The 57671-nt window shown below is 43.3% G+C and carries 52 protein-coding genes and 2 pseudogenes (1 of these 54 running past the window's edge); 25 read left to right on the forward strand and 29 right to left on the reverse strand.

Annotation, left to right across the window (positions count from 1 at the left end):
* Positions 1–430: 430 nt before the first annotated feature.
* Together clpA and clpS are read right to left on the reverse strand one after the other, a co-directional pair.
* Positions 431–2695 carry an ATP-dependent Clp protease ATP-binding subunit ClpA gene (clpA, locus tag ABMY45_RS00005; protein ID WP_010604915.1) on the reverse strand — a complete coding sequence of 755 codons (2265 nt, stop codon included), beginning with the start codon at positions 2693–2695 and terminating at the stop codon, positions 431–433.
* Positions 2696–2723: 28 nt separating this feature from the next.
* Positions 2724–3041, reverse strand: a complete 318-nt coding sequence (gene clpS, locus ABMY45_RS00010; protein ID WP_010379297.1) for an ATP-dependent Clp protease adapter ClpS — start codon at positions 3039–3041, stop codon at positions 2724–2726.
* Between the two features lie 199 nt (positions 3042–3240).
* Here clpS and cspD point away from each other — a divergent pair, with 199 nt between their 5' ends.
* From cspD to ABMY45_RS00050, 8 genes are all read left to right on the forward strand, one after another.
* Positions 3241–3459, forward strand: a complete 219-nt coding sequence (gene cspD, locus ABMY45_RS00015; RefSeq protein WP_010379294.1) for a cold shock domain-containing protein CspD — start codon at positions 3241–3243, stop codon at positions 3457–3459.
* 491 nt (positions 3460–3950) lie between these two features.
* Positions 3951–6170 carry an NADP-dependent isocitrate dehydrogenase gene (locus ABMY45_RS00020; protein WP_211866193.1) on the forward strand — a complete coding sequence of 740 codons (2220 nt, stop codon included), beginning with the start codon at positions 3951–3953 and terminating at the stop codon, positions 6168–6170.
* A gap of 111 nt (positions 6171–6281) precedes the next feature.
* Positions 6282–6950, forward strand: a complete 669-nt coding sequence (locus ABMY45_RS00025) for a pseudouridine synthase (RefSeq protein ID WP_010604917.1) — start codon at positions 6282–6284, stop codon at positions 6948–6950.
* 114 nt (positions 6951–7064) lie between these two features.
* A complete protein-coding gene (mnmA, locus tag ABMY45_RS00030; RefSeq protein ID WP_010379287.1) occupies positions 7065–8165 on the forward strand; it encodes a tRNA 2-thiouridine(34) synthase MnmA in 1101 nt (366 codons plus the stop codon).
* Complete coding sequence (gene hflD / locus ABMY45_RS00035; protein ID WP_206471232.1) at positions 8165–8767, forward strand: high frequency lysogenization protein HflD; 603 nt, start codon at positions 8165–8167, stop codon at positions 8765–8767. Before mnmA ends, hflD begins: the two co-directional genes overlap by 1 nt.
* Before the next feature lie 275 nt (positions 8768–9042).
* Positions 9043–10413, forward strand: a complete 1371-nt coding sequence (purB, locus tag ABMY45_RS00040) for an adenylosuccinate lyase (protein ID WP_102056909.1) — start codon at positions 9043–9045, stop codon at positions 10411–10413.
* 87 nt (positions 10414–10500) lie between these two features.
* On the forward strand, positions 10501–11688 hold the full coding sequence (locus ABMY45_RS00045; RefSeq protein WP_349288259.1) for a cupin domain-containing protein: 1188 nt from the start codon (positions 10501–10503) through the stop codon (positions 11686–11688).
* 133 nt (positions 11689–11821) lie between these two features.
* Positions 11822–12280 (forward strand): GNAT family acetyltransferase, encoded by a 459-nt coding sequence (locus ABMY45_RS00050; protein ID WP_029215775.1) that lies wholly within the window; start codon positions 11822–11824, stop codon positions 12278–12280.
* Here the strand turns inward: ABMY45_RS00050 and ABMY45_RS00055 are convergent.
* The 15 genes from ABMY45_RS00055 to ABMY45_RS00125 all read right to left on the reverse strand — a co-directional run bounded on the left by ABMY45_RS00055 (position 12264) and on the right by ABMY45_RS00125 (position 26406).
* Positions 12264–12713, reverse strand: coding sequence for a DUF4826 family protein (locus ABMY45_RS00055; RefSeq protein WP_010604923.1), 450 nt, complete (start codon positions 12711–12713; stop codon positions 12264–12266). The two genes, ABMY45_RS00050 and ABMY45_RS00055, sit on opposite strands and share 17 nt — an antisense overlap.
* A 400-nt stretch (positions 12714–13113) precedes the next feature.
* Positions 13114–13629 carry a hypothetical protein gene (locus ABMY45_RS00060; RefSeq protein WP_211866197.1) on the reverse strand — a complete coding sequence of 172 codons (516 nt, stop codon included), beginning with the start codon at positions 13627–13629 and terminating at the stop codon, positions 13114–13116.
* Between the two features lie 63 nt (positions 13630–13692).
* The gene (locus ABMY45_RS00065; protein WP_349288260.1) at positions 13693–14709 is read right to left on the reverse strand and encodes a biotin/lipoyl-containing protein; all 1017 of its coding nucleotides are present in this window, start codon (positions 14707–14709) and stop codon (positions 13693–13695) included.
* 119 nt (positions 14710–14828) lie between these two features.
* The gene (locus ABMY45_RS00070; RefSeq protein ID WP_206472037.1) at positions 14829–15779 is read right to left on the reverse strand and encodes an ATP-binding protein; all 951 of its coding nucleotides are present in this window, start codon (positions 15777–15779) and stop codon (positions 14829–14831) included.
* Positions 15780–15783: 4 nt separating this feature from the next.
* Positions 15784–16323 (reverse strand): heme NO-binding domain-containing protein, encoded by a 540-nt coding sequence (locus ABMY45_RS00075; protein WP_010604927.1) that lies wholly within the window; start codon positions 16321–16323, stop codon positions 15784–15786.
* Between the two features lie 130 nt (positions 16324–16453).
* Entirely contained in the window at positions 16454–17851 is a 1398-nt protein-coding gene (locus tag ABMY45_RS00080) for a hypothetical protein (RefSeq protein ID WP_349288261.1), read from the reverse strand.
* A 100-nt stretch (positions 17852–17951) separates the two neighbouring features.
* Positions 17952–18248 carry a DUF1330 domain-containing protein gene (locus ABMY45_RS00085; RefSeq protein WP_227387082.1) on the reverse strand — a complete coding sequence of 99 codons (297 nt, stop codon included), beginning with the start codon at positions 18246–18248 and terminating at the stop codon, positions 17952–17954.
* 25 nt (positions 18249–18273) lie between these two features.
* A complete protein-coding gene (locus tag ABMY45_RS00090; protein WP_010604930.1) occupies positions 18274–18663 on the reverse strand; it encodes a VOC family protein in 390 nt (129 codons plus the stop codon).
* 118 nt (positions 18664–18781) lie between these two features.
* On the reverse strand, positions 18782–19543 hold the full coding sequence (locus tag ABMY45_RS00095) for an SDR family oxidoreductase (protein ID WP_010604931.1): 762 nt from the start codon (positions 19541–19543) through the stop codon (positions 18782–18784).
* 6 nt (positions 19544–19549) lie between these two features.
* On the reverse strand, positions 19550–20437 hold the full coding sequence (gene mmsB / locus ABMY45_RS00100) for a 3-hydroxyisobutyrate dehydrogenase (protein WP_099029248.1): 888 nt from the start codon (positions 20435–20437) through the stop codon (positions 19550–19552).
* A 12-nt stretch (positions 20438–20449) separates the two neighbouring features.
* The gene (locus ABMY45_RS00105; protein ID WP_174168768.1) at positions 20450–21589 is read right to left on the reverse strand and encodes an enoyl-CoA hydratase/isomerase family protein; all 1140 of its coding nucleotides are present in this window, start codon (positions 21587–21589) and stop codon (positions 20450–20452) included.
* Positions 21589–22365 carry an enoyl-CoA hydratase gene (locus ABMY45_RS00110; RefSeq protein WP_045988106.1) on the reverse strand — a complete coding sequence of 259 codons (777 nt, stop codon included), beginning with the start codon at positions 22363–22365 and terminating at the stop codon, positions 21589–21591. The genes ABMY45_RS00105 and ABMY45_RS00110 overlap by 1 nt, the downstream gene beginning before the upstream one ends.
* 10 nt (positions 22366–22375) lie before the next feature.
* Positions 22376–23533, reverse strand: coding sequence for an acyl-CoA dehydrogenase family protein (locus tag ABMY45_RS00115; protein ID WP_010604935.1), 1158 nt, complete (start codon positions 23531–23533; stop codon positions 22376–22378).
* Between the two features lie 107 nt (positions 23534–23640).
* Positions 23641–25131: a CoA-acylating methylmalonate-semialdehyde dehydrogenase gene (locus tag ABMY45_RS00120; protein ID WP_010378628.1), complete on the reverse strand. Its 1491-nt coding sequence runs from the start codon at positions 25129–25131 to the stop codon at positions 23641–23643.
* 96 nt (positions 25132–25227) lie between these two features.
* Positions 25228–26406 (reverse strand): acetyl-CoA C-acyltransferase, encoded by a 1179-nt coding sequence (locus ABMY45_RS00125; RefSeq protein WP_010378626.1) that lies wholly within the window; start codon positions 26404–26406, stop codon positions 25228–25230.
* A 314-nt stretch (positions 26407–26720) separates the two neighbouring features.
* Between ABMY45_RS00125 and ABMY45_RS00130 the strand changes: the two genes are divergently transcribed.
* The 9 genes from ABMY45_RS00130 (at position 26721) to ABMY45_RS00170 (ending at position 37255) form a co-directional block, all read left to right on the forward strand.
* Positions 26721–27113 (forward strand): MerR family DNA-binding transcriptional regulator, encoded by a 393-nt coding sequence (locus ABMY45_RS00130; RefSeq protein ID WP_010378624.1) that lies wholly within the window; start codon positions 26721–26723, stop codon positions 27111–27113.
* Between the two features lie 24 nt (positions 27114–27137).
* Positions 27138–28313: an isovaleryl-CoA dehydrogenase gene (locus ABMY45_RS00135; RefSeq protein ID WP_010378622.1), complete on the forward strand. Its 1176-nt coding sequence runs from the start codon at positions 27138–27140 to the stop codon at positions 28311–28313.
* A 9-nt stretch (positions 28314–28322) separates the two neighbouring features.
* Entirely contained in the window at positions 28323–29930 is a 1608-nt protein-coding gene (locus ABMY45_RS00140) for a carboxyl transferase domain-containing protein (protein ID WP_211866203.1), read from the forward strand.
* Between the two features lie 9 nt (positions 29931–29939).
* Complete coding sequence (locus tag ABMY45_RS00145) at positions 29940–30722, forward strand: enoyl-CoA hydratase-related protein (protein WP_010604939.1); 783 nt, start codon at positions 29940–29942, stop codon at positions 30720–30722.
* Between the two features lie 8 nt (positions 30723–30730).
* A complete protein-coding gene (locus ABMY45_RS00150) occupies positions 30731–32674 on the forward strand; it encodes an acetyl/propionyl/methylcrotonyl-CoA carboxylase subunit alpha (RefSeq protein ID WP_349288262.1) in 1944 nt (647 codons plus the stop codon).
* Positions 32674–33582, forward strand: coding sequence for a hydroxymethylglutaryl-CoA lyase (locus ABMY45_RS00155; protein WP_174168762.1), 909 nt, complete (start codon positions 32674–32676; stop codon positions 33580–33582). The genes ABMY45_RS00150 and ABMY45_RS00155 overlap by 1 nt, the downstream gene beginning before the upstream one ends.
* Before the next feature lie 27 nt (positions 33583–33609).
* Positions 33610–34308 (forward strand): CoA transferase subunit A, encoded by a 699-nt coding sequence (locus tag ABMY45_RS00160; protein WP_227387080.1) that lies wholly within the window; start codon positions 33610–33612, stop codon positions 34306–34308.
* 9 nt (positions 34309–34317) lie between these two features.
* A complete protein-coding gene (locus ABMY45_RS00165; RefSeq protein WP_010604942.1) occupies positions 34318–34983 on the forward strand; it encodes a CoA transferase subunit B in 666 nt (221 codons plus the stop codon).
* 697 nt (positions 34984–35680) lie between these two features.
* Positions 35681–37255, forward strand: a complete 1575-nt coding sequence (locus tag ABMY45_RS00170) for a BCCT family transporter (protein ID WP_010604943.1) — start codon at positions 35681–35683, stop codon at positions 37253–37255.
* Between the two features lie 61 nt (positions 37256–37316).
* Here the strand turns inward: ABMY45_RS00170 and ABMY45_RS00175 are convergent, their stop codons facing one another.
* Positions 37317–38018 (reverse strand): 3'-5' exonuclease, encoded by a 702-nt coding sequence (locus tag ABMY45_RS00175; RefSeq protein ID WP_266067922.1) that lies wholly within the window; start codon positions 38016–38018, stop codon positions 37317–37319.
* Positions 38019–38027: 9 nt separating this feature from the next.
* The gene (locus ABMY45_RS00180) at positions 38028–39923 is read right to left on the reverse strand and encodes a DUF294 nucleotidyltransferase-like domain-containing protein (protein ID WP_039497644.1); all 1896 of its coding nucleotides are present in this window, start codon (positions 39921–39923) and stop codon (positions 38028–38030) included.
* Positions 39924–40255: 332 nt separating this feature from the next.
* Here ABMY45_RS00180 and astB point away from each other — a divergent pair, with 332 nt between their 5' ends.
* Entirely contained in the window at positions 40256–41596 is a 1341-nt protein-coding gene (gene astB, locus ABMY45_RS00185) for an N-succinylarginine dihydrolase (protein WP_039497635.1), read from the forward strand.
* A 62-nt stretch (positions 41597–41658) separates the two neighbouring features.
* Here astB and ABMY45_RS00190 read toward each other — a convergent pair whose 3' ends face one another.
* Positions 41659–42645, reverse strand: coding sequence for a hypothetical protein (locus tag ABMY45_RS00190; protein WP_095727524.1), 987 nt, complete (start codon positions 42643–42645; stop codon positions 41659–41661).
* Between the two features lie 116 nt (positions 42646–42761).
* On the opposite strand from ABMY45_RS00190, the gene ABMY45_RS00195 reads away from it, so the two are divergent.
* A complete protein-coding gene (locus ABMY45_RS00195; protein WP_010378604.1) occupies positions 42762–43211 on the forward strand; it encodes a hypothetical protein in 450 nt (149 codons plus the stop codon).
* A gap of 75 nt (positions 43212–43286) precedes the next feature.
* Here ABMY45_RS00195 and ABMY45_RS00200 read toward each other — a convergent pair whose 3' ends face one another.
* The gene (locus tag ABMY45_RS00200; RefSeq protein WP_206472049.1) at positions 43287–45557 is read right to left on the reverse strand and encodes an acyl-CoA dehydrogenase; all 2271 of its coding nucleotides are present in this window, start codon (positions 45555–45557) and stop codon (positions 43287–43289) included.
* 362 nt (positions 45558–45919) lie between these two features.
* Here ABMY45_RS00200 and ABMY45_RS00205 point away from each other — a divergent pair, with 362 nt between their 5' ends.
* From ABMY45_RS00205 to ABMY45_RS00215, 3 genes are all read left to right on the forward strand, one after another.
* Positions 45920–47740 (forward strand): M2 family metallopeptidase, encoded by a 1821-nt coding sequence (locus ABMY45_RS00205; RefSeq protein WP_227387075.1) that lies wholly within the window; start codon positions 45920–45922, stop codon positions 47738–47740.
* A 175-nt stretch (positions 47741–47915) separates the two neighbouring features.
* Complete coding sequence (locus ABMY45_RS00210; protein WP_227387074.1) at positions 47916–48722, forward strand: ABC transporter permease subunit; 807 nt, start codon at positions 47916–47918, stop codon at positions 48720–48722.
* A complete protein-coding gene (locus ABMY45_RS00215; RefSeq protein WP_174168756.1) occupies positions 48719–49612 on the forward strand; it encodes an ABC transporter ATP-binding protein in 894 nt (297 codons plus the stop codon). The genes ABMY45_RS00210 and ABMY45_RS00215 overlap by 4 nt, the downstream gene beginning before the upstream one ends.
* Positions 49613–49669: 57 nt before the next feature.
* On the opposite strand, the gene ABMY45_RS00220 is transcribed toward ABMY45_RS00215, so the two are convergent.
* The 3 genes from ABMY45_RS00220 to ABMY45_RS00230 form a co-directional block, all read right to left on the reverse strand.
* Positions 49670–51283, reverse strand: a complete 1614-nt coding sequence (locus ABMY45_RS00220) for a M56 family metallopeptidase (protein WP_174168755.1) — start codon at positions 51281–51283, stop codon at positions 49670–49672.
* Entirely contained in the window at positions 51283–51675 is a 393-nt protein-coding gene (locus ABMY45_RS00225; protein WP_010604953.1) for a BlaI/MecI/CopY family transcriptional regulator, read from the reverse strand. Before ABMY45_RS00225 ends, ABMY45_RS00220 begins: the two co-directional genes overlap by 1 nt.
* Positions 51676–52040: 365 nt before the next feature.
* The gene (locus ABMY45_RS00230; protein WP_174168753.1) at positions 52041–52505 is read right to left on the reverse strand and encodes a nuclear transport factor 2 family protein; all 465 of its coding nucleotides are present in this window, start codon (positions 52503–52505) and stop codon (positions 52041–52043) included.
* A 323-nt stretch (positions 52506–52828) separates the two neighbouring features.
* Here ABMY45_RS00230 and ABMY45_RS00235 point away from each other — a divergent pair, with 323 nt between their 5' ends.
* Positions 52829–53800, forward strand: coding sequence for a transposase (locus tag ABMY45_RS00235; RefSeq protein WP_349288263.1), 972 nt, complete (start codon positions 52829–52831; stop codon positions 53798–53800).
* 261 nt (positions 53801–54061) lie between these two features.
* Positions 54062–54220, forward strand: a pseudogene (locus ABMY45_RS00240) (transposase); the annotation flags it as partial.
* Positions 54221–54440: 220 nt separating this feature from the next.
* On the opposite strand, the gene ABMY45_RS00245 reads toward ABMY45_RS00240, so the two are convergent.
* The 5 genes and pseudogenes from ABMY45_RS00245 to ABMY45_RS00265 all read right to left on the reverse strand — a co-directional run bounded on the left by ABMY45_RS00245 (position 54441) and on the right by ABMY45_RS00265 (position 56616).
* Positions 54441–54851 carry a hypothetical protein gene (locus ABMY45_RS00245; protein WP_206470946.1) on the reverse strand — a complete coding sequence of 137 codons (411 nt, stop codon included), beginning with the start codon at positions 54849–54851 and terminating at the stop codon, positions 54441–54443.
* Between the two features lie 162 nt (positions 54852–55013).
* A complete protein-coding gene (locus tag ABMY45_RS00250; RefSeq protein ID WP_206470947.1) occupies positions 55014–55157 on the reverse strand; it encodes a hypothetical protein in 144 nt (47 codons plus the stop codon).
* A 24-nt stretch (positions 55158–55181) separates the two neighbouring features.
* Positions 55182–55394 (reverse strand): hypothetical protein, encoded by a 213-nt coding sequence (locus ABMY45_RS00255; protein WP_206470948.1) that lies wholly within the window; start codon positions 55392–55394, stop codon positions 55182–55184.
* 373 nt (positions 55395–55767) lie between these two features.
* Positions 55768–56106, reverse strand: a pseudogene (locus tag ABMY45_RS00260) (transposase); the annotation flags it as partial.
* Positions 56107–56199: 93 nt separating this feature from the next.
* Positions 56200–56616 carry a MerR family transcriptional regulator gene (locus ABMY45_RS00265; RefSeq protein WP_174168750.1) on the reverse strand — a complete coding sequence of 139 codons (417 nt, stop codon included), beginning with the start codon at positions 56614–56616 and terminating at the stop codon, positions 56200–56202.
* Between the two features lie 154 nt (positions 56617–56770).
* Here ABMY45_RS00265 and ABMY45_RS00270 point away from each other — a divergent pair, with 154 nt between their 5' ends.
* Positions 56771–57671, forward strand: the 5' portion of a protein-coding gene (locus ABMY45_RS00270) for an NAD-dependent epimerase/dehydratase family protein (RefSeq protein WP_206470949.1). 20 nt of this gene lie beyond the right edge of the window; the window shows 901 of its 921 coding nt (coding positions 1–901); it begins with the start codon at positions 56771–56773; the stop codon falls past the right edge of the window.

Consider the following 57671-nt stretch of genomic DNA (forward strand, 5'->3'; position numbering starts at 1 on the left):
ACTTCAACATACTGATGTTACTTAGGTATACCAAGTTCACTCAAGCAATTAGTATACACGAACGACTAACGCTGAGTTTAAAAGACGGTAATGCCGCATCAAACTCAGTGATAACAAAAAGCCCAGCTATTCTGGGCTTTTTGTCGTTTGAATTTATTATCTAGCCCTAACCTCAGCGTTCAAAGGGAGCACCATGGTCTTCCGTGCTCGTTAATCTGCGTGTGTAGATTTATACTAAGTTGATGCCGTAAACTCGTTGATACCCAAGCGACTTCAACATACTGATGTTACTTAGGTATACCAAGTTCACTCAAGCAATTAGTATACACGAACGACTAACGCTGAGTTTAAAAGACGGTAATGCCGCATCAAACTCAGTGATAACAAAAAGCCCAGCAGTGCTGGGCTTTTATCCTATAGTTCAAAGGTCTTATGCTGACACCGCTTCCGTTTGGTAATCAAAGGACAACTTGTTGTCTTTCACTGTGACTTTTACCGTCCCACCATCAGACAAATGACCAAACAAGATTTCATTGGCAAGAGGCTTTTTCAGGTTGTCCTGAATAACCCTCGCCATTGGACGAGCCCCCATTGCCTTGTCGTAACCAAGATCTGCCAGCCAATCTCGTGCTTGCGCCGTAAGTTCCAGATTAACAGACTTCTTATCAAGCTGCGCTTGCAATTCAACAATGAATTTATCAACAACTTGCAAGATAACTTCTTTCTCTAGGTGGTTGAACCAAATGATGTTATCCAAGCGGTTTCTAAACTCTGGTGTGAACACCTTATTGATTTCTACCATGGCATCATGAGAGTAGTCTTGCTGCTGGAATCCAATCGATTGACGAACAGTCTCTTGCACACCCGCATTTGTTGTCATCACCAACACAATGTTTCTAAAGTCTGCCTTACGACCATTGTTGTCTGTTAGCGTACCATGATCCATAACCTGCAATAGAATGTTGTAGATGTCTGGGTGTGCTTTCTCTATTTCATCGAGCAACACCACTGCATGAGGATGCTTGATTGCAGCCTCGGTCAACAGTCCACCCTGCTCAAAGCCAACATACCCCGGAGGCGCACCAATTAGGCGGCTAACGGCATGGCGCTCAGAGTACTCAGACATATCGAAGCGAATAAACTCTATGCCCATACACTTAGCAAGTTGCTTGGTTACTTCGGTTTTACCAACCCCAGTAGGACCTGCAAACAAGAATGAACCTACAGGCTTGTCTTCATTAGCAAGACCTGAGCGTGATAAGCGAATTGCTGATGTTAACGCGTCAATCGACTCATCTTGGCCAAACACCAACATCTTTAAGTTACGATCAAGATTCTTAAGCGTTTCTTTATCACTAGATGATACGCTTTGCTGTGGAATACGCGCCATTTTAGACACAATAGCTTCAATGTCCGACACATTAATCGTTTTCTTCCGTCTTGAAGTTGGCTGTAGCCTTTGACTTGCACCCGCTTCATCAATGACATCGATTGCTTTGTCAGGCAAATGACGCTCATTAATATATTTAGCGCTCAGCTCAGCTGCCGCTTTTAACGCTTTTTGCGTGTAACGAATACCGTGGTGCTCTTCATAACGCTCTTTCAAGCCATGTAAGATCTTCGTGGTATCTTCAACACTTGGTTCAACCACGTCGATTTTCTGGAAGCGGCGCACTAATGCTCTGTCTTTCTCAAAGATATTCTTGAATTCAGAATATGTTGTCGAACCCATACAGCGAAGCTGTCCACTCGATAACAGTGGCTTAATTAGATTAGATGCATCCATCACACCACCTGAAGCAGCGCCAGCGCCGATAATGGTATGGATTTCGTCAATAAATAATATCGCATGAGGCTTTGACTGAAGTTCTTTCAGTAGCGCTTTAAAACGTTTCTCAAAGTCACCGCGATATTTTGTACCCGCAAGTAATGCTCCCATATCCAGTGAGTAAACCACAGCGTCAGCAATTACATCAGGTACCTGATTATTGACGATCCGATAAGCTAAACCTTCAGCAATCGCGGTTTTACCAACCCCCGCTTCACCAACGAGTAACGGGTTATTTTTCTTACGACGGCACAGCACCTGAACCGTACGCTCAACTTCCTCATCACGACCAACCAACGGATCAATACGTCCAGATTCCGCTTGAATATTTAGATTAGAAGTGAAATTTTCCAGCTTGGTTTTCTCTTCCTGTTGCATTTCACCGCTATCGTCTTGCATCTCTTCATGATCGTCTCGCTCGTGATCATCTTCAATTTTAGAGATACCGTGACTAATGAAATTAACAATATCTAGACGACTAACGTCGGCTTTCTTAAGTAAATAAACAGCTTGGCTTTCTTGCTCAGAAAAAATCGCGACAAGCACGTTTACCCCTGTTACTTCTGAGCGACCAGATGATTGAACATGGAATACAGCGCGTTGTAATACACGCTGAAAACCAAGTGTTGGTTGTGTTTCTCTGTCTTCCTCTAAATCAGGAATAACAGGCGTTGTTTCATCAATAAACTCTGATAACTCGCGCTTCAAGGTATCCATATCGACACCACAGGCATCAAGCGCCTCACTAGCAGAGGGGTTATCGATCAATGCAAGTAATAAATGCTCAACCGTCATAAATTCATGACGGCGAGAACGGGCCTCGCGAAACGCGGCGTTAAGAGTAAGTTCTAAGTCTTTGTTTAGCATTGGCAACCCCCAACAAGAAATTTATAGGTTATTCCTGCTCACAACTACAGAGCAGCGGGTGCTCGTTGTCACGAGCATATCGGTTTACCTGCTCAGCCTTGGTATGGGCTATGTCAGCAGGGTATACTCCACATACCGCTTTTCCCTTGTGATGCACTTCAAGCATCACCTCAGTTGCTCTCTCGCTATCCATATTGAAGAATGTCGTCAATACCTCGACAACAAAATCCATGGGCGTGTAATCATCATTGTTTAAAATCACTTTATATTTTCGCGGCGGTTGAAGCTGCTGCTTCTGTTCCTCGCGAACGGCGTCCAATACACCCGAATCTTTTGTCCCACTCATAATAAATATAGTCTTGTCTTATATACTCAAGCAAATAGATTTGAGAAATAAATAAAATGTTAAAAAAAAGAGCAAAAAACTTGACTGCTTGCTCATATAAACTACAGTCTTACATGACTGTCTAATCTATGGGCAGTTTAGCAAAATTAAAAGAGTAGATTAACATTAATTTAGTCAACTTATAGAAGGATGTAGAAGTATGGCTTGCGGAAAAGTCAAATGGTTCAATAACGCCAAAGGGTTTGGTTTCATCGTAGAAGACGGCAGTGACGAAGATATCTTTGCTCATTACTCAACGATTGTAATGGATGGATACAAGACGCTTAAAGCTGGTCAGGATGTATCATTCGAGCTACAACAAGGACCTAAGGGTCTACACGCAACCAACATCGCTCCAATTACGGAAGATGTTGTTTAAGTGTTAACGTAGTTTTTGGCTAAAGCGGGTTACATGAGTGCTCGCTTATTCCTCTTTTTTGAATATCTGCACAATAACTAAAAGAAATCTTCAATCTCTCCTTATCACGTTTGTTATAACTTTTCACTTTTACACTTTAAATTTAATAATTAGCCCCCATATGCAAACACTGTTAGACTAAAGCACGCTTGCAAAGTCAATTTCAGGTTGATTAGATATTGCTACTTGATGCATTTCAATGCTGAATGAATACCAGTTATTGTAATAAGCCAAAAGTATAAATACCTAACAAACTTGCTAATGCTGCGCTACCTAGGCATCGATTCTAACGAGGATTGTCGAGGTTTTTTGCACCTTTCATTAATCGCTTAGTGAACTGGTCCCGTTTTAACCAGCGACAACGACACGTTGTTGAGTGTGAAAATTGCGTTGCTTAGTCCTATTAGCAATTGTTGAACGGCGTAACAGCCCACAACTATCTAGGAATGATGATGACATCGAAAATTATCTATACCAAAACAGATGAAGCCCCGGCTCTCGCAACTTACTCGCTATTGCCAATCATCCAAGCATTCACTAAGCCTGCAAATATCGAAGTTGAAACTCGCGATATTTCACTTGCAGGACGTATTATTGCGACTTTCCCTGAGTACTTAAAAGAAGAACAACGTATTGGTGATGCACTCGCTGAGCTAGGTGCACTTGCTAAAACGCCTGAAGCTAACATCATCAAGTTACCTAATATCAGTGCTTCAATTCCACAACTTCGTGCAGCAATTAAAGAATTGCAAGCTAAAGGTTACGCGCTTCCAGAGTATCCTTCTGAAGCAAAAACAGACGAAGAAGCCGATGTTAAAGCGCGTTATGACAAAATCAAAGGTAGTGCAGTAAACCCTGTACTTCGTGAAGGTAACTCAGACCGCCGTGCTCCAACTTCAGTCAAAGGCTATGCTCGTAAAAACCCACATTCAATGGGTGCTTGGTCTAAAGACTCACAGTCTTATGTTGCATCAATGGCTGACGGTGACTTCTTCGGTTCTGAACAGTCGGTAACGGTTGCTGAAGCGACTGATGTTCGTATTGAGCACGTAGCGAACAATGGTGACATCACCGTACTAAAACAAAGCACGCCACTACTTGCGGGTGAAATCATTGACGCCTCTCGTATGAGTGTACAGGCACTACGTGAATTCTTAGCAGTACAAGTACAAGAAGCAAAAGATAAAGGCGTTTTGTTCTCGCTACACATGAAAGCAACAATGATGAAGGTGTCAGATCCAATCATCTTTGGTCATGCTGTAAAAGTATTCTACAAAGACGTATTCGAAAAGCATGCGGCGACATTTGCTGAAATCGGTGTTGATGCAAGCAACGGTGTTGGCGACGTGTACTCAAAAATTGAGTCGTTGGACGATGCGAAGCGCAAAGAAATCGAAGCTGACCTTGCAGCCGTTTACGAGACAGCACCTGATATCGCGATGGTAGACTCAGACCGTGGTATTACAAACCTGCATGTACCTAGTGACGTGATCATTGATGCATCAATGCCTGCTGCAATTCGTTCAAGCGGTCAGATGTGGAATGCTGAAGGTAAACAACAAGATACGGCTTTTGTGATCCCAGATCGTTGTTACTCAGGTGTGTACGGCGCAACGATTGATTTCTGTAAAGAAAACGGTGCATTTGACCCACGTACTATGGGTACGATCCCTAACGTCGGTCTAATGGCACAAAAAGCGGAAGAGTACGGTTCACACGACAAAACGTTTGAAGCGCCATCAGCTGGCACAATCCGCGTTGTAAATGCGGCGGGCAACACTTTACTTGAGCACACTGTTGCAGAAGGCGACATCTGGCGTATGTGTCAGGTGAAAGATGCACCGATCAAAGACTGGGTAAAACTAGCGGTTAACCGTGCTCGCGCAACGAATACACCTGCCGTTTTCTGGTTAGACGAAGCCCGTGCTCACGACGCTGAACTTATCAAAAAGGTAAACGCATATCTGCCAGAGCATGACACTGATGGCCTTGAAATCTTAATCAAAGCACCAGTGGATGCAACACTATACTCTCTAGAGCGCATGAAAAAGGGCGAAGATACTATTTCAGTAACGGGTAACGTGTTACGTGATTACCTAACTGACCTATTCCCAATTTTAGAGCTTGGTACGAGTGCAAAAATGCTATCTATCGTTCCACTAATGAATGGCGGTGGCTTATTTGAAACTGGTGCGGGTGGTTCTGCGCCTAAACACGTTCAACAGTTCGAAAAAGAAAACCACTTGCGTTGGGACTCGCTAGGTGAATTCCTTGCACTTGCTGCTTCTTTTGAGCATTTGAGCCAAACAACGGGTAATGCTAAGGCACAAGTACTTGCAGACACACTAGACGCAGCAACGGCTAAATTCTTAGATGAAAACAAGTCACCTTCACGTAAAGTGAAAGAGCTTGATAACCGTGGTAGCCATTTCTATCTTGCAATGTACTGGGCTCAAGAGCTTGCTGCACAAGACAAAGATGCAGAGCTTAAAGCTAAGTTTGAAAATGTTGCTGCGGAACTAACAGCAAAAGAAGCTGATATTGTTGCAGCACTAAATGAAGCACAAGGTCAAGCAATGGATGTTGGTGGTTATTACCAGCCAGAAGATGACAAAGCGTTCGCAGCTATGCGTCCTTCTGCGGTATTTAACGACGTACTAGCGTCACTGTAATCTTCGGATAACAGTCAAAAAGCGGCCTGAGGGTCGCTTTTTTGCTTGCAGGCGACACTCAGGAGCAATTGCGCTAAAATGCCATTTTTCGTGAACCTTAGGAATGTGGCGATGAACACAAGTAGTAGAGCCAATACAAATAACAAAAGAAAATCACATGCTAATAAGCCCGCATTCTCTAGACACAACACAGCACGGAAAAAGCCAATAACTAATCGGCTGTCAAAACCCGCCCTACCGCCAGAGCAAGTAAAAGTCGTTCTATTTAATAAGCCTTTTGATGTTTTGTGTCAGTTTACTGATGATCAAAATCGTCAAACATTGGCTGATTTTATTGATATCAAAGATGTCTATGCTGCAGGTCGCTTGGATAGAGATAGTGAGGGGCTATTGCTACTTACCAACTGCGGTAAATTACAAAACACCCTGACTTCTCCTAAAAAATCGACATATAAAACCTACTGGGTTCAGGTCGAAGGAGAGCCAAGTAGCGAATGCCTAAACGCGCTAAGAAACGGTGTAGAACTAAAAGATGGTCCAACTTTACCTGCCAAAGTGGAAGTAATAACTGAGCCCAATGTTTGGCCGCGTAACCCGCCGATAAGAGAACGCAAAAATATCCCAACAACCTGGCTTTCTATCTCCATCAAAGAAGGGCGTAATAGACAAGTTCGTCGTATGACGGCGCATATTGGTCATCCCACGCTTAGACTTATTCGCGCACAAATAGGCAAATATAGTCTGGGCGATCTTAAAAACGGTGAATATCGAGTGCTTTAGCATTTCCTAGTGGGACTTTTCTCCTGCGCTTGAACAGCTCACGGACGTGCAATTTAAAGAGATTTGAGTATAATAAGCGCTTTCTATCTGAGCATTAAGATTAATAGCGAAATTATGAGCGATAATAGTCACATTAAAGTCATTGTCGGAATGTCCGGCGGTGTAGATTCTTCTGTATCTGCCTACCTTTTAAAACAACAAGGCTACCAAGTAGAAGGCCTGTTTATGAAGAACTGGGAAGAAGATGACAATGATGAGTATTGTGCAGCAGCTGAAGATCTAAAAGATGCTCAGGCAGTGTGTGATAAGCTAGGTATTGAGCTACACACCGTAAACTTTGCTGCTGAATACTGGGATAATGTGTTTGAACACTTCCTTGAAGAATACAAGGCTGGCCGTACACCAAACCCAGATATCATGTGCAACAAAGAAATCAAATTTAAAGCCTTTTTACAGTTTGCAGCAGAAGCGTTGGGTGCAGACTATATCGCAACTGGCCACTATGTTCGTCGCGCAGAGCGTGACGGTAAATTCGTTATGCTTCGTGGAGATGACGAGAACAAAGATCAAAGCTATTTCCTTTACACATTAAGCCATGAACATATTGCGCAAACACTCTTCCCTGTGGGTGAAATTGAAAAGCCAGAAGTGCGTAAAATTGCAGAAGACCAAGGCTTAATCACACACGATAAAAAAGATTCAACCGGGATCTGCTTTATCGGTGAGCGCAAATTTAAAGACTTCCTTGCCAAATTTTTGCCCGCGCAGCCTGGTGTGATTGAAGATTGCGAAGGTAATCATGTTGGTGAACATGAAGGCTTGATGTACCACACGCTAGGTCAACGTAAGGGTCTATTAATTGGTGGTTCTAAAGAAGGCAACGGCGAACCTTGGTATGTGGTAGATAAAGATATCGAACGTAATGTACTGGTTGTTGGTCAAGGTAAAAACCACCCTCGCCTGTTCAGCAATGGTCTAAACGCAAATCAACTACATTGGGTCGACCGCGTAGGTCCGCAAGGTACAACTCGCTGCACGGTAAAAACACGTTATCGCCAAACCGACATCCCTTGTACGTTATTAGTTGGCCAAGATGGTATGGCACGTGTGCTATTCGATGAGCCACAAAAAGCCGTAACTCCCGGACAATCTGCGGTATTCTACGCAAATGACGTGTGCCTTGGCGGCGGTATTATTGAGTCGGTGATTAAATAATGCAAAACCAATACGTAATGCCTCTGGCGGCAATGTGTCAGATCAGTAAACTGGTACAAAAATGTGCGCGTTACGGCACCTTCAATGAAAATGAAGTTGAGGGCTTTTTAAAAAGCATTATTAATACTTCTCCTGAACGCCCAGAGGACGTTTACCCAGACAAATTTGCCATCAAAACAGGCTGTCGAACGCTAATTGAGCAGCTTTCGGCTGGCGGCGAAAAAGACGTTGAAATGGTTAAATATGTTGGCGCGATGATGCAATTAGAGCGAGTGCTAAGTAACGATAGCAAATCTCTTGATTTGTTAGCACAAAAAATTCAGCAAGTTGAGCGCCAGTTATTACACTTTGATATCTGTGAAAGCCAAGTTGTTGCCGCACTTGCCAACATTTACGGTCAAGTAATAAGCCCTCTTGGCCCTAAGATCCAAGTATTCGGTAAGCCTGAGCTATTAAAACAAACAGCAACACAACAAAAAATTCGGGCGCTATTACTTGCGGGGATCCGTAGTGCAGTATTGTGGCGCCAGCTCGGCGGTAAACGTCGTCATTTCTTTTTTGCGAAAAAGAAAATCATTACTGCTGCAAAAAGTTATATGTAATACCAATTTGTCTTAATACTTGCTCAATTTGAAGGAGCAAATCTGACGCTAACAGGGCTAAGAATTTCTTATTTAGAACAACTAAATAGCAAAATTTTCGCCTTGCCTATATGGATGTAGGTACCTTGGCGTGAGCAGGATGCGGAAGCGGTGTTATCGACTAGATTTTATCGCCTCAAAGTAGACCACTTAATTAATCAAGTTGGTATAAAATTCGTAGTGGTTCTAATACCACTATCTAAGTATCGTTCAAAAACAAATAGTTAGGAGTTATTATGGAGCTTTCAGCGTTAACCGCTATCTCTCCTGTGGATGGTCGCTATGGTAGCAAGACCAAAGAACTGAGAAGCATCTTCAGTGAATTTGGCTTGATCAAATACCGCGTCATCGTAGAAGTTCGTTGGCTACAAGCGCTAGCGAGCAGCGACGCCATTAAAGAAGTACCTGCTTTCAGCGATGAAGCCAACGCACTTCTTGATAGCATCGTTGAAAACTTCAGCGAAGCAGACGCAGCACGCGTAAAAGAGATTGAGCGCACCACTAACCACGACGTTAAAGCTGTAGAATACCTTCTTAAAGAAAAAGTAGCTGACAATGCCGAGCTAAATGCCGTCAATGAATTTATTCATTTTGCATGTACCTCTGAGGACATCAACAACCTTTCTCATGGCCTAATGCTAACTGAAGCGCGTGACACGGTATTACTGCCATACTGTGATGAGCTACTGAGCGCAATCAAAGACAAAGCGGTTGAGTATAAGTCAATTCCAATGATGACTCGTACACACGGCCAACCTGCTTCACCATCAACCATGGGTAAAGAGTTTGCAAACGTGTATGTTCGTCTGCAACGTCAACGCCAGCAAATCGCTAACGTACAAATGCTTGGTAAAATCAATGGTGCCGTTGGCAACTATAATGCTCACCTAAGCGCTTACCCTGATTACGATTGGCATGCACACAGTGAACGTTTTGTATCGAGCCTAGGTTTGACTTGGAACCCGTTCACAACACAAATCGAACCGCATGACTATATCGCTGAGCTATTCGATGCGATTGCACGCTTCAATACTATCTTAATTGACTTTGACCGTGACGTTTGGGGTTATATCGCGCTAAACCACTTCAAGCAAAAAACCATTGCTGGTGAGATTGGTTCTTCAACAATGCCTCACAAAGTTAACCCTATCGACTTTGAAAACTCTGAAGGTAACCTTGGCATTGCTAACGCTATCTTTGCGCATCTTGCACAAAAACTACCTGTTTCACGCTGGCAACGTGACCTAACCGACTCAACGGTTTTACGTAACTTAGGTGTTGGTATGGGTTATGCGCTTATCGCGTATCAAGCAACGTTAAAAGGCGTTAGCAAGTTAGAAGTCAATGCTGATCGTTTGCTTGCTGAGCTTGATGATAACTGGGAACTACTTGCAGAGCCAATCCAAACGGTAATGCGTAAGTACGGTATCGAAAAGCCATATGAAAAGCTAAAAGATCTTACTCGTGGTAAGCGCGTAAACAAAGAAATCATGGCTGACTTCATCGATAACCTAGACTTGCCAAATGAAGTAAAAGCACAAATGAAAGAAATGACGCCAGCAAACTATATCGGTCGTGCTGAAGCGTTCATTGACGAACTAAACTAAGTATAAAGCGACACCAGCTTTTTACTACTTGGTATAGAATAAGCGAAAGAGTGCACTCTTTCGCTTTTTTATTACTGGAATTTCCCTATGTATCAACTGCAAATTAATGACCTTACCTTCGAACAATTTCTTGCCCAGTATTGGCAAAAGAAGCCATTACTCATCAAACAAGGATTCCGAGACTTTGAAGACCCAATTGAGCCAGAAGAACTTGCCGGCCTTGCAACTGAAGAATGCATAGAATCTCGAATTGTCACTAATCACGATAATAACTGGGAAGCTCATCACGGCCCTTTTGAACAATTTGATTTACTCACCGATAGTAACAGCACCCTATTGGTCCAAGCCGTTGATCACTGGCACCCACAAGCCGCACAATTAATAGAAGCGTTTAGATTCATACCAAATTGGCGCATAGACGATTTGATGATTAGCTTTTCGACTCCTGGTGGTGGCGTTGGTCCGCACTTAGATCAATATGATGTTTTTATAATTCAAGGACAAGGTAAACGTCATTGGCGAGTTGGCGAACGGGACAACAGCCTAAAGCAATTTGCGCGCAACAAGAGTCTATTACAAGTAGAGCAATTCGAAGCGGTCATTGATGCAGTTCTTGAACCGGGTGATATCTTATATATTCCGCCAGCTTGTCCTCACGAAGGTTATGCAGTTGAGGATGCTTTAAACTACTCAGTTGGCTTTCGAGCGCCTGATCAAAAAGACTTACTTTCAAGCTTTGCTGATCACGTAATTGATATGGAAGCTGGCAAACGCCGTTTTAGCGATCCAGAATTACAACTCAGAGCGTCTATTGGCGAAGTCACCTGCAGCGACCAACAACAGATAAAGTCTCTGCTCAATGCTTTACTTGAAGATAAAGCACTATACAGTCAGTGGCTTGGAAAGACACTCAGCGAACCAAAACATGAGATGGATCTCGCGCCATTAGACCCCATAATTGATCCTCAGGAGCTTCTCGAGATCGCCAAAGATAACCCATTGATTTATCGCGCTGGAGGAGTACGTGCTATTTACCAAATCTGTGACGATCATATTTTGTTCAGTGTTAATGGTGAAAACTATGAATTAGACCATCATTGTTTAGATGCCGTAAAGCAGCTAAGCGATCATGTTGTGTTTGAGTTTAATGCAATAATTCCTGCATTAAATAGTTTGGAATTTAAACAAACGTTAACTAAACTGATTAATGATGGGACCTACTTCGTTGAAGACAGTGATCCAGCCGATGCTGACTTCGATGAGGGCTGGGAGTAGAGCCTGTTAGAACAAGATAGCCGCGTTCACAAAAACAACAATATGCCGCGAGATCCTTGATCTTCAAGGTTTTCGCAAGCTCTAGCTTGTCGCTAAACAGGGAATGCAGGTGCAATCTGTAGATGGGGGCAGTATGAGTTATAGGATCAGTAGAGTAACTTGGCAAACCAAAAAATTGGAGCTAAAAGCGATACGCGAGCGCGTATTTGTGTATGAACTTCATATTCCTAAAGAAGTCGAATTTGATCAGCAGGATATCACTGCTGAGCACTTAATCATTATTGACGAATTCGATGGGCCAGTTGGCACAGGGAGACTGTGCGAAGACGGGTTATTAAGCCGCATTGCCATATTCAAATCTCACCGTAATCGAGATGCTTATGCTTCGTTGATCGGGGGACTTGTTGACTTGGCAAAAGACAAAGGCTTTGAAGATGTTTTTATCCAATGCATTTTGGATGAAGTGCCCGAATTTTTACAGTCGGGGTTTTCCACGCATGGGCACGTATTTATGGAAGCTGGCATTCCAAGACAGCGCTTGAAATGCCCTATTCAATCACTCAAAATGGAACCGTTTACGATGCTTCATTAGCCCAAAGTTCATCTTTAGCGAAAAGGTCATATAGACCATGAGCTCGGTTTACTAGTAGATTAGCAAACTGGGCTTGTGTTTTTTCTACTGGCTTTGCAGACATAATTTCTTCTGCTTTCATTTGCCAATGGAATGAAAAATAGCGCAGTGCTTCACGTGCTGTCGCTGCAGCGGAAGCCTCAATATGATCCGTCGGTAGATTACCTGTGATCACCCAATACTTTTTGCCGTTTTGACCTTTGATTTTCCAAAGCGCAACCAATGGCTCAATATAACGACATTCTTTTTCAATTATACTTTGCGGTAACACTCCTTTATCCGCGAGGTGTTTTTGTGCAGCTTGTACGCAGCTACGCTGCCATTGTATTGATCTTTGCTGCTGTTGTTCTGGTGTCAACGTCTCTTGCTGCGGTTGGTTTTGTTCTTCACTCATTGTTCACCCTTTTATTCTTTTTAGATTACCGAATAGCATTTTACTTTATCGTTATTTACGCGGTGTGTTTCAAAGCAAATTATTCAGCAAATCGGTTTTGATTCTTATACACCAAGCACTAAAACGCTTGCGAAGTTACCTGATACTAAGCTTTTGCAGTCATCACGGCAATACGAACGAAGGAATTTTGAGTTTATATGATTAATTACTGAGCTGTAAGTTTCGAGAAAGTTTCTTTTTCTATTCTAGCCACATCAACATGATTACTTAAACTCAAGGAATACTGACTATGGCTAGATTATTGTTACTTATCGTCTTTTCATGTAGAGGCTATTAGCGCTGCTCCAAACAGCGCCGTATGTATTGTAAAAAATTTTAATCAGTAGATTGAGACCTCAAATCAATAACCAAAGAAAACCAAAGCTTTGTGGTTTTGAACTGCTGTATCGAAAATGAAGTTTACCGTTTCTATATAGGAGGTTTCTTTAGTGTATGTTTCGTCACTGCCAAGAAAGACCTGTCGACCCTGCTCTAATTCTTCAAGAGGGACGCTGTAGAATTCAGGCCAATCATCATTTTTGGGGATAGGAATAAATGCTTTATGATTAGATGGCGTCACATCTTCCATTATGTCTAGAAAGTCATCATGGCGAACCATCTCACCAAATTCTTGGCACAGCATTTCATATAGATAACCGTAAATAAAGTTGTCTTCGTCGTCCTCATCCGTACTCGTTCCATTTATAATATTCGCCATGCAAGCGGCATATCCCTTAACATCCAGCTCGTCTTCTTGTCCTGCGATTTCATCTCGGTATTTGGATAAAAATCGTTGCAAAAATTGCTGATCTTTACTTCCCCACACCGCTTTTACTTTTTCTGCATCGACTTGATATGCAATGACATTATAACTCATTAAAAATCTCCTTTTTGAGTAAAATAGCTGGTTAACTTCTTTGCAGATGCTACAAGCGCGAAGCTATATCAGCAAAAAATAACCCGCCAGCGCAATAACGATTACACTGGCGGCAAACGTAAACACTTTGCCAGAGCTTGCCCCTCCAACTCCGCTGTTGTTACCCTCCCCTATGCGCTCAATAACTGTAGACTCTGCTCGTAAAGGCGTTGAAGCTGAACTAACATGGTCATTTGTTAAATCAACATAGCTATCGCCAGTTTGAGTACTAAGAGGGGGAGATTCATTTTTAAGCTGTGTGTCAATAACCGTGCTATCGGTTGCTTCAACTGCCGCTATGTCGTTATGCGCTTCTAAATTATCGCATGTAGCCTGATGAGAAGGCCTATTGAACTCGACCAGCGTAGAAGGTTCATTATCCAAAGCTGGATCTAACAATACTTGAGCTATTAAGGCATCAATATTATCTTCTTTCGATTCAGGAAGTGTAGTCTCAGGCCCAATATACTCGGGGTGATACAAAGTGACGATCGTTTCACCTGCAACGACTGCTTGCTCAAGCTTTTTGATAAAATCGCACACTACGCCATCATTGGGAGCACAAACTTCGAGGATGACCTTGTCAGTATAAACATCGCAAAGCCTATCGCCACAAGCAACCTTATCTCCTTCTTTGACATAGATTTCAATAATCGTTGCGCTATCAACAAAATCGGGTAATACATCGATCTGCACATCAATATTGCCTTTTCCTTTCAACTTATGGTCAGTTGTGATGCCTTCATTACTGAGCAACCGATGAACTCTCTTCGGCTCAAGTGCAACTAAGTGGTTTAATTCTGGATCTGGAGTGATTGACATAATAAGCGCATCGGCTTTCAAAACATCGCCTTCGTTCACCTCGATTTTACCGATACGGCTGGCTTCTGGCGCTCGTAGCTCCAATACGACCTTACTCGTTTCGATATCACATAAGACTTGATTTTTTGCAACTTGATGTCCTTCGGCTACATAGAGTGTTGCAATTTTTGCAGTATCTATTAACTCAGGCAACACGGGTACTTTCATTTCAACCGTCATAATTTCCCTATTACGTTTGAGTATTAAAAGATGAGGCTCGAAACCTCAGATGAAAATCACTGAGATATATCTGATTTAGTCGATTAACGTATTATAAAATAGGGACAGGCGCAAGCTTTTCACTGCTCCAGAGGAAAGGAAATAGTAAACTGACTACCTACGCCTTCTTGGCTCTGAACATCAATTTTCCCTTTGTGCTCTTTTACAATCGCATGAGTAATGGCAAGTCCCATACCCGTACCTTCACCGACAGGCTTAGTCGTAAAAAAAGGATCGAACAATCTAGGAAGCACATCAGCATCAATTCCAATTCCGTTGTCGCTAACGCTTAAGATAATATCTTGATCGTTACCCGGTGCGAGTAACACTTCTATTGATTTATGCGATTTATGGCTCATGTCTACCGCATATTTAGCATTCACCAAAAGATTGATGATCGCTTGTTTTAGCGCTCCCTCCTTGCAATAGATAGTTGGCACATCTTCGACCGCGACGGTCAGCTCGTATCCCTTAAGTTGACCATGAAGTAAACGAAGCGTGTCTTCAACAATAGACTTTAGAGACGCCCTACCGAAACTATCGTTATTGGAGCGGGAGAAATTCATTAAATCGTTTACTATGGTTTTAATTCGCTCGCAGCCGTGCAGCGTATCGTGAACGAGATCTGGCAAATCATTCGTAATTTCGTCAATACGTTGCTTTAAATATATATCAATAAGGCGAGCTTCCAATTGATCTCCTCTCAATTCATTTTGCTCAAGTAATTTTACTGTCTCAAGCAACTGTAATATGGGCGAGATATAATAATTAAGTGACTCAAGGTTACCTGCCACATATGCCAAAGGGTTATTTAATTCATGCGCAACGCCTGCTGACAGTGTCCCTAACGTCGCCATACGTTCGTTGTTTATTAATACGGCTTGTTGATTCTTAAGTTGCGCTAATTGACGTTCAAGTGTTTGATTGGCTAGATATAACGCTCGCGTTTTCTCTTCAAGTAATGACTCGACTTCATCACGTGCACGACGCTCTCTTAGATACGCCTTTTTATAGTCGTTATATTCAGACATCGAATTAATCCAAATGAAGAATGAGTACGCAATGTTTAGCGCCGCTGTGCATGCACTGTGGATGTTCAATTTTTAGTTTGCGACTGTAAAATTGGGCGGCACCATAAAGAAGCCCTTCCGCACAAAAACACAATTTACGATTCGAGCAATACTCTAATACGATAGTTTTGTCATCTTTCACTATCGCCGCAATTGAGGGGAGGTTCGGTTCATCGTAAAGCTTTTTTACCTCCATGTGTATCACGCTATCGATAGATAAAACCAATTCTTCAAACGACGTAAATTTTGATGAAATACCTTTGTGCTTTTCCGCTAAAAATCCAAATAACGACTGTCCGAAAATGGCCAATACATCTGTCAATGGCTTATTCAATTTGTCAGCAACGCCTTGCGCTAACGCAAATAACTCTGCATCTGGGTAGGATGTCGGGGAAACATAAACCCTTCCCTCAGGTGCATGTGCTTCGAGTAACTCATCCCAAGCTTGCATGCCAATCGCTTCTACAACTAATTCTTCTAAACCTCTAAATATCACGCCGCGCATTAAACTCTCCCTTAACAAAGTTGCTGCGTTATATAGTCAAGACTCAACTCGAAACAAGCCTTTGAATTAACTAGCTTGTTTCGTTCTTAATTAAGTGTAGAACAATATTTGGGATGTAATAGATCTTTCTCTATTCAGCTATAGGAGTTTGTTCGTCAAGTTCAGTTGTATCGAGTTCAATTCTTTCAAGCATAGACATATTGAGAAAGTTATCTAGTTCCTCATTATGCGCAAATACCTTTTCTTTTATGCCTTGATAGTAGTCATTTACAATTCCAGCTAAATTACGCTCCATCCAAGTTTCGACAGAATCTGAGCGTTTAAACGCACCGGGGTTTTCTTCAACATCTTCTAAAATAGATAGCCACATATTGAGCTCAGCTCGCACAGGCATACCTTCTGACTGCTCCATTACGTCATTCATCCAACCGAGCCCCTGATTTTCATAGGCTTTTATCAGCTGATTGTATAACCTACTTTTTTCGTTATCGTCAGCTGGTGCACCTTTAAATTTAACGTATTCTCGATTGTCAGTTCTAAAGTATTCTGTGTTCTCATTTTCGTAATTGAGTTTGCTCAATCTTGCGAACAGGTTATTCGGCTCCCGCGTATCCACTTCGTTTAACATTTCTATAAAAGTAGTTCGGTCATTTGCCTTAACCAAGGTTGCCATATCTAGCATGCCACGACTCGTATCAAAATCAGAATTTGCTATATGCGCGTTCAGATCTAAAAGATCACCGTCTGAGAATTTGTTATCAATGACAAATTTTGCATAGTCATTTAATAATTGGTTGTTCATGTCACCATACTCATTTACATCTTCAAAAAAGCCCAAATCTCTTACATTTAAATCGAAATCAGCATGGCCGTCTTTATCAAGCAGATAAGCTGGTAAATTTGGTTCTGCGAAGACTTTATTGTTAGCTTGCTCCATCAGCTTAGACATGGTCCTCACCGTATCTTTTAATACCTCATCTGACATATTGCTAAGCTTATTTATTAGCTTGGTAGAATAATCATCCTTTTTTGGATCAAGTATGTTGATAGACAACGACTCGACAATAAAATCGGTGAGCTGTCCAAGCTCCTCATCAGTTAATCTGTTAGCAACATCAAGAAGTGCTTCAGTTGGTTTAAAGTGGGAAAACTTTATTTTTTGTTCTTCGTCCAAACGATCGAAAATAGCTAGAAATTCGTCAATTTTCTCTCTTCCTTCAAAATCACCATAGGTATCTTTATAAATATGGCCATTTTCATCCGTCCCCATATGCTCTCGATGAATCCCATAGCGCTTAAGCCCAATCATGCTGAGGTCTAGGTTGAGAAAAAATTCTTTACTGTATGTGACTGGTGATTGTGTGTAAGAAAAATCAATAGTTAATTCATTGTCTGAACTAGGTAATTGATTGGGCTCATCGTCGGCCCTATTTGTCGCAACTTCTCTGACCTTTTCATGTAGTTTTTCTGACGATGTTGAGTTTACAACATTGCCGTTATTCATTTGATATGGTGGTCTTATATTCATAACCTATATCCTTGTTACAAATTCATTTTACCGCGGAGTTATTAAATGTTATCGACCCACATAGAATAAACTTTACCCAATTTTGCTCCTTGTTTTAGCCTTACCTAATGTAGCTTGCCAAAATATCGAACCCACTGACGCTATCTTCAAAGTATCGCGCTTTTACCTCTACATATTCAGCATCACTGAAGAAGGACTCCATTGAAGCTTGATCAGGAAAATATATGGTAAAAAGTCGATTAGCTTGACACTGTCCCTCTGTTAGCAAGGTTTCTGCAATATGAAAATCGTTACTAAATCCACCACCATATTGTCTTAAAATTGGCTTCATCGCTTCACGATATTTGGCATATCGCTCGCTGTTATGAATTTCCATCGCCACTAATATCTCATACATAATTTAACCCTTTTAGAGTAGTTAACTAACATTGCTCATAAAGCTCCAGCGGCAAACCATCAGGATCGCTGAAAAAGGTAAACCGTTTGCCTGTATATTCATCTATTCGAACAGGCTCTACAGCAACTTGATACTGCACAAGGTGTGCAATACAAGCATCAATATCTGATACACTAAATGCTAAATGCCTCAGCCCTTGCGCCTCTGGATGTGATGGTCGCTTGGGAGGATTTGGAAACGAAAACAACTCAACCTGGCTCCCATCAGGCAGCGCAAGATCTAATTTATAGGACGCTCTATCTTTTCGATAGTTCTCCCTGAGTACGTGCAAACCAAGTACTTCGGTATAAAACACTTTTGATCTTTGGTAGTCAGAACAAATAACAGCGACGTGATGTATTCCAGATAACTTCAAGCACTTCTCCTAACTAATTTAATGTCTTTCAAATAAAAAAGCGGCAATTTGCATTGCCGCTTCACACACTCAAGTAGGAACTTGGACTACAAGTTGTAAAACCAAGCCTATTTTTTCATTACAAGCGAATGCCGCCGTCAATCTCAACGACACGTCCCGTAAAGAAATCGTTTTCAATGATATATTTTGCAGTATGGGCAATTTCTTGCGCTTCGCCAAGACGCCCTACTGGCTTCATTTTCACTAGGCGCTCTTTGGCTTCAGGCTTCATTGCATCGGTCATTTTTGTACGGATCACACCTGGCGCAATTGCGCCCACGCGAATACCAAAACGACCTAATTCTTTAGCCCAACTGGTAGTCATCGCAACGACTCCAGACTTTGCCGCTGAATAATTGGTTTGTCCCATATTACCAGCGCGTGCAACGCTCGACATATTAATGATCACGCCACCATTACCCGCTTCTACCATTTTGACAGCAGCTTCGCGACCGCACAGGAAAACACCCGTGAGGTTGACATCAATAACGGATTGAAATTGCGAAAGCGACATTTTGTCGATGACTTGCCCATCTTTTGCTTTGAGTAGCAAACCGTCACGCAAAATACCCGCATTATTAATTAATACCGAAATATCGCCGAAGTCATTTACGATCGCATTAAACACATTTTCGACGTCTGATTCTTGACTAACATTAGCGACATACGTGTTAACTTGGGTGCCGAATTGAGCTAGTTCGTGCTTCGCTTCTGCTAAAACGTCTTCTTGCATATCAATCAGGGCAAGTTTTGCCCCATGCTTTGCCATTTCAGTCGCCATGGCAAGACCTAAGCCTTGCGCACCACCGGTGATCACAACTGTTTTATTGTTAATATCCATAGTGTCCTATTTCTCTGAATAAAGCTTAAAAATCGCACTAAAGTCTTCACTGCCTTTGCCTTGATTTTGCATCAAGTTATACAAATTCTTCGCCAGAGCCCCCATGGGCGTCGCAGAATTCGTTTGCTGCGCAGATTGCATCGCAAGACCAAGATCTTTAGCCATTAAATCAACCATAAAGCCCGGCTTATAACCGTTCGAAGAAGGCACATTTTCTAGTACGTCAGGACATGGGTTGTATAGCTCTAGCGTCCAGTTACGACCAGAGCTGTTTAGCATGATTTCGCTCAATACTTTAGGATCTAAGCCATGATCTACACCCATCTGCAGCGCTTCACTTGTGCCCGCCATTAGTATTGATAACAGCATATTGTTACATATCTTAGCGACTTGTCCGGCACCAATATCTCCAGCATGGAAGATATTCTTACCCATATTGGTCAGTACCACATGCGCACGTTCAAAGTCCGCTTTATTACCACCGACAATAAAAGTTAAGGTACCGGCCGCTGCACCTGCCACACCGCCAGACACTGGCGCATCGACAAATGAAATACCCGATTCTGCCAACTTGTTGCCAACAAACTGAGCAGATCCAGCATCAATGGTCGAGCAATCAATTACTTGTGTGTTTTTGCTAAGGTAATTGATTAATCCGTCATCACCGGTATACACTGCTCGAACATGTTTGCCTGCAGGCAGCATACTGATCACATAATCAGCTTCGCGACATACATCGCTCACAACCGTCGCCTTCGTCGCGCCACTTGCTTCAAGCGTCGCAACGGCCTCTGGGTTCAAATCGAATACACATACTTGGTGGCCAGCCTTTAATAGGTTAATGGCCATTGGACCACCCATATTACCTAAGCCGATAAATCCTACTTGTGCCATTTAAGTCACTCCTTATAAGTCACGCAATGGGTGATCGTTTTCATCCCAGCGAGGTGCAAAAAAGCGTTCTATTGCATCGTCTGTAACCTCGGCGACAGATTTAAATCGCCAATTGGGCTTGCCATCTTTATCGATAAGCAGCGCACGAACACCCTCTTGAAACTCACCAAACTCGCCAGCCGTTACCGACATTCCTAATTCCTGCTTAAAACAGTCTCTTAGTGTTTTGCCTGCACTTCTAGTGAGCTGAGCTTTAACCAATGCAGCACTTAATGGTGAACCATGCTTTAATGCAGCTTGTGCCTTGCTTAGCCATTTGTTGTCAGTGCTATCCAACGCCAAAATAAACTCAACTTGCTCTGATAATTCACGTTTATCATCAAGCGCTTCGAACACCTTGATAAGCGGTTTAATTTCGCTTTTTGGCGGCGCATGAGACGCTTCATCTAGTGACAACAGCAACTGAGTAAGCTTTTCATGATTTAATACATTGGTTTTGCCCCAGTTCACTTCAACTAGGTTTTGTAACAGTAAGCTCAGTTTTTCTGAGTCCATAAAATGATCGGCGAGCCCAACCAGCTTGGCATCCGCAGCGTTAATGTTTGCAGCGGTGAGACCCAAGAATAGTCCAACGCCTTTTGGCATCTTATTGAGGAAATAGCTCCCTCCCACATCAGGGTATAAGCCAATGGTAATTTCCGGCATCGCGATGCGCGACGTTTCGGTCATCACTTTATGGCTTGCGCCGGCCGTTAAGCCCAGTCCGCCCCCCATGATGATGCCATTACCCCAAAGTAGGATTGGCTTATCATAGTTATGGATTTGATAATCTAACCGATACTCTTCACTAAAAAAGGTTTCGATTAATGCGTTACTCGTATCAGACGACATTTCGCGATATAAACTCACGACATCGCCGCCGGCACAAAACGCCTTCTCTCCAGCACCTTTTAGCATAACCATTGCTATTTGCGGGTCGTTTGCCCAAGCGTCTAGTTGTGGCGCGAGCAAACGGATCATATCAAGGTTTAAGGCATTTAACGCTTTTGGTGCATTTAATGTCGCCAGCGCTATTTTCATCCCGTTATGGCACGTTGCCTGTTCGAATATAACCGGCGCCTCTTCGTGATTTATTAGCTCAAATTCAATCATTAGCCATTTACCCAATTCGCTTTGCGCTTCTCTAAAAACGCGTTTACGCCTTCTTTTTGATCTTGCGTATCGAATAGTGTTACGAAAAGTTCGCGTTCAAGCGGCAATGCGCTATTGATTGTGCCAGTGCGGCCTTTTTGAATTAGAGCCTTACAAGCCGTGACCGCAACTGGACTTTGATCTTCTACTTTCTTAGCAAGTTCAAGCGCAGCTTCCAGTGCTTTACCCTGCTCGACCACTTCTTCAACTAAGCCAATTTGCTGTGCTTTATCAGCTTTTAAGCGCTCACCGCATAAAATCATGCGTTTTGCCCAGCCTTCGCCTACAAGCCACGACAAGTTTTGTGTGCCGCCAGCACAAGGTAACAACCCTACTTTCGCCTCAGGGAGTGCCATTTGTGCTTGAGCTTCGGCGATGCGGATATCGCATGCTAGTGCTACTTCTAAACCGCCACCCATTGCAAAACCATTGATAGCAGCAATAGATACGCCTCTAAAGTCGCTGAGTGTTTCAAACGCTTCGCCAAATACTCGAGACATATCCGCAGCGACTCCTTTGTCACCGTCGGCAAATACGTTTAGATCCGCACCTGCTGAAAAGAACTTTTCACCTTCGCCAGTGATCACTAACGAATAGATTTCTTTATCTGCGTTCAATTCGATAACTAGATCTTTAAGTGCAATTAGTGTGTCTTTTGTCCACGTATTCGCAGGTGGATTTGACATAGTAACAACGGCAGTATGGCCTTGTTTTTCGAGTTTTAATTGTGCAGTCATGATACTCTCCTTATAGGACGCTTGCCGCGCCTTCAGCTAAGATCCGACGTGCAATAATTACACGCATGATTTCGTTTGTACCTTCAAGGATCTGATGAACACGTACGTCACGTAAATGACGTTCAAGTGGATATTCTTTGATATACCCGTAACCGCCATGAATTTGCAGTGCATCATCACACACCTTAGTGCCCACATCAGTGGCAAAACGCTTCGCCATTGCGCAATAAGTGGTCTTTTCTGGGTCGTTGCTATCCAGCTTAAATGCCGCAAGTCGAACCATTTGGCGTGCAGCCACAAGTTCTGTATTCATATCTGCAATTTTAAATTGCAGTGCTTGGAACGCCGCTAATGGTTTACCAAACTGAGAACGCTCTTGCATATACTGCTTGGCGGTATTAAGTGCTTGCTGGGCTGTACCAATCGAGCAAGTTGCAATATTAATACGACCACCATCAAGGCCTTGCATCGCAAATTTGAAGCCTTCGCCTTCTTGGCCTAGCAGGTTGGCAGCTGGGATACGGACATTTTCAAGCGTGATAAGGCGCGTAGGTTGAGCGTTCCACCCCATTTTTTCTTCTGCTTTGCCATAAATAACGCCATCAGCATCGGCAGGTACAACAAAGGCCGAAATACCTTTTGGACCTGCTTCACCAGTTCTTGCCATTACTACCAATACGTCAGTTTCACCCGCGCCTGAGATAAACATCTTAGAGCCAGACAAAACGTACTCGTCGCCTTCTTTTATTGCTTTTGTTTTCAGCGATGCAGCATCAGAGCCAGAACCAGGCTCTGTTAGACAGTAAGAAGCCAGTAGCTCACCTGTTACTAACTGATCCATATATTTTGCTTTGGTTTCTTCCGTTGCAAAGCTCGCTATCATCCACGTTGCCATGTTATGGATAGTCAACATGGCGGTTGTCGCTGTACAACCCATTGAAAGTTGTTCAAAAATAATACTTGAGTCAAGGCGAGATAAACCCAGACCACCTGCCTCTTCAGGCGTATATAGACCGCAAAAACCAAGCTCACCTGCTTTTTGAATTACGTCTTTTGGAAAAATGTGCTCTTGATCCCATTTTGCTGCATGTGGAGCAAGCTCGCTCATTGCAAATTGGTGCGCCATATCGGCAAATGCTTGTTGATCTTCGTTTAGGTTAAAGTCCACGCTAGACCTCTCTTGCTGTTCTGACACCCTGAATGTGTGTCGGTAATTCTTATCGTTTTGGTAAAAAATAGCGTGCTCCCCCTGCAGAGCACGCTATGCAATATGAGTTATCTAAGGTTGATACTCATATTTGGACCACTGACAGCCTCATCGTCAAACCAACGTGAGGTAATCGTTTTGGTTTCTGTATAGAAACGCACGCCTTGCTTACCATAGGTGTGTTGGTCGCCGTAGAATGAATTCTTCCAACCGGTAAATGAGAAGAACGGCAATGGCACAGGAATAGGAATATTAATGCCTACCTGACCCACTTCGATTTCACGCTGGAACTTACGTGCTGCGCCACCGCTTGCAGTGAATAATGAGGTGCCGTTACCGTATGGGTTGTTATTAATAAGCGTAATTGCTTCATCTAAACTATCGACAAATACACAGCAAAGGACTGGGCCAAAGATTTCTTCTTTGTAGATATCCATTTCAGTTGTGACATTTGAAAACAGGGTTGGACCTACCCAATTACCATTTTCATAACCCTCAACTGTAAAATCAGAACCGTCTAGCAAACACGTTGCGCCTTGTTGCTTACCGCTGTCAATCAGCGATAGAATGCGCGCTTTAGCCTGTGGAGTCGTTTGCGGACCATAAGCAGCTTCAGGATCATCCCAAACGCCAGGACGTACCTTCGCCATCGCGTCTTTAAGTTCCTCTACCCACTGTTGTGATTGCCCAACAAACACGGCAACTGAGATCCCCATACAGCGCTGACCACCCGCGCCAACCGAAGAGCCAACCAGGTTATTGATCACTTGTTCTTTTTTCGCATCAGGCATGATAACCATGTGGTTTTTCGCACCAACACATGCTTGAACGCGTTTGAGGTTTTGCGTACCTTTGCTGTAAATGTACTGACCAACACCACAAGAACCTACGAAAGAAATCGCGCGAATTTCCGGCGCTTCAAGGATTTGGTCAACCTGATCCTTACTACCGTGTACTACCTGTAGTACGCCTTTTGGCGCACCGGCTTCTTCAAACAATTCAACCAAGCGCATTGGCGTTAGTGGATCTTGCTCTGATGGCTTAAGTACAAAGGTGTTACCGCATACAATAGCCATCGGGAACATCCACAGCGGGATCATCGCTGGAAAGTTAAATGGCGTAATACCCGCACAAACGCCTAGCGGTTGGGTATATGAATAGGTGTCGATATTTCGGGCAACGTTTTCTACCGTCTCGCCCATCATCATTGAAGGGGCATTACATGCTTGCTCAACCACTTCAATACCACGCCATACATCACCTTTCGCATCTTCAAAAGTTTTGCCTAGTTCATGGCAAATGATGGTTGCGATTTCTTCTTGATGCTCTTTAAGAAGCGCTGCATAACGCATCATAATTCGCGCACGCTCAGTTACCGGAACATTACGCCACGTTTTAAATGCTTCTTGAGCTGAATGAATTGCAGCTTGTACTTCTTCGTTAGTAGCACAAGGTACTTTTGCTAACACTTCTTGATTAGCCGGATTAACAACGTCTAACCATTTGTCAGACTGAGACTGTGAAAATTCACCGTTGATGTATAAAGGTACTTGGTGCATGAAGCACTCCTCCCCATAAAACGAGTTTATGCGCTGCGTGAATGATTAGAATTATGGAAAACGCAGCGCCCCTTGAACGAAATAAATTGCAGTAACTTACACTTCTACCGCGAGCGCTACAGCTTCACCACCACCGATACATAGTGACGCTACGCCTTTTGATAAGCCGCGGTTTTTTAGTGCATGGATAAGTGTAACTAAGATGCGTGCACCGCTTGCACCGATTGGGTGACCTAGTGCACAAGCACCACCGTTGACGTTGACTTTGTTGCTATCTAACTGCATTTCGTTGATAGCTAACATAGTCACCATGGCAAACGCTTCGTTGATTTCCCAAAGGTCAACGTCTGCTGTCGACCAACCCGCTTTTTCAAGCAGCTTATTCATCGCACCGACTGGTGCCACGGTAAATTCAGCAGGCGCTTGTGAGTGAGTTGCATGGGCAACAATCTTACAAAGTGGTGTCAAACCGTGCTTTTTCGCTTCTGATTCACTCATTAAAATCAGCGCTGCTGCACCATCAGAAATAGACGAAGAGTTAGCAGCAGTGATAGTGCCGTCTTTTTTAAATGCTGGGCGAAGTGATGGAATTTTGTCTGGACGCGCGTTACCAGGTTGCTCGTCAGTATTAACCTCAACATCCCCCTTACGCGTACTCATTACATGAGGGGCAATTTCATTGCCAAAGCTGCCATTTTCGATTGCGGCGTTTGCTTTACTTAGTGAGCCAAGTGCAAATTCATCCATGTGCTCACGGGTAATGCCATATTCATCAGCAGTAGCTTGTGCGAAACAACCCATCGCTTTATTGTCATAAGCATCTTCTAAGCCATCAGCCATCATATGGTCTTTGATTTCGCCATGACCCATGCGCATTCCGCCACGGGCTTTTGGAATAAAGTAAGGTGAGTTAGTCATGCTTTCCATGCCACCAGCGATAGCAGAATTAATGCTACCTGAGCGGATGAGATCATGCGCGAACATCGCCGCTTTTAGACCCGAGCCGCACACCTTGTTAATAGTGGTTGCTCCCGTCGAGCGTGCAAGCCCCGCATGTAGCATCGCTTGACGCGCTGGCGCTTGACCTAGGCCTGCGGGTAGTACGCAACCCATGATAACTTCGTCTATACTCGCGTCACTAAGGCCTGTTTCATTCATTACTGCTTTAATTGCAGTCGCACCTAAGTCTGTCGCGGTTGCGTCAGATAGGCTTCCCATAAAGCCACCCATTGGTGTACGCTTAGCAGCGACGATGACAACAGCTTCGTTACTCATTGCAAAACTCCTGTTTACAAGCCAATCTTGGCTTGTTAAAAATTAACTCTGTATTCGAGCATACATAATATTTACGTTTACGCCAACGTAAATCTAAAATCAAGCCAAACGAGATCAGTGAAAGTGTAAAGCTAACTTGCACAAATTTGTTTCCAAGGCTTATTTTCTCTAGCTGTAATGAAGATTTGATGACAATTCGAACGGACAGATTATTCCTTTTATAAGACTAAAGAAGGATCTGCTATTCTTACTTTACCTTTACGTAAACTTCACTTATATTGGTCTAATCAGTGACGTTGTAAGTGTAAATAAAAATGCAAGAAATTAATGAACCTACCTATTCAATCAGCGAGTTAGCTAAAGAATTTGATATTACTACTCGCAGTATTCGTTTTTACGAAGACCAAGGACTCCTTTCTCCTAGGCGCCAAGGACAAACGCGTATTTACTCAAAACGTGACAAAGTTCGATTAAAACTGATCCTTCGCGGCAAACGCCTTGGTTTTACACTTGCTGAAACTGGCCGACTATTTGAGCTTTACGACGCCGACAAATCGAGCGAAAAGCAACTTAAAACCATGTTGCAACTCATTGAAGAGAAAAAAGCCGACTTAAGCCAACAGATGGACGACATTAAAGTTGTCTTAATGGAACTGGTGACGGCTGAGCGCCGTTGTCGCGACACCCTACACGAGCTCGAAAAATAAACTCTCACAACAGGATGAAGACCGATGAGCACAGTATCTTTATATAAAGAATTAAACTTTGGACTAGGCGAAACAGCAGACATGATCCGTGATCATGTGAATAGCTTTGCGACCAGTGAAATTGCCCCACTGGCTGAAAAAACAGATCAAGAAAATGCATTTCCAAACGAAATGTGGCCAAAGTTTGGCGAAATGGGCCTACTTGGGATCACCGTCGCTGAAGAATTTGGCGGCTCAAACATGGGTTATCTTGAACACGTTATCGCAATGGAAGAGATAAGCCGTGCGAGTGCATCAATTGGCTTAAGCTACGGCGCACACTCAAACCTATGTGTAAACCAAATTAACCGTAACGGTAACCAAGCCCAAAAAGAAAAATATCTACCAAAACTTATCAGCGGTGAACACATCGGTGCACTAGCAATGAGTGAGCCCAATGCTGGCTCTGACGTCGTGTCAATGAAACTGCGTGCTGAAAAGCAAGGTGACAAGTTCATCCTTAACGGTAATAAAATGTGGATCACCAATGGTCCAGATGCCGACGTTTTTGTGATTTACGCAAAAACGGACACCAATGCAGGCCCTCGCGGGATCACCGCCTTTATCGTCGAAAAAAGCTTCCCTGGTTTTTCAACGGCACAAAAGTTAGACAAACTTGGAATGCGTGGTTCAAACACCTGTGAGCTGGTATTCGAAAACTGCGAAGTACCTGCAGAAAACATCCTTGGCGAATACAACGAAGGCGTTAAGGTACTCATGAGTGGCCTTGACTACGAGCGTGTGGTGTTAGCAGGCGGTCCGCTTGGTATTATGCAGGCTTGTATGGATGTGGTAGTACCTTATATTCACGAGCGTAAACAATTTAACCAATCCATCGGTGAATTCCAGCTGGTGCAGGGCAAAGTTGCTGACATGTACACGCAAATGAACGCAGCACGCTCATACGTTTATACCGTGGCAAAAGCCTGTGACCGTGGCGAAACCACTCGTAAAGATGCTGCTGGTGCGATTTTATATGCCGCAGAACTTGCAACCAAACTTGCACTTGATGCCATTCAGCTACTAGGCGGAAACGGTTATATCAATGAATATCCTACAGGTCGACTACTTCGCGATGCCAAGCTGTATGAAATTGGCGCTGGTACGTCTGAGATCCGCCGTATGCTTATCGGACGTGAGCTATTCAACGAAAGTCGCTAGGAGTGCTACATGACGGTACTAAATTCTGCGGTTAATCCGCATGATCCCCAGTTTAAGGCAAACAGCGATGCGATGGCATCGCTGGTTGCTGATCTTAAAGAGAAAGTCGCCACATTGAGCCAAGGTGGTGGTGAAGCGCTTATTGCCCGTCACCAAAGTCGCGGTAAATTATTTGTACGTGACCGAATTGAAACCTTGCTTGACGAGGGCTCGCCGTTTTTAGAAATTGGCCAATTCGCCGCGTTTGGCGTTTACGAGCAAGATATTCCTTGTGCTGGTGTGGTCGCCGGGATCGGACGCGTCAAAGGCGTTGAATGCATGATTGTGGCAAATGATGCGACGGTAAAAGGGGGAACCTATTTCCCTATTACTGTAAAAAAACACCTACGAGCGCAAGAAATCGCTGAGCGCTGCCATCTTCCTTGTATTTATTTAGTGGATTCTGGCGGTGCGAACTTGCCAGAACAAGATGAAGTATTCCCAGATAAATTGCATTTTGGTCGGATTTTCTACAATCAAGCCCGTATGTCTGCAAAGGGGATCCCACAAATCGCAGTGGTCATGGGGTTATGTACCGCTGGCGGCGCATATGTACCAGCGATGGCCGATGAAAGTATTATAGTCAAAGAACAAGGCACCATTTTCTTGGCAGGGCCACCACTTGTTAAAGCGGCCACGGGTGAAGAAGTGAGTGCAGAAGACTTAGGCGGCGCAGATGTTCACTGTAAAGTCTCAGGTGTAGCCGATCACTATGCAGAAAATGACGAGCATGCGCTTTCTATCGCAAGACAGTGCGTGTCACGCCTTAACCATCAGCGCCCTACTCGCCCGTTCCTGCAAGATGCCAAACCACCACGTTATGACATCAGTGAGGTGTATGGCATTGTTGGTACGGATCTGAAAAAACCGTTTGATGTACGCGAAGTCATTGCCCGTATCGTGGACGATTCTCTGTTTGATGAATTTAAACGCTACTTCGGCGAAACACTCGTGACTGGTTTTGCTGAGATTTATGGTCACCCTGTAGGGATCGTAGCAAACAACGGTATTCTCTTTTCTGAATCCGCGCAAAAAGGCGCACACTTTATTCAGCTCTGTGCACAGCGCAATATTCCGCTGCTGTTTTTGCAGAACATTACTGGATTTATGGTTGGCCAAAAATACGAAGCGGAAGGTATCGCTAAGCACGGTGCCAAAATGGTAACAGCCGTTTCCTGTGCTGATGTGCCCAAGTTTACAGTATTGATTGGCGGCTCATATGGTGCTGGTAACTATGGCATGTGTGGTAGAGCGTACGAGCCAACCATGATGTGGATGTGGCCAAACGCACGGATCTCCGTAATGGGTGGTGAACAAGCTGCGGGCGTATTAACGCAGGTTAAACAAGATGGTTTAGCGCGTAAAGGCCTTAGCATGAGCGATGCCGAAGTGAGCGAATTTAAAAAGCCAATTATCGAGCAGTACGAAAAGCAAGGACACCCATACTATGCCAGCGCAAGGCTTTGGGACGATGGCGTTATCGACCCTGCGGATACGCGCACAGTACTTGGTCTTGCCTTAGAGGCTGCGAGCAATGCGCCGCAAAAAGAGTCTAAATTTGGCGTCTTCAGAATGTAAGGAGCACTTATGCCTGTCACTTTAAATATAACAAAAAGCAAAGTGGCGATTTTAGAGCTAAGTCGCCCAGAAAAACATAATGCCTTCAATGCGGAGGTGATTGCCGAACTCATTAAGAATATCGAATATGCCAGCGGCCTCGATGTCAGAGCGCTGGTATTAAAAACCGAAGGTAAACACTTTTCAGCGGGGGCTGATCTGGCGTGGATGAAATCCATGGCAGACAACGACTATGACGAAAACGTCGCTGATTCTTTAGAACTTGCTAAATTAATGCAAGTGCTGGCCACTTGCCCTCACCCAACGCTGTGTTTGGTGCAAGGTGCAGCTTTTGGCGGTGCACTCGGATTAATCGCCTGTTGCGATATCGCCATTGCAGAGCACAACTCTAAATTCTGTTTAAGCGAAGTCAAGCTTGGTCTTATTCCGGCAGTAATTAGTCCTTATGTCATTAAAGCCATTGGGGAACGCCAAGCGCGACGCTATTTTTTAACAGCCGAAGTATTCGATGGTGAAAAGGCGCTAGAAATGGGTTTAATTCACGAATTGAGCGATGATTTAGCAAAAAGCGAAGCGGATTTTCTCGAGACCTTGCTTAACAATGGCCCTGCTGCTGTGAAAAGTGCCAAAGCACTGATCAGCGAAGTTGCTGGTAAAGAAATAAATGAAGCGTTGATCGCCCATACTGCAAAGCGTATCGCTGAAATTAGAGTTAGTGACGAAGGCCAAGAAGGGCTTAGCGCCTTTTTCGATAAACGAGCACCACGCTGGCAAACCGCCGCAAGCGAATAGGAGTCTACATGCTAACTAAAATTCTAGTCGCGAACCGTGGTGAAATTGCCTGCCGCGTGATGCGCACCGCAAAGAAATTGGGCCTAACCACAGTGGCAGTTTATTCTGATGCAGATGCCAATGCGATGCATGTGAAAACAGCTGACGAAGCCTATCATATCGGTCCGGCACCAAGTAAAGAGTCTTATTTGGTCGCAGACCGAATTCTTGAAGTCGCCAAAGCGGCGGGCGTCGATTGCATCCACCCAGGTTATGGTTTTTTGTCTGAAAATGAAGTATTCGCAAAAGCGTGCGAAGCGGCAAACATTGCGTTTATCGGTCCGCTGGCAAGTTCTATTGAAGCGATGGGTTCTAAGACTCGTGCCAAGGAAATCATGCATGACGCTAATGTACCTTTGGTCCCTGGGTATTATGGCGACAAGCAAGAAGATGATTTCTTACAGGCAGAAGCTGAAAAAATCGGCTTTCCGGTACTTATCAAAGCCGCTTACGGCGGTGGTGGTAAAGGGATGCGCGTGGTACGAGAAAGCAGCGAGTTTTTGTCGGCACTACATGGTGCTAAACGTGAAGCTGCAGCGAGTTTTGGCAATGACTTAGTACTGCTTGAGCGTTTTGTTGATAAGCCTCGTCACGTTGAAGTACAAATTTTTGCCGATAGTCACGGTAACTGTGTTTACCTCGGTGATAGAGACTGTTCACTACAGCGTCGTCACCAAAAAGTGATTGAAGAAGCGCCCGCGCCAGGTTTGAGTGATGCTATGCGCAAAGCTATGGGTGAAGCGGCAGTACGCTGTGCGCAAGCGATTAACTATCGCGGCGCAGGTACAGTAGAGTTCTTATTATGTGGCGATGAGTTCTTCTTTATGGAAATGAATACTCGCCTGCAAGTAGAGCACCCAGTGACAGAAATGGTAACTGATCTTGATTTAGTCGAGTGGCAACTGATGGTTGCTGCGGGTGAACAGCTACCGCTGACTCAGGAGCAGGTTTCGTTATCTGGTCATAGCTTTGAAGCGCGCATTTACGCAGAAGACCCTGAAGAAAACTTTATGCCGTTTTCTGGTGTACTTTCACACCTTAGCTTTCCTGAAGCCAAAGATGGCGTAAGAATTGACACTGGCGTGCAGCAAGGCGATGAGATCAGTCCATTTTACGACCCTATGATCGCCAAGCTTATTGTTCATGGCAAAAATCGTGAACAAGCATTACTCAAATTAAAATCGAGTTTAGAGCAAGTACATCTGTGTGGTTTAAAATCCAATATTGCATTTTTGCATCACTTAGCAGGCCACCCTACTTTCACAGCTGGTGCACCTGATACCCACTTTATCGACACGCAAACTGAGGTATTAACTCAATCGAATACGCCGCTGGATAAAATGGTGTTATTAGCAAGTGCGGCCTATCTTAGCCACCAACAACCATGTAAAAACACGGTGTGGGGAAACTTAGGCTTTAGGCTTAACCAAACCGCGAAAGTGGATTTACCATTTGCAGATCATGTCGCCTGTGCCTATCAATCTCAAGGTGGTTGGAAGGTTTCGTTTAACGAGCAAATCCACCAAATTGAATGTGAATTAAATGGACACCAGTTAACAGTGGTGATTGATGGTGCAAGGTTACACGCCAGTGCCATTGTGACCGAAACCGCGATCACTATTATGTATGGCCCGTATCAACATACCGTTGAACTCAAGTCAAAGCATTACATTAGCGATCATGAGCACGAAGCTGCACCGCTGGCAGCGCCATTGAACGGCACCGTGGTTAAGCATTTGTTAGCCGTCGGTACCCAAGTTAATAAAGGCGATGCCGTGGTGATAATCGAAGCCATGAAGATGGAATATACGCTCAATGCACCATTTGATGGCACGCTCACTTCATACTGCTTTGCAGAAGGCGAACTGGTTAGTCATGGTGATATGCTGGCGATTGTTGAGGAGCAAGACTAATGTCTCAGTATCCGGCTAACGTCAAAATTGTAGAAGTTGGCGCACGTGACGGCTTACAAAATGAGGTAAGTGTTGCCACAGAAGCTAAAATCTCGCTGGTTAACGCGTTAAAAGACGCTGGTCTCAAGCACATAGAAGCAGGCGCGTTTGTGTCGCCCAAATGGGTGCCACAAATGGCCGATTCTGCTGCGGTGATCCAAGGCTTTGAGCGTAGTGAAGGTGTTGAAATAAGCGCCCTAACGCCAAACCTTAAAGGCGCAGAGCTTGCACTAGAAAATCAGGTCGACGAATTTGCCATTTTTACTGCCGCCAGTGAGGCATTTACGCAAAAAAACATCAACTGCACGATTGAACAAAGTATTGAACGCTTTCGTCCCGTTGTTGAACTTGCACAAAAAAACAACATAAAAGTAAGAGGTTATGTTAGCTGCGTGGTTGGTTGCCCATATCAAGGTGAAGTACAACCAGAGCAAGTTTTAGCGGTATGTAAACAATTGTTGTCACTTGGTTGTTATGAAATCAGCTTAGGCGACACCATAGGTGTTGGTACGCCTAAAAAAGTCCAGCAGCTGCTCACCTTGTTACTGCAACATATCCCTGCTGACAAGCTTGCGGTGCATTTCCATGATACCTACGGACAAGCATTAACGAATATTCACACAGCCCTGCAAATGGGGATCGCAACTGTTGATAGCGCCGTTGCAGGTCTCGGTGGTTGCCCTTACGCCAAAGGCGCGTCAGGAAATGTTGCCACTGAGGATGTAGTTTACTTGCTGCAAGGACTTGGCATTGAGTGTGGAATTGATTTAGAAAGGCTAGCAAAAGCAGGATGGACAATTTGTGATGCGCTAGGCAAGACACCAAGCAGTAAAGTGTCTTTAGCACTCAAACAAACTTGTCAATCTTAAAACAATAACATTATTAGGAGTGGGCTTATGGCCGGTTTCGATAAAGTCGTATCAAGCTTCAGCGAAGCGATGGCGGGTCTTAAAGACGGCGATACCATCATCGCAGGTGGCTTTGGTTTGTGTGGTATTCCAGAAGGCTTAATTGCAGAAATTAAGCGCCTGCAAACAAAAGAACTTACCGTGGTTTCAAACAACTGTGGGGTCGACGACTTTGGTTTAGGTATTTTGCTTAAAGATCGTCAAATTAAGAAGATCATCGCCTCTTATGTTGGCGAAAATGCGCTGTTTGAACAACAACTTCTCGATGGCATTATTGACGTTGAATTAACACCACAAGGTACGCTTGCAGAGAAGATGCGCGCTGGTGGCGCTGGGATCCCAGCTTTTTACACGGCAACAGGATACGGTACTCCCGTTGCTGAAGGTAAAGAAGTAAAAGAATTTGATGGCCGACCATATATTTTGGAAGAATCAATTACCGGTGAGTTTGCTATTGTTAAGGCTTGGAAAGCAGATCGCTATGGCAACTTGGTGTTCCGCCACACAGCAATGAACTTTAACCCAATGGCAGCGACAGCCGGAAAAATCACCGTAGCGGAAGTTGAAGAAATTGTAGAGCCGGGTGAGCTTGAGCCGAGTCAAATCCACACCCCAGGTATTTATGTCAATCGCGTGATCAAAGGTGACTTTGAAAAACGTATTGAACGTGTCACTACGCGCAAATAGGAGGCAATCATGGGTTTAAATCGTGAACAAATTGCGATGCGCGTGGCGCAAGAGCTTGAAGACGGTTATTACGTTAACTTAGGCATAGGTATTCCAACCTTAGTGGCAAACTACGTACCACAAGGCATTGAAGTGATGCTGCAATCGGAAAATGGCTTGTTGGGTATGGGTCCCTACCCAACTGAAGACCAAGTTGATGCCGATATGATCAACGCGGGTAAAGAAACCGTGACAGCAGCGACAGGTGCAGCAATTTTTAATAGTGCGGAAAGCTTTGCCATGATCCGTGGTGGTCATGTAGACTTGACGGTACTAGGTGCATTTGAAGTTGATCAACAAGGCAATATCGCGTCTTGGATGATCCCGAAAAAATTAATCAAAGGCATGGGTGGTGCAATGGACTTAGTTGCTGGTGCACGCAACATCATAGTGACCATGACCCATGCTAGCAAACACGGCGATTCTAAATTGCTTGAATCATGCACATTGCCGCTAACTGGCGTAAATTGTGTTAAGAAAATCGTAACAGATTTAGCTGTGTTAGAAGTAAAAGACGGCGCATTCCATTTGCTAGAACGCGCACCGGGTGTTAGTGTTGATGAAATAATCAGCAAAACTGCAGGCAAGCTTATCGTCGACGGTGAGATCCCTGAAATGCAGTTTGAGGCGTCGTAAGACACACCCTAACTTACAAATGTACCGACCTCATTCCCAGTGCCAAAGGCGCTGAGTTACCCAAAACCCCTCGCAAGAGGGGTTTTTTTTCACATGCCATCAAAGAAAAACTCCTTAGTCTACATCACTCTTCATGTCTAGTTGATGAATGTGATGATTTTTAAATAAAAAATTCAGTAGCCATTTACTTTTCAATCTCACCCCCTAAACTAGTAGAGATAGTTTTGGTTGGCATTGAATATTCACCTGCCAGTACAACTTAAAACTAAAAAGTTGCTGCTTTGAAGCATCGACTGAATATCAAGTTGACACAATATATTGATACCATAGCTTAGTAGCATAACGGTTCGGTTGGTTTATCTTAATTACAAGTATTGAGGCAGTATACTGTCGCTGTAACTAACATAAACCCATCATATATTTAGATAGTCATTCGGCTGATGTGATTGAAATGCATAAATCGAATGAATACGCTAAATAATCTAAACTAGACTAAGTAGTTTTTGTGGCTTATGGCTAGCATATTTTACGACTGATAAAGTCATTCTAAGCCGCTAATGATTAGCATTAATAGCCAGATTACATTTTGCTTTGTTGCATAGTTAGTTTATGTCGAATTGTTATCACCCATTGTCTAGCGATTAATTCAGTATATCAGCTTGGTGTCGTATCACGATGAGAACAACAAGAGGATATCATGGGCAATCACCACGATAAGTACAGCATCGATAATACAGACTACACAGTTGGACAAGACAATGTTCAAAAGTGGGGATTTGACGTACATAACCCTGTATTTGGTGTAAGTGCTGGATTAATACTGGCGTTTTTAGTCGCCGTATTATTAGTTGATGCAAACACAGCTAAAACCACTTTAGACGGCATAAAGTGGGATATCATAGGTAACTTTGATGCCCTATTTATGTGGTCTGGTAATTTCTTTGTGCTATTTTGTTTGGTGCTCGTTTTATCGCCTTACGGTAAAATTCGTTTAGGTGGTGAAAACGCCAAACCAAGCTATACTCGGGCGTCATGGCTGGCGATGCTATTTGCAGCAGGTATGGGTATTGGTCTGATGTTTTGGGGTGTAGCGGAGCCTGTCGCCTATTACACTGGCTGGTACAAAACACCATTAAATGTTGCTGCAAACACACCTGAAGCGGCTGAACTTGCAATGGGCGCGACCATGTACCATTGGGGTTTACATCCTTGGGCTATTTACGCCGTTGTCGCGCTTTCTTTAGCATTCTTTGCCTACAATAAAGGCTTACCACTGTCGATCCGCTCAATCTTTTATCCTATTTTAGGAGACAGAGCTTGGGGTTGGCCGGGCCATATCATCGATATTCTCGCCGTTCTTGCTACCTTGTTTGGCCTTGCGACATCACTCGGTCTGGGCGCACAGCAAGCTGGTGCTGGGATCCAACATGTATTTGGCATAGAAGCAGGTCTCGGTCTAGAAATTGCCGTGATTGTGGGCGTTACTGCCCTTGCGATTATTTCGGTTGTTCGCGGTATTGATGGCGGTGTAAAGATACTTAGTAACGTTAATATGTTAATTGCATTTGTGTTATTAGTATTCGTTGGTATTGCAGGTTTTGCGATTGCCATGGGTAATATTCCGACGACTTTAATGGCCTATGTTGAAAACATCATTCCACTGAGTAACCCGCATGGTCGTGAAGATGAAGCATGGTTCCAAGGTTGGACCGTATTTTACTGGGCATGGTGGATTTCTTGGTCACCGTTTGTCGGTATGTTTATCGCACGCGTTTCTGAGGGGCGTACCATACGCGAGTTTATTACCGCAGTTTTATTAATCCCGACATTGGTAACCGTGATCTGGATGTCAATCTATGGTGGCCTTGCTATCGATCAGGTAAAAAATGGCATTGGCGCTCTAGGTACTGATGGCTTGACTGAAGTGCCACTGGCGATGTTCCAAATGTTTGAAAACCTACCGATGAGCGATTTACTCTCGTTCACGGCGATTGTACTTGTACTGGTTTTCTTCATCACCTCGTCGGATTCTGGTTCTTTGGTTATCGATAGTATTACCGCTGGTGGTAAAATAGATGCCCCAGTACCACAACGTATATTCTGGGCGAGTATTGAGGGTGCAATTGCTGCAGCGCTATTGTGGATCGGCGGTAAAGAGGCAATTGAAGCACTGCAAGCTGGTGCTATTTCAACAGGTTTACCGTTTACTTTTGTACTACTATTGATGTGTGTAAGCTTGATCCTCGGGCTTAGAACTGAGCCTAAAAGCTAACGGTCGTTAATCTCATTACAGGCGGAGCTTGCTGTATGCTCCGCCTTTTTGTTATTTGGGATTAGCTCCACCAGCGTTTCACCATGTCTGATGGGTCTAAACAATATTGAGCTTGAGCTTGAAATAACTCCGCCGTTGCTAACGCATCGGACAAGGCATGATGTGGCTGATAATAGGGAAGCCCATAGCGCTTTCTACAGTCAGCTAAGCGTACCGAAGGTATAGGTTTACATTTGAGCTTATCAAGCCAGTTTCTGGCGTTGTTTATCGCTGACTTTTCAATTTCCATCGTATCAATCACTGGAAACTCAATACCCTCACCCAATCTCGCTTTTAGCGCAGAATCGAAAAATGACTTTTCGACAAACTGATAGTGCACCACTATGACTTTACCATGCAGCGAAGCAAACACTTCCTCAAGAATATCTTGCAGATCTGGCGCGCTTTCAACTTGTGAGTGTGTGATCCGGTGCAGTACCACAGACTCCTCAGCCAGCGGACTGGTTGGCTTCACTAACCAATGCTTCGCTTGAGCCAAGCGGATCCGTCGTAAGTCAAATGGTACGACGCCAACGCTCACAATATCATCGGTGTTTGGGTCGAGTCCTGTAGTTTCAAAATCAAGGGCAACAAACTCACACTGACTCAATTGCTGGTAAGGATCTACCACGCCTTGCTGGTAAAATGCTTGAATTCTCGGGTCTTTCGACGTTTCTACCAAATGCTGAAAGCGATTTGGCCATGACATAATCTCGCCTTGCATATTACACCGCTACTTCATCATGGATTTGTTTTGATAGCGAAACTTTAAAAAGCTCTGTGCTTTGTCTAACACGCCAAAAGCTTCTTTAAGATTACGCTGTTCAAAATCAGAGAGTGTTTCAGGCGGCAAGCTGTTATCAGGCTTTTCGCCCTGCTCAATTTGCCATGCTTGATGGCGAATACGCATGATGGCAATATATTCAAGCGCAGCTTGCAAATCTAGCACCTTACCCTTTGGCAGTATATTTGCCTCATCAATATCTTCTAATCGCTCGAAGGAGTTTTGTTTTTTAGAACCAACACCAAGGGCATGCACTCGAACCAAGTCTGAAAGCGGTGCTGTGCCACGGCGTTTAATGTTCATCGAACGCCTGTGCTCACCGTCTTGCTCAAGGACAAAACCGTTAAAAAAGCCCAAAGGCGGTGTTCTTCTTAGCGCATTATGTGCCATCGCAGCCAAAAATTTAGGGGTGCTTTTGGCCTTTTTACTGATAAAAGCAGTGAGTTTCTCAGCCCATTTTGTTTCACCCCATACGCCTTCCAGATCAAAGAAAATCGAACTATTAAGTAAAGCCTCAGGACTGGGGTTTTCTATCCAGTCTTCAAATTGTGCTAACCATTGACTGTAAGTTAGACGCCAAGCTGGGTTGCTTGCCATGATCCCACCATCGCAATATTTATAGCCGCAATTGGCTAGACCATCACACACAAACTTCGCCAACTTTTCGAAGTAAGCGCCATGCTCAGCGGGTTGATAACTGTCATCCAAGATCAGTGCATTATCCTGATCGGTCACAATTAATTGTTCGTCCCGAGCCATTGAACCAAGGGCAATAAAGCAGTATGGGATTGGTGGCGGACCTAATTTTGCTTCCGCGAGTTCGAGTAACTTGTGTTTAAACGTTTTGCCTATAATCGACATCGCAGAACCAATCATGTGTGAGTTGGCGTCTTCATTCACCATCCGAGTAAAAATTGCAGGAAGCTGCTTGGCGTAACTACTCAAGTCTTCAACACTTTGTTGGTCCATTAGCCCTCTAACAAACAACAGACTGCTTTGAGACTCATAGCGCAAAATATCGGATAGCGCGACCACTCCTATCGGTTTACGCTTATGAACAACGGGCAAATGATGCACATTGTCTCTTAGCATCAGCATCATGGCTTCGAAGACATAGGCATTGGAGTCAACAATAATAAGGTCAGTCGACATAATCTCAGAGACCGGAGTTTGATAATTCAGCCCCTCAGCGACTACTTTTGTACGAAGATCTCTGTCACTGATAAGGCCAACCACCTGACCATCATCTTCATCTGGATCTTCGACAACTGGTTTCTCGGGGTCATAGATAAGTAGTGATGACACATGCTCTTTTGCCATCACTTGAGCTGCCTGCTGTACCGTGGCGTTGCGTTCAACGTACACCACATCGCGTAGCAATAGTTTACGCACTTTGGCCGTGGTCAAATCGTTGCTGTCGGCTTGCTCAGAAACCGTGATTTTTAGTCTCGCATTATCGTCTGCTTCAAAATAATCAGCAAACGCTTCATAAACGTCGCAATACTCATCAAAAATGCCTACAGGAATACAGTACACCAGCGTATCTTCAAGGCTTTGAGCGCCAAAACGAACTTTACGATTCATCAATAAACCACGCTGGCCAAAGATCCCACCTGTGGAAATACGATTGTATAGCTCACCTGAGCGCCGATAGAGCTCGACAGCACCAGATCGGATCACATACAGGTAGGTGATCTGCTCTCCATATTCCAAAATGCCGCTGCCCGCTCGGTAATAACCTACTTCGACTTGGCTTGCGAGTTTATGTAGTGCCTCTTGAGGCAAATCCGAAAACGGCGGGTAAGCTACTAAAAAATTGGCAATTTCCTGATGTTCAACTTCCATGGTTTGCCTTGATATAAAAAGGAATTTAACCCTATTGTGGGCAACGAGGGATAAATTTGCAATGAAAGCTGGTTTAACTAAGGCTGCAGCAATTGTTTTTTCCACTGTTCACCATTGTGATCAGGAGACTCGCTAGGATGCAGTCGAATTTAGTAAACGTGGGGAATTGCGTTGTAATAGGTTAATTCCAATTCCCTATTAATTTGTTTTGCAATGACTGCGTGCTAAAGCTAAATAAGTACAAACGCCTAATTTGACCTAAGTCACTTTAAAAACCAGTGAAACCGCCTCATACTAGTTATCTATAACTATTCGCAACAGGAACCGCACTCATGACTTATGAAGTCAATTTCGACGGCTTAGTAGGGCCAACACATAATTATGCCGGATTATCTTATGGTAATGTCGCGTCACTTTCTAACGCTACCAGCGTCTCTAATCCAAAAGAAGCGGCATTGCAAGGTCTTGAAAAGATGAAAGCAATGCATGATATCGGCCTAAAACAAGGAATATTCGCACCTCACGCACGCCCGAGTTTAGCCCCACTGCGTCGCGTTGGCTTTTCGGGAACTGATGCACAAGTACTTGAAAAAGCATATAAACACGACCCTATATTGCTTCGAGCTTGTTACTCTGCCTCTGCAATGTGGACGGCAAATGCGGCGACTGTATCGCCTTCTATTGATTCCAGCGATGGCAAAGTACATTTCACAAGTGCCAATTTAAACTGCAAATTTCACCGTTCAATAGAGCCAGAAACCACCACGAATTTACTTCGTGCTATGTTCGCTAATGCGCAATATTTTGCACATCACCAGCATTTGCCTGAGCAGCCTTTTTTTGGCGATGAAGGTGCTGCAAACCACACTCGCCTCGCCGATAGCCATGGCAGTAAAGGTCTACAATTATTTGTGTACGGTTCAAGTGGCTTTAACAGCGATATAAAGGGTCCTACTAAATATCCTGCTCGGCAAACATTAGAAGCAAGTCAAGCGATTGCAAGGCTACATCAATTAGATGATAAGCAAGCAATTTTTATCCAGCAAAATCCAAATGTGATTGATCAAGGCGTGTTCCATAATGACGTCATTGCGGTGGGCAATGAGAATGTGCTGTTTTGCCATGATCAAGCCTTCATTGATCAAACCTCCAGTCTAACCAAAATTAGACAAGCGTATATCGGCGAAAAGCCTTTACATATTGTAGAAGTTCCGACACATGCAGTGAGTGTTGAAGACGCAGTAAAAAGCTACCTATTTAACTCACAATTGATCACCTTGCCATCAGGCGAGATGATGCTGGTTGCACCGGAGGAATGTGCGAAGAATGATAACGTTGCCGCGTATATCGAATATATGCTCGGTGCAAAAAATCCGATTTCGCAAGTACGCTTTTTTGACTTACGCCAAAGTATGCAAAATGGTGGTGGACCTGCATGTTTGCGATTACGTGTAGCACTCAATGAAGCTGAGCTAAAAGCGGTAAATCCAGAAGTGATGATGAGTGAAGACAAATTTATTCAACTAAGCGCGTGGGTCAATAAACATTATCGCGATAAAGTCACAGAGCAGGATTTAGCTGATCCGAGCCTACTGCAAGAGTCCTATGCTGCACTAGATGAACTCACCCAACTACTTAATCTTGGTAGCGTTTATGACTTCCAACGCGCCTAATTTCAAGTTTTGCTTGTCAAACTGCAATTAATCTGAGATTTAAAGGGAGTGATTTCACTCCCTTACTTTTTAGCAAGTACGTTAACCGCCCACGTCTCAAGCATACCGTCGCTATTTAGCGTTACTAAGGTGTCTGGGTTTGGGACATACATATCGACTACCGTTGCCCCCTCATTCTCAGTATGAATAGACCAAGTACCTAATTCTTCCCCGCTCTCATAGCGCCAGATGGAGAGGTGAGACTTTGACGATGATGTCGCGAGTAAGCCTGAGTCAGAAATAAATTTAGCCTTTCTAAACATCTTAAAACGGGCCATATACTTTAGCTCACTGAGCTGTTTTCCAGACTCAAAGTCTAGTACATGTTGCGCATTCAACCCATCTGAGACGAATAAATGCTTGCCATCATGACTCACTGTTAAACTGGTAACACGATGACTAAATTGATGCTCATATAAAGGTTCTGGTGAGGCAAATTGCCAAAGGGCAACCAACCCATCTTGCGCGCCTGTAACAAAATAGTCGCCACTATTATCAAACGCCAAATGCTCTATCGGCCGAGTATGTGGCATAAAACGATTGTTTAACTTCGTGAATAGATCCGCCATATTGAGTGAGCCATCATCCATCGCAACAAGCAAACGCTGGTTGTTATGGGAAAGCGCTAAAGCAGAGATTGAAGCAAGTGGACTCACCCCAGCAAAAGGTACGTTCGTTATCAACTTTTGCTTTGGGACAGACCAAATTGAGATAAGGTTTTCACCTGCCACGATGAGCATTTCCTTATCATCTGACAATAAGACTTCTTTGACTGGTGTTTTTATTTTGTCTTTGGGTACTGAGAATATGACAGACTGATTGGCATTATCATAAATATGGATTTCAGCATTACTGTCTAATGTTACGCTCCACTTTCCATCTTTAGAAAAGTGTCCAAGTATTATGCCATTTTGCGTCAACTGGCTTGTTACCCCTTTACTAATTTCAGGTTGCGATCCACACCCTACTAAAAATAAAGCGAACCAAGCTAGTGATATTAAACGAGACATCTTAAACCCTTAGCACATAATACATTTATTTCATTTACTGGCTTTACATATCGGCCGTTAGCAGACAAACTTAACTTATTGTGAATAATTTTAGACTGCATATGATGTATTTTAGCATGACAAAGTCACTTATTAAGCAAACTTTCGTTGTCTTAGCCGCAATGATTTTACTCTCAGCGTGCGGCTCAGAGGATAATGTCAGTGGTGACAAGGACACTCCTGGATATGCCGCAACAATGTATTTTGACGCACTCTATAATAAAAAAGATCTAGACGCTGCAATGAAAATCGCCACTCCCCGTCACGCGCGTATCATGCGCTCTTACGGTACTGCGTCGCAATTCGCCAGAAATTTAGTGAATATGCAATACGATGAAGTCACCATAGAAGTTGATATGACCAATCAAAGTCTGCGCGAACAGTATGGCGACAGCGCAAAAATTAATTTAATTTTTACAGGTCAGCTCCACGGTGAGCAAGTAGACGACATGCGTAGTGTCAGTATGGTGCGCAAAAAAGGCAAATGGTACGTAGACAAGGTACTAGCCGACCCCTTTGCACGTTAACTCAAGAATAAGAAAGGAAAGCCCCGTTGTCGGGGCTTTTTTAACAAATTAGCCAAAATCCTCAGTCACAACAAACTAGTTGGGCGCTTTTGCATCAACAGCAATCGCTTTTGCAACCAGCGTTTCAATACAAAAGATGGTTTCAGAACTCTTATCATCAATCACCTTGTCGTCCATTGCGATACTGAGTTTTTCATTCAATGTCTTACCCACCAGTTTCACGCTATTTTGTTTACACCACTTACGATATTTTGCCATTAGTGGAGCATGCGCCTTTTCCAGTAAATAAGCATGCTCAACCGTATCTACCGCAGAGTGTTTTACCACGGCGCACAGGTGCGAGATACGTTCTCGGGTCGAGTTGTGATCAGAAACATTGCTACATACCTGAACCGCCAATTTGTCGCTTGGCGCTTTGAGCCACTTACCAACAGGAAACGCCAAACGTTTTAACAAAAATGCCAGAGGTGCTGCGGTAAAGTTATCGCAAAATGCATAAATAGCCTTACTTGCTTCGTTAAGACAGTGATCTAAGGCAAACTTTACCAGCGGTAAGTCCCCTTGCTGACGGCCATCATCTTCGTATTTTTTTAATACGCACGAGGCGATATAAAGAAAGCTCAGGACATCTCCTAATTTTGCAGAGAGCATTTCTCTACGTTTTAGTGAACCGCCTAGCTTTAACATAGCGATATCACTATACACAGAAAGCGCTTGGCTCAACCATGTTAGCCGTCGGTAATACGCCGCCACATCACCACTCACCGGCGCACGTTCGAAACGTGCAAGTGTGAAGCCATTAAAAAACGCCTTAAGCCCATTCACAGAGGTATGCTGCAAGTGTTTGCAAAGCACTTCATCAAACTCTTTCAATGCGATTAATTGATCTTCTTGCTGTACGATACTCATTTCTTTGAGTATGAAAGGATGACAACGCGTTGCACCTTGACCAAAAATCATCAAGCTTCGCGTTAAAATATTGGCGCCTTCAACGGTAATAGAAATCGGCATCCCCATATAATTGTGGGCAAGATAATTCATTTCCCCCATTTGAATGGCTTTACCACCATGAATATCCATCGCATCATTTAATGCCACCCTTGCATGTTCTGTGAGGTGATACTTGGCAATCGCAGTGACTACCGAAGGGCTTTGCTTTAAATCAATTGCCAACGCAGTGGTTTGTCTCACCGCTTCAATAAGATAGCTATAGCCGTAAATTCTGGCTAACGCGCTTTGCACTCCTTCAAAGGCAGAGATAGGTACACCAAATTGACGACGGACACCGGCGTAAGCCGAAGTCGTTCTGGCACTTAATTGAGCGGTTCCCGCGCTCAGTGCAGGCAAAGATATCCCCCGCCCAGCACTTAAACACGACACCAGCATGCGCCACCCTTTGCCGATACCTGCCTGTTCGCCTATCACCCAAGCCATTGGAATAAAAACATCTTCACCACTGGTTGTACCATTCATAAAAGCTTGCCCCAGCGGATTATGTCGATCTCCAGTTTTTACGCCTTCATGTGCCGTAGGAATAAGTGCACAAGTGATCCCAAGCTCTACTTTAATTGAAAGCAATTGATCCGGGTCGTAAACCTTAAACGCAAGTCCTAATACATCAGCGACGGGCGCCAGCGTGATGTATCGTTTTTGCCAAGTTACCGCAAGTCCAATTTGTTTTTCTCCCTCAAATTCACGCTCACACACAATCGCAAAGTCTTGAATGCTACCCGCATCCGATCCCGCCTCTGGAGAGGTCAATGCAAAACAAGGTAGCGCCTCACCCGAGGCAAGCTTTGGCAGCCAAGTATTCTGCTGTTCATTGGTTCCGTAATGAAGCAGTAGCTCCGCAGGGCCTAAACTATTTGGCACCATCACGGTCACTGCAGTAGATAAACTACGGCTGGCTATTTTTGCAACGATGGTGGAGTTTGCCTGAGCACTAAATTCCCGACCACCAAAAGCCTTTGGAATAATAAAAGCAAAAAAGCCCTTTTCTTTTAAAAATTGCCAAACTTCTTCAGGCAGGTCTTGAGCCTCAGATATTTTTTCTTCATCAAGCATTTTTAGCAGCGTGTGTAATTCGCTATCTATAAATGCCTGTTCTTCATCGCTTAGCTTTGGTTTATCATTACTTAACCACTTTCGCCAATTCGGCTTACCCGAAAACAACGCACCATCCCACCAGATACTCCCCGCTTCCATCGCTTCTCGCTCGGTTTGGGAGAGTTCAGGTAATGACGTTTTGAAATAATTAAAGAGCGGTTTAGTGATCAACTTAACCCTGATATCACGGACACAAAATACCACCACTATGGCCAAAATCACCAATAAAACAAAAGTCATATGCACTCCTTTTTGCAGGCTCCAAATACGGCCTTTTGATACAATTGACTGTCTTAATTATGGTTAATAATCACACTAACTCAACTTTTATCTGCGCTCGTATCTCTTTGTTTGTCCATCGCAAAATTGTCGTTTTAAAGTCGTCCTGCTATTATTCTTGCCACCACAGCAAAAAATGATGCTTTGCTGCGAGAAAAAGCCGCGCTCACTACGATTAGTTGTTCATACGACTAATACTAATTCGATTAATTTACTCGCTGATTTTTAGCAATTAACCCAATTAGTGTAGCTGGCTATAGATACTAAAATGCCGTCTAGCGTTAAGTCGGCTCGTGTATTAATTAAAACAACAAGTGAACCCTATGAAACCAAGATTTAAGTTAAGTGTTGGCGCACTCATTGTTGCCAGTACTTTTGCACTCTCTGCCTGCAAATCCACTGAAACTACAAATAAAGCGTTATCAGAAGCCGATGCAGTAGCATTTTTAGATAAGGCGTCAGAACAGTTGGTTGACCTTAACTTCCGCTCTAGCCGCTCAGCTTGGATTTACGCTAACTTTATTACTCACGATACCGCTTCATTTGCTGCGGACGTTAATGAGGAATACACCGCTGCGCTCGTGGAGCTTGCTAACCAAGCTGCACAATTTGATGGCTTGACGTTAAACGAAGATACTCGCCGCAAGCTTGACAAATTGAAGCTAAACCTGACATTACCTGCACCAAAAGATGCTGACAAAACAGCGGAACTTGCAAAGCTCACTGCAGAGCTTGATGGTATGTACGGCAAGGGCAAATACTGTAAAGATGATGGCACTTGCCTAAGCCTTGGCGACATGACGGCTAAGATGGCGAATAGTCGCGACTATGAAGAGCTTTTAGACATCTGGCAAGGTTGGCGAGAAGTGTCAAAGCCGATGCGTCCACTCTATGAAAAGCAAGTGGTACTTACCAATGAAGGTGCTAATGAGCTTGGCTACGCAGACACAGGCGCCATGTGGCGCAGTAAGTACGACATGCCAGCGGACGACTTTGCAAAAGAACTTGACCGTACTTGGAACCAAGTAAAGCCGCTATATGATTCGCTGCACTGTCATGTAAGAGCCAAGCTTGGCGAGAAATACGGCGAAGATAAAGTGCCTCAAGACCAGCCTATTCCTGCGCACTTGCTTGGCAATATGTGGGCACAAAGCTGGGGCAATATCTATGACTTAGTCGCGCCAGAAAACGCAGATCCGGGTTATGATGTAACGGCGCTACTGGCTAAACACAATTACGACGAAATCAAAATGGTAAAAGGTGCAGAAAAGTTCTTCACCTCAATGGGTTTTGCCCCATTACCTGACACTTTCTACGAACGTTCTTTATTTATTAAACCAAAAGATCGCGACGTACAATGTCATGCATCTGCTTGGAACTTAGATGCCAAAGACGACCTACGCATCAAAATGTGTATCCAACGTACAGGTGAAGAGTTCTCAGTTATCCACCATGAACTAGGCCATAACTTCTATCAACGCGCTTACAATCAGCAGCCTGTATATTACCAAGAAAGCGCCAATGATGGCTTCCATGAAGCTATCGGCGACACCATCGCGTTATCTGTAACACCTGGCTACTTAAAGCAAATTGGTTTGTTGGATAACGTACCGGATGAGTCAAAAGATATCGGTCTATTGATGAAGATGGCACTCGATAAAGTTGCATTTATTCCATTCGGTCTACTTGTCGACCAATGGCGCTGGAAAGTATTCTCTGGTGAGATTTCTCCAGCAGAGTACAACCAAGCGTGGTGGGAATTAAGAGAGAAATATCAAGGTGTTAAAGCACCAATTTCACGTACTGAAAATGACTTTGACCCAGGTGCAAAATACCACGTACCAGGTAATGTACCTTACACTCGTTACTTCTTAGCGCATATTTTGCAGTTCCAGTTCCACAAATCACTTTGTGAAATTGCTGGCAGCAAAGAAGCCATTCACCGCTGTTCTGTTTACAACTCGAAAGCAGCTGGTGAGCGTTTAAATGCCATGCTTGAAATGGGCAGCAGCAAACCTTGGCAACAAGCACTGAAAACGCTAACAGGTAAAGATGAAATGGATGCAACAGCAGTACTTGACTACTTTGCACCATTGCAAAAATACCTAGATGAGCAAAATAAAGGCCGTAATTGCGGCTGGTAATTGCTAGCAAATTTAAACTCAGAAACGGGCACACTCAATCGTGCCCGTTTTTTATTGGTTTAATTTTGTTACAGTTCAGTAACTTCCTTTTTTAGCGCCAATCATATACGCTCAAATCAAAGTCAGCCTACCGCTCTAGTAGTGAAAGTCTGTGTTGTCACTTGCAAGGATCCTTATGAATATAAAAAGAATTGGCCTAATTGCCATCTTTGAATTGCAACGCTTGTTTGCAACGAAACGCGGATGGATAGCCATCGCCGCATTTGTTTTGGTTTGGTACGCCATTTTGCGCTACGCCATTGCAGAAGCGGTATCCATTGTCAGCGACCCCAACTTCAAAAATATGATCCAGAGTTTTTCTGGCGTCGTTGGTATGCACCGTATTGCCCAATGGCCTGAAGTGGAACTTGCACTATACTTAGTTTGGTCAATCTTTCTATTTCCTCTTTTTGTGATCTTTTCAAGCGCAGATCAAACTGTAGAAGATAGAACCCGCGGCACACTGAGATTTCTAACCCTGCGCACATCTCGCGCGGAAATTGTTGTTGGCCGCTTTGTTGGGCAGGTATTCAATACGTTGCTGCTCATAGCGATTTCTGCTGTAGGTGCTTGGATATTAATGGTGGTGCGCGACCCAAGCTTGTGGCTCACAGGGCTAAGTCGGGCTACATTAATTGTTTTAGAGCTAACGCTTATTACTGCGCCATTTATTGCCCTGATGTCTGTTGCTAATCACTTTGCTAACTCAAGCAAAATGAGTATGATTTACGCAATTTTAACCTACTTAACGCTCGCCACTTTGGTCGCTTTTGCACTTGAGTACAGCGCTTACGCGGAGTATCTGTTTTATCTTTTTCCTGGATTCCAAGGCACAGAAACCATCGCACAAAATATCAACCTCACTCGCTTTGCCACACCGGTGCTGCATAGCCTCGTGTTAATTGCAATTAGTTGTGAACTATTAAGAAGGCGCACGCTATGAGTAGCATTATTGAAGTTAATAATTTAGTGAAAGAGTATGGACGAAAGCGCGCACTAGATAACGTATCTTTTACCCTAAACGCAGGTTCCCCCATTGCGCTTGTCGGCCCAAATGGTGCGGGTAAAACCACCCTTTTTAGCACACTTTGCGGATATCTAAATGCAGATGCTGGCAATGTTCAGATTTTAGGTCACAAACCTGGCAGCGCTGCACTTTTTGGTCGCCTTGCCGCACTTCCACAGGATGCTCAGCTTGATCCAAGGTTTTCTGTCAGTAATCAGCTACGTTTATACGGACAACTTCAAGGTTTAGATGCGAAAGCGGCCGAGAGTGAAACGCACAGAGTGCTTGCGCTTGTCGACCTCAAAGACTGTTATCACGCCAAACCTCATGAGTTATCTCATGGCATGCGAAAACGTATCTGTATCGCCCAAACGCTACTTTCAAAGCCTGAAATTGTACTGCTTGACGAAGCCACGGCTGGATTAGATCCCGTAAATGCTCGTGAGATCAGAAACCTAGTAAAAAGGCTTCAATCTGAAACGACCTTTATTTTGAGTTCACACGATTTAGTGGAACTCGATGATTTGTGCGATCAAGTATTACATTTACAGCATGGTAAATTAACCGCAGTTGACCGCATCCAAGAAGCGGAGCTTACCACGCTGACTGTAAAACTTAAAGAGTCTGGCACCAGTAGTCACATGGCGCTTTTGAAAACCTTACAAGGCGTTGAAGAGGTGACAGTAAATGCCAGTGGCGCCCTGCTTATTGAGTACCGTAGCGGCCAACAGGTTGATATTGACGTACTCCGACTTTGCCGTGAACAGGGTTGGCGTTACAAGTCGTTAGTTAACGGTAAAACACTAGAAGATGAACTGTTCGGCTAGCGCACGGTTAGTTTAGTAAATTAAAAAAGCCTGCATCTTACAGGCTTTTTAAATGATTTATAACTTCGCCAGAAGCAAAGAGCCAGGTCGAGGTAAGCGAGGTAATATTGCTGGTGTTTTCGCATAATGTGCTGGTAAACGCTCTTTCAGCTCATTCACCTTTGTCTGGTTATTCAGTTTTTCGTATACATAGTATCTTAGGATATCTTGATATGTTTGATTTTCAGCGCTGGTTACAACATCACTGTTTAATACAGCTAATGCTTTATCGTAGTCTGCCATTTCAATGTAAGCGCGTGCCAAATCAGTAGCGCTACCGATTTGAAAGCGACTTTGCATTTTTTCAGATAGACTCTCTAATTGCTCTGCTGCCTGCTGATATTGCCCAAGGTGCATATAAGCTGATGCCAATCTGTTTTTTAAAAATGGCGGTTGGGTAGAGCCTTCAGGAAACCAATTATTGTAAGCGGTCAAGATTGCTTCGTATTGAGCTAGCTTATGATAGGTTTGGTCGAGCAAGGTAAAGCTTTTTACTTTTATATCCAGCTCTTCAAAACCATTTAACGAACCGCGGTTACTATGCCAATTTAAAATGTGTGAAACCGCTGCTTTAAGCTGTGTTTCATCATTCGATTTCGCGCCTTTCGCCCCAGCGAGTAGCTCTCTCAATTGCTGTTGATATCGCGCTGACTTTTCACTCTTTTGTATACTCGCTCCTTGTGTTACCTGCTTTTCAGAGACGATTTGGTTAGCAGCTAAGGCACTACAAGACAGTGCTGCCGTGATAATCATTAAATGGGATAATTTCATTTTCTTTTCCTTGTTTAGTGTTTTAACTCTTTGAATATTGAAACTTTTCGAGTGAGATACGGCTAATACTGAATGACCTAATGACGCATGTTCATACCGGTATTGATGTTCGGACAACAGTAAACTGGCCAAATCGTATCTATATTTATCACTCAGTTTTTCCATACAGCTTTCATCGCAGCTGAGTTCGATTTGTTGTCGCGCCAAATTTGCTAACAACAAACAGAATGGATTCCAAAAGAAGACGCTTTCAGTCGCACATATTAGCCATAACCAATATGTGTCCTTATGCTTGATATGCGTTAACTCATGCTCAATCACGGAATCGAGTTCTGGTCGACCTTTCATCTTAAAATCTAACCAAATGGTGTGCTGTAATGGGCCTGTCGTAATTGCTGGGGTACTCAATTCTGTAAATTTTACGGTGCAAAACGTGTGTAGATATTGATGCTCTTCACTGGTGTAGGCGCCCTTTTCGATGCCTCTTAGTAATCTTTTATACGACCATACTCTCGCTAAAAATAGTCCTCCACCTACCACTGTCAGAAATACAAACAAATTTGAAAACACTTGGTTTATGGTATAGCCAGAAAGCCAGTTTGATTCGGTTTGCAAAGTGCTTTGCTTGATGCTGTTCGGTGGAGTTGACCCTGAGTCTGAAATAGAACTCACCTCAATAGTGTAAAGCTCCAGATCTATTAAAAAAGGGGGTGGGGAAAGTTGCTGCCATGGAATTAGCCAACTCAATAACCCTACTACCAACACATAAAAGCGCGTTCGTGCAGGCGCAGTTTTCAGAAAATAGCAGCTAGTCAAACTAAACATGCTGAGCAAGCTTGCGGTGAGTAAGTAATCAAACATTAGTCGCTCTCTTTCTTCTGTTTTTTGCTCTTAAGTAGGTTTTGTAAATACTCAATATCATCATCGTCTAAACTCTCTTCTTTAATGAAATGAGCTATCAGGCTGCGTGAACTACCTTTAAAAAAGCGATCCATAAAACGCGGTGTTGCCTGCTGTGAAAGCGCTTGCTGAGTCACTTTTGCTTGATAGACGATTGACCTCCCCTGCTGACCACAGCGCTCGACCGCACCTTTTTGCTCTAGTCGATCTACGATTGTTTTGACTGTGTTATAAGCCACTTTTTTTGTTCTTGTATCATCTGCAAGAAGATATTTATGAAGCTCACTGGCAGTACATGCATTTTGTTGCCAAAGTAACTTCATCACGTCTAATTCAAATTCACTTAGTTTCACTTATCACCTCTACCACTACATCTGTAGTTTTCAACCACTACAAATGTAGTGGTTAGTACCCATGAAGTCAACTAGAAATTTTTGGTGGGACACAGAAGGTTAAACCTTTACATGAAAGCTGTAGTACCTTGAAGGAAAGTGAAGGCTGTGCAACAACTCCTCCAAGAAGCAGCATAAAATAGCGACGAAGGAGCGCGAGCTTGCTATTTTTCGTTCCTTGGTTAAAGCCTTTGTATGGATAATAACAACTCAAATTAGGGTAAGGTGAGACTCAAGTTTTAGCTACAACTAAAGCTCTCTATGTTGTAGTTCTATTGATCGCTGACACCCACCACTAATGTGTTAAAGCGTTTGTATGGTATTGATTACCCGTGGTGTCGACGAATGTGCTTAACTAAGCCCGCTTGATTAAACTCAAGTGAAACAATATTGGTTTTACTATATTCAATAGTTTTATCTAAATGAGCAGGTTTTACTTTACCTGATTCGGTCATTTTTACAAAGACGACATTAGCGCCAACCATTACCTCATTTATTTCTATTGAACTATGAATGACTTCATCTTTTAATTTATTAATCATATCCTCTCGGAGTTTAGATTTATCTGTATAAGTAAATTTAAATTTGACGTGTTCATCGATAAAGTCATCAGAAAGCAGTGAGATATAGTTTTCTATCTCTTTAATTGTTGTATTTGGCTGTTGACGCGCATTTTTTGCCGCTACAAATACTTTTGCTTTCTCAATTAGTTGCTCTGACGTGAAATTCTCGTGTGCACTACTAGAAAATGAAAAAAGAAAACAAAATAACACTAATATAAATTTATTCACGGTTCTTTCCTGATATACCTAGACATATTGACTCCCACATGGCACTTGTCTCCACCTCTTCGTGGGTTAGCTTAAAGCCAATGCCATAATTAGTTTGTCAAATAACTAAACAGCAGAGGCTAACATGAACAAACATAACATATTTTTCATTGGCTTAGGTATTTATAAAGAGCTTGTTAAAGTCGCTTAACGAGGCGCCCAACCCGTTCATTTTGGTCAAGAGTCAAATCGCTCAAATCGCTGACACCCACCACTAATTTGCACCTTCCTAAGATTCCGCCTACGCTTTAATTCTGCACTCAAAGGATTGAGGAAACCAAACTATGGCTACTGCCCGTAAAAAACAAATTAGTTTAACCGACACCAAATACTACCACTGTATCTCCCGTTGCGTGAGACGCGCCTTTCTGTGCGGTGAAGATAAATTTACTGGAAAATCATACGAGCACCGCCGTGATTGGGTTGAAGAAAAGCTCCTGATGTTGGCAGATGTGTTTTGTATTGATATCTGTGCTTATGCCGTGATGAGTAATCACACCCACATTGTTTTATATGTTGATGATAAAAAGGCTAAGCGTCTGTCGGATAAAGCGATTGTGATACGATGGCACAAGTTATTTAAAGGCAATTGGGTAAGCCAAAAATTTACTGAAGGTGAGCCACTCAATGAGTCGGAGCAATTGATACTCGATGAGCATGTCGCCAAATACAGAGAAAGGCTCGCAGATATTAGCTGGTTTATGCGAGTGCTTAACGAAGACATCGCCCGCCGAGCAAATAAAGAAGATAATTGTACAGGCCGTTTTTGGGAAGGACGATTCAAATCCCAAGCATTACTGGACGAGGCAGCACTGGCTGCTTGTTTGGCATATGTAGACTTAAACCCTATTAGAGCCAAAGTCGCCGTAACGCCTGAAACCTCAGACTACACCAGCATCAAAAAGCGCATCGACCACGCTAAGCTGGGCAAACAACCAAAAAGCCTACTACGCTTTGCTGGTAGCCCACGAAAACATATGCCTAAAGGCCTGCCCTTTGAATTCAAGTCCTATATTGAATTAGTTGAGCTCACGGGCCAGTGTATTCGAGCCGACAAGCGAGGCTATATCTGTGAGTCTCAACCCATTCTTACTCGATTAAATATCGAACCTGAAAACTGGATAAAACTCACTACGCAGTTTTCTCGGGTATTTCACGGTGCTGTTGGCCGAGAGCGAACGATAACCGCTTACTGCGAAACACTGCAAAAACGACGACGGACAAACCTAACAAACTGCGAGCGCTTGTTGGCTTAGCAGAGCAAGCTTTTCAACTCTAGAATTTCTTACTGTTTTATTTACAGCGCGTTGTCGTGCGCGATAACCCGGTTTTAGTGTAGAGATAGGCTTACCCGCCAAAGGTCATCCTATCTAAAAACGCTTTTGTCCATCCTCGTTTAAGTGTTTCCGTACTTTTAAATCTTACTTGCCAGCATAGATACAAATGATGGTGGGTGTCATTGACTCCAATTGATGGTGGGTGTCATTGACTCCAGATTTCATTGACTCCAGATTCCATTAAATATAGAGCCTGAGAACTGGATAAAACTCACTACGCAATTTTCTCGGGTATTTCAAGGTGCCGTTGGTCGAGAGCGAACAATAACCGCTTACTGCGAAACACTGCAAAAACGACGACGGACAAACCTAACAAACTGCGAGCGCTTGTTGGCTTAGCAAAACTCACATTCTCAACTCTAGAATTTCTTACTGCTGTATTTGCAGCGCGTTGTCGTGCGCGATAACTCAGTTTTAGTGTAGAGATACGCTTGAGCGCTAAAAAATAACCTATCGATAAACGTTTTACAAAGTGACGGCTGTGCTTTCATACTTTTTTACTTCACCTCCTCAGTTTTGATGTTAATAGTGATGGGTGTCGCTTATTTTCTTATTTTCATTACTTACTGCGGACTATATTGGTTATTATCACAGCAAGTTCACGGCAAAAAATCCACATAACAACGCCATATGGTAGCGCTAATAGATCTAGGTATTCTGGGGCTAAATCATTATTTGATGCCCACATAATGTATTCATAAGATAGAAATGATAAAACTAGCGAAACTAAATAGCCCAACCACAACTTTTTCGTTGTATTAAGATTAACCGTTACCATCAAAGAAACTATTAAAACTGCAACTGATACGAAAACAGGGATAATTATGTAGAGATGTTTAGATATCCAGCTTTCAAAAGTTAATGCCAGCGTTACCGCCACAAATATCGCGAATATGTTGTCAACGAGGGATAAATCATGACCATCATGTGAAATCACGTTTGTTAGATAGTTTAATATTTTTTCTTTCATCGAAATCAATTTATCTCCATAAAACCTAACGCCCCAAGCAGAGACATATTTTGCGTTTTGAGTGCAGCAAAACAAAATATGTCCTACTTGCCTTGGATTGTTAGGTCTATTGTTCACGCCAAGCAGTTATAGGTTGCGAAGGCATTGCTTTTTTAAGCATTTCTACCGCATCAGCCATTGCATGTTCATGGCTGAAATATATTGCTTCCCTACCACAATAGGTAAGTCACCGTCCTTTTGGTAGAGTTCAATGAAGTACCGATTGGAAGTTTCGTCATATACTGTTTCAACTCTGAATTGAGCCATTAGCAATCTCCATAGTGATTTAGATTATTGAAAAGTTACTTTTCCTGATGCTGCTTGAGCAATAGCAATCAACTCAATTTTTGTTTTAGACTGGCAATTTTCTAGCGTAAGATTGCGGCGCTCCGTAATTGCTTTAGCAATAGCGACTAATTCAAGTTTGGTAAATTTCGAGGAATCTAATATTAAACTTGCTCCAGCCTCGGCTATTGCTATCAACTCCAATTTAGTTTTATTCATTTTTCGTTCCTTCTGTAAAAGTAAGCCTTATCCGCTATAAGACCTAACATTTTAGTATTTATGCGACACGCTGTTTGTGTTGCATAATCGCTTGTTGAACTGAGCCGCTACCTGCTCGGTGTGACAGTGTTGGTACTGTTTATGCTATAGCTTACTTAGAAAAAATAGGCTTTTTGAAGGCTTTCACTTTCCTAGCTAGTGTAATCGGTTTAGCTAGTGTTATGTAAGCTTTCCCTGCATTGCTCAGCGCTTATTATGTATTCATTACACCTAAATTTTCCTTAATAAGCAATTATATTTTTTAGCGTACAGAGGCCGCTAGCCTGAGCAATTAAGCAGGTTAACTAATTGATTTTAAACAACTTTCGAGCTACTAACTCGTTCGCTCTACTTTGGTCGTTATTACATCTAACTTGAATACGTCAATTAGCCGCAAGATATCTGCCTTACAATGCTGACAAGGCCAATGCGGTATCAGTGTCACGGTTTCTCCTGTCTTTGGCCTCTTTGCTCTGCATGTGCATGACGCCTGCGACCTTATCAGCGCTAACTTGCGCTTGCGACATGCATTGGCTAAAAAACCGTAATGCCGAATACACATAAATCCTTTCGGTAGTACATGCTGCAAATAACGCCGTAAGAATTCGTCATTACTCAGTGTCATCACTTTATCAAGATTATCATCTGCGTAATCTCGGTATTTGAAGCTCACCGACTGTGCATTCGCTGATACTAAACGTGCTTTGTTATACACGCAGCATTAGAAATGGCTGTCCTTCTTTCTCTCTTTCTCCTCCTTTTGCATCTACCTCCTCCTTTTATCCATCCCCATTTGTGATATCACTCGCTTGGCATTGTCGGCACACGCCATGTCACCCGGCTTGGCTTCTATGTCATTAAGGATGGAGTTTAATTGTCGTTTGTTGTCTGCAAGCTTTTTCTCCATCAGTTCAATATCAGCAAGTTTTTGACGTAAAGCGTTAAGTAACTGATCATGTTTCCAGTCACTTAGATCACTCGGAAGTAATTTACTCAACTCATCTAAACTAAAGCCTGCCTTTTGACCATTTGAAATTAAATGCAATACAGTTTCAGCTTCAGGGGGATAGATCCTATAACCATTGGCAGCGCGCTTAACTAATTTAAGTAGGCCAATATCCTCATAGAATCGAATTTTCGACGTCGCCAAGCCTGTTCTTTTTGATAATTCACCAATTTTCATAAACTCGAGTTCCTACTGCACTCAGTCTGCTACCTTAAATGAAAAAATCTGTGCTTATCCCAAACAATAGCAGATAACAGAAATTAAGTATTGACCTTCAAGTTTACTTTAACCTTATGCTTGCACAAAACAGATACAAATTAAGGTAATTTTTATGCAAACAATACTTGGAGCAAACGGCCAAATTGGTAGTGAACTCGCCCGAGCTTTAAAGAAAGACTTTACCGATAACATTCGTCTTGTCAGCCGAACACCAAGAAAGATAAACAACACGGACGAATTACTCAGCGCTAATCTACTTGACGGCAGTCAAACGCAAAAAGCAGTAGCAGGCTCTAAAATTGTTTACTTAACCGCAGGACTGCCGATTGACACAAACATGTGGGTTGAGCAATTTCCTATTATGATGCGAAATGTCATCGATGCGTGCACAAAACATAATGCCAAATTAGTGTATTTTGATAACACCTATATGTATCCGCAAAGCAATGAACGTCTCACAGAAGAAACACCTTTTTTGCCATATGGCGAAAAAGGCCAAGTTAGAGGCCTAATAGCGAATACGCTGCTCGATGCGATGAGTACAGGCCAAGTCAATGCGATGATTTGCCGCGCGCCTGAGTTTTATGGACCGGGTAAAACGCAAAGTATCACCAATACAACGGTTCTTGATAAGCTGCGAGCAGGCGATGCTGCGAAAGTATTTATCAGCGATAATACGTTACGTACCTTGATATACACGCCAGATGCTAGCAGAGCAATGGCGTTACTAGGCAATACCTCTGATGCGTATGGCCAGACATGGCATCTACCATGTGATGACAATCGACTCACTTACAAGCAAATCGTTAACTTAGCGAGCGAAATACTCGGCATTCAAGGCAAGTATTCAATATTAAAGAAATGGCAGCTATCACTGCTAAGCATTTTTAGCAAACCTATAAGAGAAACACGAGAACTGTTACCTCGATATGCAGTCGACAACATATTTGTATCAGAAAAATTTAAGCAGCGCTTTACGGAGTTTGAAATTACCACTTACCGAGATGGACTAA

Source organism: Pseudoalteromonas sp. XMcav11-Q (assembly GCF_040104525.1).
Taxonomy (GTDB): Bacteria; Pseudomonadota; Gammaproteobacteria; order Enterobacterales; family Alteromonadaceae; genus Pseudoalteromonas.

Bases quoted from the DNA above. Each gene is read 5' to 3' on its own strand.
- ABMY45_RS00065 (WP_349288260.1), bottom strand. From the start codon at position 14,709: ATGACGGTTGAAATGAAAGTACCCGTGTTGCCTGAGTTAATAGATACT.
- ABMY45_RS00170 (WP_010604943.1), top strand. From the start codon at position 35,681: ATGGGCAATCACCACGATAAGTACAGCATCGATAATACAGACTACACA.
- ABMY45_RS00250 (WP_206470947.1), bottom strand. From the start codon at position 55,157: ATGGCTCAATTCAGAGTTGAAACAGTATATGACGAAACTTCCAATCGG.
- ABMY45_RS00200 (WP_206472049.1), bottom strand. From the start codon at position 45,557: ATGACTTTTGTTTTATTGGTGATTTTGGCCATAGTGGTGGTATTTTGT.
- ABMY45_RS00195 (WP_010378604.1), top strand. From the start codon at position 42,762: ATGACAAAGTCACTTATTAAGCAAACTTTCGTTGTCTTAGCCGCAATG.
- ABMY45_RS00055 (WP_010604923.1), bottom strand. From the start codon at position 12,713: ATGAGTGAAGAACAAAACCAACCGCAGCAAGAGACGTTGACACCAGAA.
- ABMY45_RS00220 (WP_174168755.1), bottom strand. From the start codon at position 51,283: ATGTTTGATTACTTACTCACCGCAAGCTTGCTCAGCATGTTTAGTTTG.
- ABMY45_RS00135 (WP_010378622.1), top strand. From the start codon at position 27,138: ATGAGCACAGTATCTTTATATAAAGAATTAAACTTTGGACTAGGCGAA.
- ABMY45_RS00130 (WP_010378624.1), top strand. From the start codon at position 26,721: ATGCAAGAAATTAATGAACCTACCTATTCAATCAGCGAGTTAGCTAAA.
- clpS (WP_010379297.1), bottom strand. From the start codon at position 3,041: ATGAGTGGGACAAAAGATTCGGGTGTATTGGACGCCGTTCGCGAGGAA.
- ABMY45_RS00020 (WP_211866193.1), top strand. From the start codon at position 3,951: ATGACATCGAAAATTATCTATACCAAAACAGATGAAGCCCCGGCTCTC.
- ABMY45_RS00165 (WP_010604942.1), top strand. From the start codon at position 34,318: ATGGGTTTAAATCGTGAACAAATTGCGATGCGCGTGGCGCAAGAGCTT.
- astB (WP_039497635.1), top strand. From the start codon at position 40,256: ATGACTTATGAAGTCAATTTCGACGGCTTAGTAGGGCCAACACATAAT.
- ABMY45_RS00025 (WP_010604917.1), top strand. From the start codon at position 6,282: ATGAACACAAGTAGTAGAGCCAATACAAATAACAAAAGAAAATCACAT.
- ABMY45_RS00155 (WP_174168762.1), top strand. From the start codon at position 32,674: ATGTCTCAGTATCCGGCTAACGTCAAAATTGTAGAAGTTGGCGCACGT.
- ABMY45_RS00095 (WP_010604931.1), bottom strand. From the start codon at position 19,543: ATGGATATTAACAATAAAACAGTTGTGATCACCGGTGGTGCGCAAGGC.
- ABMY45_RS00145 (WP_010604939.1), top strand. From the start codon at position 29,940: ATGCCTGTCACTTTAAATATAACAAAAAGCAAAGTGGCGATTTTAGAG.
- ABMY45_RS00070 (WP_206472037.1), bottom strand. From the start codon at position 15,779: ATGTCTGAATATAACGACTATAAAAAGGCGTATCTAAGAGAGCGTCGT.
- ABMY45_RS00245 (WP_206470946.1), bottom strand. From the start codon at position 54,851: ATGAAAGAAAAAATATTAAACTATCTAACAAACGTGATTTCACATGAT.
- clpA (WP_010604915.1), bottom strand. From the start codon at position 2,695: ATGCTAAACAAAGACTTAGAACTTACTCTTAACGCCGCGTTTCGCGAG.
- purB (WP_102056909.1), top strand. From the start codon at position 9,043: ATGGAGCTTTCAGCGTTAACCGCTATCTCTCCTGTGGATGGTCGCTAT.
- ABMY45_RS00050 (WP_029215775.1), top strand. From the start codon at position 11,822: ATGAGTTATAGGATCAGTAGAGTAACTTGGCAAACCAAAAAATTGGAG.
- ABMY45_RS00060 (WP_211866197.1), bottom strand. From the start codon at position 13,629: ATGAGTTATAATGTCATTGCATATCAAGTCGATGCAGAAAAAGTAAAA.
- cspD (WP_010379294.1), top strand. From the start codon at position 3,241: ATGGCTTGCGGAAAAGTCAAATGGTTCAATAACGCCAAAGGGTTTGGT.
- ABMY45_RS00075 (WP_010604927.1), bottom strand. From the start codon at position 16,323: ATGCGCGGCGTGATATTTAGAGGTTTAGAAGAATTAGTTGTAGAAGCG.
- ABMY45_RS00255 (WP_206470948.1), bottom strand. From the start codon at position 55,394: ATGAATAAAACTAAATTGGAGTTGATAGCAATAGCCGAGGCTGGAGCA.
- ABMY45_RS00205 (WP_227387075.1), top strand. From the start codon at position 45,920: ATGAAACCAAGATTTAAGTTAAGTGTTGGCGCACTCATTGTTGCCAGT.
- ABMY45_RS00105 (WP_174168768.1), bottom strand. From the start codon at position 21,589: ATGATTGAATTTGAGCTAATAAATCACGAAGAGGCGCCGGTTATATTC.
- ABMY45_RS00235 (WP_349288263.1), top strand. From the start codon at position 52,829: ATGGCTACTGCCCGTAAAAAACAAATTAGTTTAACCGACACCAAATAC.
- ABMY45_RS00175 (WP_266067922.1), bottom strand. From the start codon at position 38,018: ATGCAAGGCGAGATTATGTCATGGCCAAATCGCTTTCAGCATTTGGTA.
- mmsB (WP_099029248.1), bottom strand. From the start codon at position 20,437: ATGGCACAAGTAGGATTTATCGGCTTAGGTAATATGGGTGGTCCAATG.
- ABMY45_RS00085 (WP_227387082.1), bottom strand. From the start codon at position 18,248: ATGTATGAGATATTAGTGGCGATGGAAATTCATAACAGCGAGCGATAT.
- hflD (WP_206471232.1), top strand. From the start codon at position 8,165: ATGCAAAACCAATACGTAATGCCTCTGGCGGCAATGTGTCAGATCAGT.
- ABMY45_RS00120 (WP_010378628.1), bottom strand. From the start codon at position 25,131: ATGCACCAAGTACCTTTATACATCAACGGTGAATTTTCACAGTCTCAG.
- mnmA (WP_010379287.1), top strand. From the start codon at position 7,065: ATGAGCGATAATAGTCACATTAAAGTCATTGTCGGAATGTCCGGCGGT.
- ABMY45_RS00150 (WP_349288262.1), top strand. From the start codon at position 30,731: ATGCTAACTAAAATTCTAGTCGCGAACCGTGGTGAAATTGCCTGCCGC.
- ABMY45_RS00140 (WP_211866203.1), top strand. From the start codon at position 28,323: ATGACGGTACTAAATTCTGCGGTTAATCCGCATGATCCCCAGTTTAAG.
- ABMY45_RS00160 (WP_227387080.1), top strand. From the start codon at position 33,610: ATGGCCGGTTTCGATAAAGTCGTATCAAGCTTCAGCGAAGCGATGGCG.
- ABMY45_RS00190 (WP_095727524.1), bottom strand. From the start codon at position 42,645: ATGTCTCGTTTAATATCACTAGCTTGGTTCGCTTTATTTTTAGTAGGG.
- ABMY45_RS00080 (WP_349288261.1), bottom strand. From the start codon at position 17,851: ATGAATATAAGACCACCATATCAAATGAATAACGGCAATGTTGTAAAC.
- ABMY45_RS00180 (WP_039497644.1), bottom strand. From the start codon at position 39,923: ATGGAAGTTGAACATCAGGAAATTGCCAATTTTTTAGTAGCTTACCCG.
- ABMY45_RS00110 (WP_045988106.1), bottom strand. From the start codon at position 22,365: ATGACTGCACAATTAAAACTCGAAAAACAAGGCCATACTGCCGTTGTT.
- ABMY45_RS00125 (WP_010378626.1), bottom strand. From the start codon at position 26,406: ATGAGTAACGAAGCTGTTGTCATCGTCGCTGCTAAGCGTACACCAATG.
- ABMY45_RS00265 (WP_174168750.1), bottom strand. From the start codon at position 56,616: ATGAAAATTGGTGAATTATCAAAAAGAACAGGCTTGGCGACGTCGAAA.
- ABMY45_RS00210 (WP_227387074.1), top strand. From the start codon at position 47,916: ATGAATATAAAAAGAATTGGCCTAATTGCCATCTTTGAATTGCAACGC.
- ABMY45_RS00045 (WP_349288259.1), top strand. From the start codon at position 10,501: ATGTATCAACTGCAAATTAATGACCTTACCTTCGAACAATTTCTTGCC.
- ABMY45_RS00215 (WP_174168756.1), top strand. From the start codon at position 48,719: ATGAGTAGCATTATTGAAGTTAATAATTTAGTGAAAGAGTATGGACGA.